Annotated in this window: 49 protein-coding genes and 1 tRNA gene (2 of these 50 running past the window's edge); 24 read left to right on the top strand and 26 right to left on the bottom strand. The window is 74.8% G+C overall.

The annotated features are described in order from the left end of the window. On the bottom strand, positions 1-228 hold the 5' end (the start) of the coding sequence (locus tag ACI791_RS06525; RefSeq protein WP_456585296.1) for an arginine deiminase. The gene continues 999 nt to the left of window position 1, outside the view; the window shows 228 of its 1,227 coding nt (coding positions 1-228); the start codon lies at positions 226-228; its stop codon lies off the left edge, out of view. 107 nt (positions 229-335) lie between these two features. Between ACI791_RS06525 and ACI791_RS06520 the strand changes: the two genes are divergently transcribed. Further along, complete coding sequence (locus tag ACI791_RS06520; RefSeq protein ID WP_456585295.1) at positions 336-1,103, top strand: SDR family oxidoreductase; 768 nt, start codon at positions 336-338, stop codon at positions 1,101-1,103. Here the strand turns inward: ACI791_RS06520 and ACI791_RS06515 are convergent. Continuing rightward, the gene (locus ACI791_RS06515) at positions 1,049-4,558 is read right to left on the bottom strand and encodes a BTAD domain-containing putative transcriptional regulator (protein WP_456585294.1); all 3,510 of its coding nucleotides are present in this window, start codon (positions 4,556-4,558) and stop codon (positions 1,049-1,051) included. The two genes, ACI791_RS06520 and ACI791_RS06515, sit on opposite strands and share 55 nt — an antisense overlap. A gap of 200 nt (positions 4,559-4,758) precedes the next feature. Between ACI791_RS06515 and ACI791_RS06510 the strand changes: the two genes are divergently transcribed. Next, the gene (locus ACI791_RS06510) at positions 4,759-6,198 is read left to right on the top strand and encodes an FAD-binding oxidoreductase (protein WP_456585293.1); all 1,440 of its coding nucleotides are present in this window, start codon (positions 4,759-4,761) and stop codon (positions 6,196-6,198) included. A 94-nt stretch (positions 6,199-6,292) separates the two neighbouring features. Here the strand turns inward: ACI791_RS06510 and ACI791_RS06505 are convergent, their stop codons facing one another. Beyond that, positions 6,293-7,945 carry an FAD-binding oxidoreductase gene (locus ACI791_RS06505; RefSeq protein ID WP_456585292.1) on the bottom strand — a complete coding sequence of 551 codons (1,653 nt, stop codon included), beginning with the start codon at positions 7,943-7,945 and terminating at the stop codon, positions 6,293-6,295. 38 nt (positions 7,946-7,983) lie between these two features. Between ACI791_RS06505 and ACI791_RS06500 the strand changes: the two genes are divergently transcribed. Further along, the gene (locus tag ACI791_RS06500) at positions 7,984-9,483 is read left to right on the top strand and encodes a glycerol-3-phosphate dehydrogenase/oxidase (RefSeq protein WP_456585291.1); all 1,500 of its coding nucleotides are present in this window, start codon (positions 7,984-7,986) and stop codon (positions 9,481-9,483) included. A gap of 443 nt (positions 9,484-9,926) precedes the next feature. Here the strand turns inward: ACI791_RS06500 and ACI791_RS06495 are convergent, their stop codons facing one another. Continuing rightward, positions 9,927-10,304, bottom strand: a complete 378-nt coding sequence (locus ACI791_RS06495) for a hypothetical protein (protein ID WP_456585290.1) — start codon at positions 10,302-10,304, stop codon at positions 9,927-9,929. A gap of 74 nt (positions 10,305-10,378) precedes the next feature. On the opposite strand from ACI791_RS06495, the gene ACI791_RS06490 reads away from it, so the two are divergent. Both ACI791_RS06490 and ACI791_RS06485 read left to right on the top strand, forming a co-directional pair. Next, the gene (locus ACI791_RS06490; RefSeq protein ID WP_456585289.1) at positions 10,379-10,942 is read left to right on the top strand and encodes a TetR/AcrR family transcriptional regulator; all 564 of its coding nucleotides are present in this window, start codon (positions 10,379-10,381) and stop codon (positions 10,940-10,942) included. 43 nt (positions 10,943-10,985) lie between these two features. Beyond that, a complete protein-coding gene (locus ACI791_RS06485) occupies positions 10,986-11,873 on the top strand; it encodes a haloalkane dehalogenase (RefSeq protein WP_456585288.1) in 888 nt (295 codons plus the stop codon). Here the strand turns inward: ACI791_RS06485 and ACI791_RS06480 are convergent. The 3 genes from ACI791_RS06480 to ACI791_RS06470 form a co-directional block, all read right to left on the bottom strand. Next, complete coding sequence (locus ACI791_RS06480; protein ID WP_456585287.1) at positions 11,870-12,466, bottom strand: TMEM165/GDT1 family protein; 597 nt, start codon at positions 12,464-12,466, stop codon at positions 11,870-11,872. The genes ACI791_RS06485 and ACI791_RS06480 overlap by 4 nt on opposite strands. A 153-nt stretch (positions 12,467-12,619) precedes the next feature. Further along, a complete protein-coding gene (locus ACI791_RS06475; protein ID WP_456585286.1) occupies positions 12,620-15,331 on the bottom strand; it encodes a diguanylate cyclase domain-containing protein in 2,712 nt (903 codons plus the stop codon). Positions 15,332-15,503: 172 nt separating this feature from the next. Further along, complete coding sequence (locus ACI791_RS06470; protein WP_456585285.1) at positions 15,504-17,180, bottom strand: diguanylate cyclase; 1,677 nt, start codon at positions 17,178-17,180, stop codon at positions 15,504-15,506. Positions 17,181-17,288: 108 nt separating this feature from the next. On the opposite strand from ACI791_RS06470, the gene pheA reads away from it, so the two are divergent. Next, a complete protein-coding gene (gene pheA / locus ACI791_RS06465; RefSeq protein ID WP_456585284.1) occupies positions 17,289-18,236 on the top strand; it encodes a prephenate dehydratase in 948 nt (315 codons plus the stop codon). Positions 18,237-18,285: 49 nt separating this feature from the next. Here pheA and ACI791_RS06460 read toward each other — a convergent pair whose 3' ends face one another. Together ACI791_RS06460 and ACI791_RS06455 are read right to left on the bottom strand one after the other, a co-directional pair. Then, a complete protein-coding gene (locus tag ACI791_RS06460) occupies positions 18,286-19,155 on the bottom strand; it encodes a ketopantoate reductase family protein (protein WP_456585333.1) in 870 nt (289 codons plus the stop codon). Between the two features lie 81 nt (positions 19,156-19,236). After that, the gene (locus ACI791_RS06455; protein ID WP_456585283.1) at positions 19,237-21,360 is read right to left on the bottom strand and encodes an MMPL family transporter; all 2,124 of its coding nucleotides are present in this window, start codon (positions 21,358-21,360) and stop codon (positions 19,237-19,239) included. 77 nt (positions 21,361-21,437) lie between these two features. On the opposite strand from ACI791_RS06455, the gene ACI791_RS06450 reads away from it, so the two are divergent. Beyond that, entirely contained in the window at positions 21,438-21,917 is a 480-nt protein-coding gene (locus tag ACI791_RS06450; RefSeq protein WP_456585282.1) for a MarR family winged helix-turn-helix transcriptional regulator, read from the top strand. A 103-nt stretch (positions 21,918-22,020) separates the two neighbouring features. On the opposite strand, the gene ACI791_RS06445 is transcribed toward ACI791_RS06450, so the two are convergent. From ACI791_RS06445 to ACI791_RS06435, 3 genes are read right to left on the bottom strand one after another with little or no spacing between them, the layout of a single operon-like run. After that, positions 22,021-22,353 (bottom strand): GroES family chaperonin, encoded by a 333-nt coding sequence (locus ACI791_RS06445; protein ID WP_347058918.1) that lies wholly within the window; start codon positions 22,351-22,353, stop codon positions 22,021-22,023. A 26-nt stretch (positions 22,354-22,379) separates the two neighbouring features. Then, positions 22,380-22,727: a metallopeptidase family protein gene (locus ACI791_RS06440; RefSeq protein ID WP_456585281.1), complete on the bottom strand. Its 348-nt coding sequence runs from the start codon at positions 22,725-22,727 to the stop codon at positions 22,380-22,382. Further along, positions 22,724-24,148 (bottom strand): GuaB1 family IMP dehydrogenase-related protein, encoded by a 1,425-nt coding sequence (locus tag ACI791_RS06435; protein ID WP_456585280.1) that lies wholly within the window; start codon positions 24,146-24,148, stop codon positions 22,724-22,726. Before ACI791_RS06435 ends, ACI791_RS06440 begins: the two co-directional genes overlap by 4 nt. A 249-nt stretch (positions 24,149-24,397) precedes the next feature. Between ACI791_RS06435 and serS the strand changes: the two genes are divergently transcribed. Genes serS through ACI791_RS06420 form a run of 3 tightly spaced genes read left to right on the top strand, consistent with a single transcriptional unit; the run spans position 24,398 to position 27,406 of the window. After that, positions 24,398-25,699, top strand: a complete 1,302-nt coding sequence (gene serS / locus ACI791_RS06430; protein ID WP_456585279.1) for a serine--tRNA ligase — start codon at positions 24,398-24,400, stop codon at positions 25,697-25,699. Positions 25,700-25,701: 2 nt separating this feature from the next. Continuing rightward, on the top strand, positions 25,702-26,610 hold the full coding sequence (locus ACI791_RS06425) for an HAD family hydrolase (RefSeq protein ID WP_456585278.1): 909 nt from the start codon (positions 25,702-25,704) through the stop codon (positions 26,608-26,610). Continuing rightward, complete coding sequence (locus ACI791_RS06420) at positions 26,603-27,406, top strand: HAD family hydrolase (protein WP_456585277.1); 804 nt, start codon at positions 26,603-26,605, stop codon at positions 27,404-27,406. Before ACI791_RS06425 ends, ACI791_RS06420 begins: the two co-directional genes overlap by 8 nt. A gap of 61 nt (positions 27,407-27,467) precedes the next feature. Here the strand turns inward: ACI791_RS06420 and ACI791_RS06415 are convergent, their stop codons facing one another. Continuing rightward, a complete protein-coding gene (locus ACI791_RS06415) occupies positions 27,468-28,028 on the bottom strand; it encodes a bacterial proteasome activator family protein (RefSeq protein ID WP_456585276.1) in 561 nt (186 codons plus the stop codon). A gap of 97 nt (positions 28,029-28,125) precedes the next feature. Here ACI791_RS06415 and ACI791_RS06410 point away from each other — a divergent pair, with 97 nt between their 5' ends. Further along, a complete protein-coding gene (locus ACI791_RS06410; protein ID WP_456585275.1) occupies positions 28,126-29,346 on the top strand; it encodes a cysteine desulfurase-like protein in 1,221 nt (406 codons plus the stop codon). Between the two features lie 15 nt (positions 29,347-29,361). Here ACI791_RS06410 and ACI791_RS06405 read toward each other — a convergent pair whose 3' ends face one another. The 4 genes from ACI791_RS06405 to folP form a co-directional block, all read right to left on the bottom strand. Further along, the gene (locus tag ACI791_RS06405) at positions 29,362-30,354 is read right to left on the bottom strand and encodes an NAD(P)H-quinone oxidoreductase (RefSeq protein WP_456585274.1); all 993 of its coding nucleotides are present in this window, start codon (positions 30,352-30,354) and stop codon (positions 29,362-29,364) included. A 115-nt stretch (positions 30,355-30,469) separates the two neighbouring features. Next, a complete protein-coding gene (locus ACI791_RS06400) occupies positions 30,470-32,068 on the bottom strand; it encodes a 4-coumarate--CoA ligase family protein (RefSeq protein WP_456585273.1) in 1,599 nt (532 codons plus the stop codon). Positions 32,069-32,156: 88 nt separating this feature from the next. Further along, the gene (locus ACI791_RS06395) at positions 32,157-32,582 is read right to left on the bottom strand and encodes a PaaI family thioesterase (protein WP_456585272.1); all 426 of its coding nucleotides are present in this window, start codon (positions 32,580-32,582) and stop codon (positions 32,157-32,159) included. A gap of 160 nt (positions 32,583-32,742) precedes the next feature. Further along, positions 32,743-33,603 (bottom strand): dihydropteroate synthase, encoded by an 861-nt coding sequence (gene folP, locus ACI791_RS06390; protein WP_456585271.1) that lies wholly within the window; start codon positions 33,601-33,603, stop codon positions 32,743-32,745. A gap of 28 nt (positions 33,604-33,631) precedes the next feature. Between folP and ACI791_RS06385 the strand changes: the two genes are divergently transcribed. After that, the gene (locus tag ACI791_RS06385) at positions 33,632-34,135 is read left to right on the top strand and encodes a MaoC family dehydratase (protein ID WP_456585270.1); all 504 of its coding nucleotides are present in this window, start codon (positions 33,632-33,634) and stop codon (positions 34,133-34,135) included. 92 nt (positions 34,136-34,227) lie between these two features. Here ACI791_RS06385 and ACI791_RS06380 read toward each other — a convergent pair whose 3' ends face one another. From ACI791_RS06380 to ACI791_RS06370, 3 genes are all read right to left on the bottom strand, one after another. After that, the gene (locus ACI791_RS06380; protein ID WP_456585269.1) at positions 34,228-35,484 is read right to left on the bottom strand and encodes a serine hydrolase domain-containing protein; all 1,257 of its coding nucleotides are present in this window, start codon (positions 35,482-35,484) and stop codon (positions 34,228-34,230) included. A gap of 126 nt (positions 35,485-35,610) precedes the next feature. Further along, positions 35,611-35,955: an HU family DNA-binding protein gene (locus ACI791_RS06375; RefSeq protein ID WP_456585268.1), complete on the bottom strand. Its 345-nt coding sequence runs from the start codon at positions 35,953-35,955 to the stop codon at positions 35,611-35,613. A gap of 286 nt (positions 35,956-36,241) precedes the next feature. Beyond that, on the bottom strand, positions 36,242-37,342 hold the full coding sequence (locus ACI791_RS06370; protein ID WP_456585267.1) for an EAL domain-containing protein: 1,101 nt from the start codon (positions 37,340-37,342) through the stop codon (positions 36,242-36,244). A 178-nt stretch (positions 37,343-37,520) separates the two neighbouring features. Here ACI791_RS06370 and ACI791_RS06365 point away from each other — a divergent pair, with 178 nt between their 5' ends. Further along, complete coding sequence (locus ACI791_RS06365; protein ID WP_456585266.1) at positions 37,521-40,277, top strand: SpoIIE family protein phosphatase; 2,757 nt, start codon at positions 37,521-37,523, stop codon at positions 40,275-40,277. An 8-nt stretch (positions 40,278-40,285) separates the two neighbouring features. Here ACI791_RS06365 and ACI791_RS06360 read toward each other — a convergent pair whose 3' ends face one another. The 3 genes from ACI791_RS06360 to ACI791_RS06350 form a co-directional block, all read right to left on the bottom strand. Continuing rightward, positions 40,286-41,023: a trimeric intracellular cation channel family protein gene (locus ACI791_RS06360; protein ID WP_456585265.1), complete on the bottom strand. Its 738-nt coding sequence runs from the start codon at positions 41,021-41,023 to the stop codon at positions 40,286-40,288. A 202-nt stretch (positions 41,024-41,225) separates the two neighbouring features. After that, positions 41,226-43,277: an acyl-CoA dehydrogenase family protein gene (locus ACI791_RS06355; RefSeq protein ID WP_456585264.1), complete on the bottom strand. Its 2,052-nt coding sequence runs from the start codon at positions 43,275-43,277 to the stop codon at positions 41,226-41,228. Next, the gene (locus tag ACI791_RS06350; protein ID WP_456585263.1) at positions 43,274-43,954 is read right to left on the bottom strand and encodes a TetR family transcriptional regulator; all 681 of its coding nucleotides are present in this window, start codon (positions 43,952-43,954) and stop codon (positions 43,274-43,276) included. Before ACI791_RS06350 ends, ACI791_RS06355 begins: the two co-directional genes overlap by 4 nt. Before the next feature lie 59 nt (positions 43,955-44,013). Here ACI791_RS06350 and ACI791_RS06345 point away from each other — a divergent pair, with 59 nt between their 5' ends. The 4 genes from ACI791_RS06345 to ACI791_RS06330 all read left to right on the top strand — a co-directional run bounded on the left by ACI791_RS06345 (position 44,014) and on the right by ACI791_RS06330 (position 48,208). Next, positions 44,014-45,312 carry an acetyl-CoA C-acetyltransferase gene (locus ACI791_RS06345; protein WP_456585262.1) on the top strand — a complete coding sequence of 433 codons (1,299 nt, stop codon included), beginning with the start codon at positions 44,014-44,016 and terminating at the stop codon, positions 45,310-45,312. A gap of 66 nt (positions 45,313-45,378) precedes the next feature. Continuing rightward, positions 45,379-46,731, top strand: a complete 1,353-nt coding sequence (locus ACI791_RS06340; RefSeq protein WP_456585261.1) for a 3-oxoacyl-ACP reductase — start codon at positions 45,379-45,381, stop codon at positions 46,729-46,731. Between the two features lies 1 nt (position 46,732). Continuing rightward, on the top strand, positions 46,733-47,590 hold the full coding sequence (locus ACI791_RS06335; RefSeq protein WP_456585260.1) for a MaoC family dehydratase: 858 nt from the start codon (positions 46,733-46,735) through the stop codon (positions 47,588-47,590). 459 nt (positions 47,591-48,049) lie between these two features. Next, positions 48,050-48,208, top strand: a complete 159-nt coding sequence (locus tag ACI791_RS06330) for a hypothetical protein (RefSeq protein WP_456585259.1) — start codon at positions 48,050-48,052, stop codon at positions 48,206-48,208. Between the two features lie 6 nt (positions 48,209-48,214). On the opposite strand, the gene ACI791_RS06325 is transcribed toward ACI791_RS06330, so the two are convergent. Beyond that, complete coding sequence (locus ACI791_RS06325; protein ID WP_456585258.1) at positions 48,215-49,258, bottom strand: DUF1611 domain-containing protein; 1,044 nt, start codon at positions 49,256-49,258, stop codon at positions 48,215-48,217. Then, entirely contained in the window at positions 49,255-50,277 is a 1,023-nt protein-coding gene (locus ACI791_RS06320; RefSeq protein ID WP_456585257.1) for a dipeptide epimerase, read from the bottom strand. Before ACI791_RS06320 ends, ACI791_RS06325 begins: the two co-directional genes overlap by 4 nt. Before the next feature lie 133 nt (positions 50,278-50,410). On the opposite strand from ACI791_RS06320, the gene ACI791_RS06315 reads away from it, so the two are divergent. From ACI791_RS06315 to ACI791_RS06295, 5 genes are read left to right on the top strand one after another with little or no spacing between them, the layout of a single operon-like run. Beyond that, a complete protein-coding gene (locus ACI791_RS06315) occupies positions 50,411-51,937 on the top strand; it encodes an ABC transporter substrate-binding protein (protein ID WP_456585256.1) in 1,527 nt (508 codons plus the stop codon). Then, on the top strand, positions 51,934-52,875 hold the full coding sequence (locus ACI791_RS06310) for an ABC transporter permease (protein WP_456585332.1): 942 nt from the start codon (positions 51,934-51,936) through the stop codon (positions 52,873-52,875). Before ACI791_RS06315 ends, ACI791_RS06310 begins: the two co-directional genes overlap by 4 nt. Continuing rightward, the gene (locus tag ACI791_RS06305) at positions 52,872-53,870 is read left to right on the top strand and encodes an ABC transporter permease (RefSeq protein WP_456585255.1); all 999 of its coding nucleotides are present in this window, start codon (positions 52,872-52,874) and stop codon (positions 53,868-53,870) included. Before ACI791_RS06310 ends, ACI791_RS06305 begins: the two co-directional genes overlap by 4 nt. Then, complete coding sequence (locus ACI791_RS06300; protein WP_456585254.1) at positions 53,867-54,973, top strand: ABC transporter ATP-binding protein; 1,107 nt, start codon at positions 53,867-53,869, stop codon at positions 54,971-54,973. The genes ACI791_RS06305 and ACI791_RS06300 overlap by 4 nt, the downstream gene beginning before the upstream one ends. Beyond that, complete coding sequence (locus tag ACI791_RS06295; protein WP_347058950.1) at positions 54,970-56,007, top strand: ABC transporter ATP-binding protein; 1,038 nt, start codon at positions 54,970-54,972, stop codon at positions 56,005-56,007. The genes ACI791_RS06300 and ACI791_RS06295 overlap by 4 nt, the downstream gene beginning before the upstream one ends. 24 nt (positions 56,008-56,031) lie before the next feature. On the opposite strand, the gene ACI791_RS06290 is transcribed toward ACI791_RS06295, so the two are convergent. Beyond that, positions 56,032-57,249 carry an MFS transporter gene (locus tag ACI791_RS06290; protein ID WP_456585253.1) on the bottom strand — a complete coding sequence of 406 codons (1,218 nt, stop codon included), beginning with the start codon at positions 57,247-57,249 and terminating at the stop codon, positions 56,032-56,034. A gap of 110 nt (positions 57,250-57,359) precedes the next feature. Here ACI791_RS06290 and ACI791_RS06285 point away from each other — a divergent pair. Together ACI791_RS06285 and ACI791_RS06280 are read left to right on the top strand one after the other, a co-directional pair. Continuing rightward, positions 57,360-57,447: transfer RNA gene (locus tag ACI791_RS06285), tRNA-Ser, on the top strand. Positions 57,448-57,540: 93 nt separating this feature from the next. Next, positions 57,541-57,671 carry the start of a LysE family translocator gene (locus tag ACI791_RS06280; protein WP_456585252.1) on the top strand. It continues 499 nt past the right edge of the window, so the window shows 131 of its 630 coding nt (coding positions 1-131); it begins with the start codon at positions 57,541-57,543; the stop codon falls past the right edge of the window.

Genomic DNA, 57,671 nt, shown 5'->3' with positions numbered 1-57,671 from the left:
GAGCAGGGTGGCCAGGTGCAGCACCTCGACGCCGCGGCCGGTGAGCGCCTGCGCGAACGCGTCGTGCTCCTCCTGCGCGCGGGCCACCCACGGGACGCCGTCGAAGAGGAGCTGGTCGTTGTTGCGCGGGGTCAGCCGGCGCAGCTCCGGGCCCGGGCGGTGCAGCAGCACGGTGCGCAGCGGACCGACCTCGCTGGTCGCACCCGACGGCGCGGCGGACCCGGTCACGGTCGCCAGGCTGGCACAGCCGGCTCCGGCGTCGCCCGTCGTGACCCTCGTTAGGGTGCCGGGGGCGGTGCCGACGACGGCTCCGCGACGCCGAACCGGAGGTACCTGTGGACCTGTTCGACCTGACCGGCAAGGTGGCTGTGGTCACCGGTGGCACCCGGGGCATCGGCCTGATGATGGCCCGGGGGCTGCTGCAGGCGGGGGCGAAGGTCTACCTCAGCTCCCGCAAGGCCGAGGCCGGGGACGCCGCCGTCGCGGAGCTCGCCGAGTTCGGCACCGCCGTCTCGATCCCGGCCGACCTCTCCACCGAGGCCGAGTGCATCCGGCTCGCCGCGGAGGTGGGCCGCTCGGAGGAGCGGGTGCACATCCTGGTCAACAACGCCGGCGCCACCTGGGGCGAGCCGCTGGAGACCTTCCCCGAGTCGGCCTGGGACAAGCTGCTCGACCTGAACCTGAAATCGCCGTTCTTCCTCACCCGCGCCTTCCTGCCGAAGCTGGAGGCCGCCGCGGCCGGCGGCGACCCGGCCCGCATCGTGAACGTCGGGAGCATCGACGGGCTGCACGTCAACCCGATGCCGACCTACTCCTACGCCGCGAGCAAGGCGGGGCTGCACCACCTCACCCGGGTGCTCGCCAAGGAGCTCGGGCCCAAGGGGATCACCGTGAACGCCGTCGCCCCGGGGCCGTTCGAGTCGAAGATGATGGCCGCGACGCTCGACGCCTTCGGAGCCGAGATCGCCGCGAAGGCGCCGCTGGGTCGGATCGGCCGCCCCGACGACATGGCCGGCGTCGTCGTCTACCTGTCCTCGCGGGCCGGCGCCTACGTCACCGGCGCGGTCATCCCCGTCGACGGCGGGATCGCCACCACCGCCTGAACGTCCGGCGCGGCCGGGGACCCGGCCGCGTCGGACGGCCCCGGCCGCGCCGCGCCGTCGACCGTGAGCCACGACCACGTGCGGCCCGCCGATCCCCAGACGGGAGAACTCGAGCCGGTGGACGGTGAGCTCACCCGGGCGCAGTGCCACTCCGCCAGCCGCACCTGGTGTGGGGAGCCCACCCGGCGACCCTGGTCCTGGGCGGCCGCCCACCAGCGGCGGGCGCTGTCGAGGTCGCCGAGCCGCTCGGCCAGCCGGCCGAGCAGCTCGTCATAGGCGCCGAGGGTGAGCGACGGCGTTCCGAGCACCGCCTGCCGGCCCTGGTAGGGGAGGAGCGACTCCACGGCTGCGGCCCAGTCCGGCTCGTCGCCCAGCCACAGCGCCGACTCCGCCTGCAGGTACAGCGCGACGTCGCTGGCCCAGTCCCGGACGAGGGTGCGGCCCCACCGGGCCCGCAGCCGGCGGGCCTCGTCCACGTCACCGGACTCCGCTGCCGCGAGGACCGCCATCTCCTGGAGCAGCGGATGCCCTTCGTCACCGGTCTCGACGAGCAGGTCGATGACCTCGGCCTGCCGCCCGTCGGCCCGGCGCAGGGTGAACTGGTGAGCCGCGTAGGCGTGCCGGGCGTGCGGGGTGACCCGCCGGAACAGTTCGTAGGCCTCGCTGGTCAGCTCCTCGGCGCGGCCCGCGTGGCCTCGGAGCCAGGCCAGCCCGGCGGCCTGCCAGAGCACGTGGGGGCGCACCTCCGGGCCGCTGAGGGAGGCCGAGAGCCGGCGGGCCTCGGCGTGGTCCGCCTCGAAGCCGGCGAGGTCGGACAGGTGCAGGCGGATCGCCGCCCGGTGCACCCGTGCGATGAACTCGGTCCGTCTCGGCAGCCCGCGTCCGGCCAGCCCGAGCGCCTCGTCGGCCGCAGCCAGCCGCAGCTCGGCGGCGCCCGGTCGGCCCCACACGGCGATGCTCAGGTTGTTCAGCGTCCGGCCGAGCAGCTCCGGGTCACCGATGCACCGGGCGATCTCGGTCGCCTGTCGGGCCGCCTGCACCCCGCGGTCGTCGGGCCCGAAGGCGAGCTCGACGCCGAGCGTCCCGAGCAGCCGAGCGGTCATCGGGAGGTCGTCGTCCCGGCGCTCGGTGAGCAGGTCCTCCAGGAGCCGGACCATGTCGTCGTCGACGACGCCGTGCGGGCGCCAGTTCCACAGCGTGACGCTGCCCCACACGGCCGCTGTCTCGGCCAGGCACCGGGGGTCGCCGATGCGCCGGGCGACGGTGATCGCCTCCGCGACCACCTCGCGCGCCTCCAGCAGCTGCCCGCTGCGCAGCAGGTCGTTGCCCAGGGCGGTCAGCAGGTCGTGGCGGGTCCGGGCGGCGTCGGGTTCCCCGGGGTCGAGCAGCGTGAGTGCCCGCCGGGTGTGGACGGCGGCCTCGCCATGGGCCAGCCGGGCCCGGACCGCGCGGGCGGCCTCGACGGAGTACCTCCGGGCCGGACCCGGGCCGGTCACCGGGAGCGCCTCCACGAAGTGCCGCGCCAGCCGCTCGACCTCCGCATCCTGGCCGGCCGGACCGGCCCACTGCTCCAAGGCGGTCCCCAACCGTGCGTGCAGCCTGGCCCGGCGCAGCGCCGAGAGGTCGCTCACCAGCACCTCCTGCACCAGCGCGTGCGTGAACCGCCAGCTCCACGGCCGAACGCCCTCGACGACCAGACCGACGGCCACCGCCGAGTCGAGCGCGGTCAGTGCCTCCTCGGCCGGTGTGCCGGCGGCCTCCAGCAGTTCGAGGGTCACCTCGCGCCCGGCGACGGCGGCCAGTTCCAGGATCGCGCGGGTCCCGGACGGCAGCCGCTCCAGGCGGGTGCGCAGCACCTCACCGACCGACGGCGGCACCGGGAGGTGGTCCAGGTGGAGGTCGTGCGTGCCCACCATCCACCGCGACAGCTCGACGACGAAGAAGGGGTTGCCGCCGGTGCGTTCGTGCACGGCCGAGGCCAGCGCCCGGTCGCCGGGGGACCCCAGCTCGGCGGTCAGGAGGGCGGCCACGTCCTCGAGGTCCAGGCCGGCCACGCGCAGACAGGTCGCCGACGGCTCGCGGGCCAGCCGGGCGAGGCAGTCGGTGACCGCCTGGGGCAGCTGCTCCCCCACGGTGCGGGCGGTGACCACCAGCAGCAGCGGGACACGTGGCAGGTGGCGGGCGAGCAGGCCGAGCAGCTGCACGGACGTGGTGTCGGCTCCCTGCAGGTCGTCGAGGACGACCAGGACCGGGCGGGCGGCCGCTGCCGCCGCCAGCCGGCCACGGAGCTCCTGGAACAGGCGGAACCGTGCGGCGTCGGCGTCGGCGTCGGCGTCCTCGCCCGCCGCGCCGGACCCGGGTGCCAGGTCGTCCTGCCCGAGCTGCTCGAGGACCTGGGTCCAGGGCCACAGCGGCGGCGCGCCGACGTCGTCGGCGCAGCGGCTCCAGGCCACCGACCAGCCGGACCGGCGCGCGCCGTCCGCCGTCGCCTCGGCCAGCCGGGTCTTGCCGATGCCCGCCTCGCCGTCGAGGACGACGACCGCCGGGCGGCCGGCGGTGACCTGCTCGGCGACCTCCTGCAGCCGCGCCAGCTCGGCCCGCCGCCCGACCAGCAGCTCGGTGCCCGGGGTGAGCGCCGGCGTGGCGGAACCCGCCTGCACCGTGGGCAGGACCGGACGCGGGAGGCGTTCCAGCAGCCGGGGGTCGTGCCGGAGGACCGCAGCCTCCAGATCCCGTAGTTCCGGACCGGGATCGATGCCCAGTTCGTCTCGCAGCAGCCGGGCGCACCTGCGGAGGGCGTCCAGCGCCTCGGCCTGCCGGTCGGCGGCGTACAGGGCGGTGACCAGCCGGGCCCAGAGCCGCTCCCGCAAGGGGTGCTCGGTGACCAGCCGGTGCAGGTCGGTGACGGCGGCCTCCGCGCGCCCCACCGCCAGGAGGGCGTCGCAGCGCCGCTCGCGGGCCCGGATGTGCAGTTCGGTCAGGCCCAACCGGTCCGTCGTGGCCGTCGGCAGGTCACCGAGCTCGGCGAACGGCTCCCCCCGCCAGAGCGCCAGCGCCTCGTCGAGCAGCTCGATGCCACGGGCCGGATGGCCGCCGCCCACGGCGTCGTCTCCCGACTCGACCAGCTCCGCGAACCGCAGGATGTCCAGGTCGATCGCGTCGGCCCGCAGCAGATAGCCGGGGGGGCGGGTGAGGAGCACGGTCGGGGCCTCGCGGGGACCGCGCCCGGGTTCGAGCACGCGGCGCAGGTGCGAGACGTAGGCCTGCAGGGTTCCGGTCACCGTGGGTGGCGGTGCGTCGCCCCACAGGGCGGCCACGATGCGGTCGATGCCGACCACCCGACCGGGCTCGGCGAGCAGGAGGGTCAGCAGCGCCCGAGGCTTGGCCCCGCCGACGTCGACCGGGTGGCCGTCGGGACCCGTGACCTCCAGTGGACCGAGGACTCGGAATCGCACGGAGCGGGATGTTTCCAGGCGGGGCGCGCGGAGGGCAGCCCTTCGGGCGCGGCTGGTTCCCAGTCGGTTCACCAGTGCGCCGCAAGTGCGCGGCAAGGGCCTCGCGCGACCGTCGTCGGCGTCCGAACCAGCTCGCCGGTCGCACCGCGAGCCATCCCATCCGCGGCCATCTGCCGCGGCCGCCAGGAGGAAGACCGTTCATGAGTCTCACCGAGAAGCCCGCGCTGCCCGCCGCCGTCCTCGGGAGCGCGGTTCTCGACACCCTCGCGCCGTCCTTCCCGGAAGGTGCCCTCGACGAGCTGCGCAGTCAGGTGCACGGCCCCGTCTACGCCGCGGGCGACGACGGCCTGGCCACCGAGGTCGCCGCCTGGAACCTGGCGATCCAGCACACCCCCGCCGTCGCGGTCGGCGCCACCTGCGCGGCCGACGTCGCCGCGGCCGTCTCCTGGGCCGTCGCGCACGGCTTCGGTGTCGCCGTGCAGGCCACCGGCCACGGTCCGCTGCGCAACGCGGCGGGCAGCCTGATGATCACCACCCGCCGGATGCAGGGCCTGAGCATCGATGCCGAGCGCCGGATCGCGCGGGTCGAGGCCGGCGTCAAGTGGATGCGCGTGATGGAGGCCGCCGCCGACCACGGCCTGGCCGGGCTGTGCGGATCGTCGTCCGACGTGGGGGTGGTGGGCTACACCCTCGGTGGCGGCATGGGATCCCTCGGCCGCAAGCACGGGTTCGCCGCCGACCACGTCCGCGCCGTCGAGATCGTCACCGCCGACGGGCGGGTGCGGCGGCTGAGCGCCGACACCGAGCCGGAGCTGTTCTGGGCCGTGCGGGGCGGGAAGGGCAACCTCGGGATCGTCACAGCGCTGGAGATCGAGCTGGTCCCGGTGGCGGCGTTGTACGCCGGCGGCATCTTCTTCTCCGGTGCGGACGCGCCGGCGGTGCTCCACCGGTTCCGCCAGTGGGCTCCCACCATGCCCGAGGAGGTGAGCACCTCGGTCGCGATCCTGCGCGTACCGCCGATCGAGGAGATGCCCCCGCCGCTGCGCGGGCAGACCGTCGTCCACCTGCGGTTGGCCTACTCGGGTGAGGACTTCGTCGAGGCCGAGCGCCTGATCGAGCCGATGAAGGCGGCCGGGGCGATCCTGCTGGGCTTCGTCGGCCCGATGCGGATCGACGAGACGGACGCCATCCACATGGACCCGGTCGATCCCGTGCCGTCCTGGGAGAAGGGCATGCTGCTCGCCGACCTGACCGAGGAGGCCGTCGACGCGCTCCTGGCCACGGCCGGCCCGCAGGTCGACGTCCCGCTGGTCATGGCGGAGGTCCGGCTCATGGGCGGGGCGCTGGGCCGACCTGCGGCGGTGCCCAACGCCGTTCCCGGCCGCAGCGGCGCCTACGCGGTCTACCTGATCGGCCCGGGCGTCCCGGAGCTCGCCCAGGTCGTCCCGACGGTGGTGCGGGGGGTGCTCGCCGCGCTCGAGCCGTGGCGGTCTCCCGAGACGATGATCAACTTCCTGGGTGACGTGTCGGGCCCCGAGGAGGTCGCCGCGGCCTACCCGCCGGCGGCGCTGGAGCGGCTGCGGGAGGTCAAGCGCACCGTGGATCCGGCCGGCGTCTTCTCCTTCGGGTACGCCATCTGAGCGCCCGCGTCACCACCACGCCGACCCCCGGGCCCAGGAGGCTGCAACCGCCCCCTGAGCCGGGTCACCCGAGCAACACGAGGGCGTGCGCGGGTCAGTCGGGCAGCAGGACGCCGGGGTTGCAGATGCCCTGCGGGTCCAGCCTCTGCTTGACCGCGCGCAGCACCTCGACGCCGAGCGGACCGATCTCGCGCTCCAGCCAGGGGCGGTGGTCGGCGCCGACGGCGTGGTGGTGGGTGAGCGTGCCCCCGGCCGCCAGCAGCGCGTCGGTCGCCGCCCGCTTGGCGGAGAGCCACTGCTGGATGGGCAGCGCGTCGTCGCGGTCGGCGATCACCGTCAGGTACAGCGAGGCGCCGGTCGGGTAGCCGTGCGACAGGTGGCTGAGCACCAGCGGCCGGTGACCGCCACGGGTGAGCGCTTCGCGCAGTGCCCGGCGGGTCGCGTCGTAGACGGTGGGCAGCGCGGTCCAGGTGGCCGCGGTCTCGAGCGTCTCCACCAGCAGGCCGCGGTCCAGGAGCCGGTCGCGCAGGTACGGCGCCTCGAAGCGGTGCCTGCGCCAGGAGTCGCCCACCCGGCGGCCGAGCCGCACGGCGCCGCCGTCGCGCAGGAGCGAGGCTGCCGCCCGCATCCGGGCACGCACCAGGTCGGGGACGCCCTCCCAGCCGACCACGAGCATGCAGCCGTCGCCGTGCCTGCGGGCGCGGAGCTTCCCGCGCAGCGCCTTCGCCCCGGCCCCGGAGGCCATGAGGAGGTTGGCGCGGGTCTCGTCGGCGTCGGAGAGCCGGACGACGTCGGGCAGCAGGTCGTGCCGGGCGAGCGCCTGGAGCGCGGCCAGCCCCGCCGGCCAGGTGCGGAAGGACCACCCCTCGTAGGAGCTGGCCGGCGGCTTCGGCCGGACGCGCAACGTCAGCTCGGTGATCACGCCGAGCGTGCCCTCGGAGCCCAGCGCGAGGCCGAGCAGGTCGGGGCCGGCGGCCGAGGCGGGCGGGGAGCCGAGGTCGAGCACCCCCGCCGGCGTGGCGAGGGTGAGGCCGGCGACCAGGTCGTCGAACCGGCCGACCCCGGTGGAGGACTGGCCGGCCGAGCGGGTGGCCGCGTAGCCGCCGAGAGTGGCGAACTCCCAGCTCTGCGGCAGGTGGCCGAAGGTCAGGCCCTCCCGGTCGAGCGCCTGCTCGAGCGCCGGGCCGCGCATGCCCGGCCCGACGGTGACCAGCGACGACGGCACGTCGAGGGACTGCACCGAGGACATGCGGGCCAGGTCGACCGCGATGGTCGGCCGGTCGTCGGGGTCCACCCCGGCCAGCCCGCCGACGACGCTCGTCCCACCGCCGAAGGGCACGACGACGACCCCGCGCTGACCGCACAGCGCGAGCAGCGCGGCGGTCTCCTCGGTCGTGCCGGGCAGCACCACCGCGTCGGGGGCGTCGGAGGCGTCGCCCTCCCGCCGGCGGAGCAGGTCCAGGTAGCTCTTGCCGCCCGCGTGCCGCAGCCGCGACTCGCGGTCGGTGCGCACGTTGTCCTCGCCGAGCAGGTCGGCCAGCGCCGTGCGGTCCGCCTCGGGCAGCCGGCAGGGCGCCAGCCGGATCGCGTCCACCGGCGCGGGCGGCGTGGCCCGGGGTTCCCAGCCCAGCTCCCGGCCGAGGTACCGGCGCGCGGCCTTGGGCAGGGCGCCGTCGAGCCCTTCGTCCCCCGCGGAGGCGGGGCGCGGGCCCCAGCCCTGGATCGTCAGTTCCGGCTGCTCGGGCACCGCTACAGTCTGCCGGTGCCGCAGCGCCGGAGGACGAGGTGATCGGTTCCCTCTCGTCCGCGCGCCGCGCCCGCGACCTCGCGGAGGCCACCGGGGACGTCGACGTCGTGGTGGTCGGCGGTGGCGTCACCGGCGCCGGGGTGGCCCTGGACGCGGCGGCACGCGGGCTGTCGGTGCTGCTGTGCGAGCGCACGGACCTGGCGGCCGGCACCAGCCGGTGGTCGTCGAAGCTGGTGCACGGTGGCCTGCGCTACCTGGCGCACGGCGAGATCGGGCTGGCGCGGGAGAGCGCCCGCGAGCGCGCCGTCCTCATGGGCGCGACGGCGCCGCACCTGGTGCGCCCGCTGCCCTTCCTGGTGCCCGACGCGGCCGGACGCGACGTCACCGCGCTGGCCGGGCTGGGCGGCCGGCTCGGCGACGCGGTCCGCGCCTCGGTGGCCGGTGGGCGAGGATCGCTGCCCCCGGCCCGCCGGGTGCGCGCCGACGACGTCGCCCGCCGCACGCCCGCCGTCCGGCCGGGGCGCGGTGGCGTCGTCTTCTGGGACGGGCAGCTGACCGACGACGCGCGGCTCGTCGTGGCGCTGGCCCGGACCGCGGCCGCGTACGGAGCCCGGGTGCTGACCGGGGCGGCGGTCACCGGCGTCGACGGCGCCGACGTGCACGTGACCACCGGCGAGGGGCCGCTGACCGTGCGGGCCGGCGTGGTGGTGAACGCGGCCGGCGTGTGGGCCCAGCGGCTGGCGCCGGGGATCCGGCTGGTGCCCTCGCGCGGCTCGCACCTGCTGGTGCCCGGGGTGCGGCTGGGTTCCCCGTCGGCGGCGCTGACGGTGCCGCTGCCCGGCTCGCGGTCCCGGTACGTCTTCGCGCTGCCGCAGCCCGACGGGCTGGTGCACCTCGGGCTCACCGACGAGCCGGTGGAGGGCCCGGTGCCCGACGACGATGCCGCGCCGTCGGACGCGGAGGTGCAGCAGCTGCTCGACACGGTGAACCAGGTGCTCACCGAGCCGCTGACCCGCGCCGACCTGATCGGCGCCTACGCCGGCTACCGCCCGCTGGTCCAGCCACGGGCGGGCGCGAGGCCGGACGGCGCGACGGCCGACCTGTCCCGGAAGCACCTGCTGGCCTGGGACGGAGCGGGCCTCTCCGTCGTCGGCGGAAAGCTGACCATCTACCGCGCGATGGCGGAGCAGGCCGTGGACGCCGTGGTGGCGCGGCTCGGGCGGGGCGCGGCCCGCTCGCCCACCGCGCGGCTGCCGCTGGTCGGGGCGGCGCCCCGGGCGGCGCTGGACCGCGTGGCGGCGCCCGCGCGCCTGGTCGCCCGCTACGGCACCGAGGCCCCGCTGGTGGAGGCACTGGGCCCGGCCGCGGTCGTGGCGGGCCGCCCCGAGACGGTGGGCGAGCTGCGGTTCGCCGTCCGGCACGAGGGTGCGCGGACGGTGGCCGACCTGCTCGACCGCCGCACCCGCATCGGCCTGGTGGCCGGGGACCGCGAGCGCGCGGTGCCGGTGGCGGAGCAGGTGCTCGCCGAGGAGGGCTGACCGGACCCCCGCTCTGGGGGCATGCTGCACGGCGAGCTGCTCCTCCGGATGCGAGCGGCGGCGCTCACGGCGCGGTGTGCTGGAGCTTCCGGGGCGCCGAGCGCGGACAGGCCGCGGCGGACCCGGGCCGCCTGGTCCCGCAGAGCCGCCGCCACTGTTGGACGCCGATGGCCAGCGCTGACCGCGCTCTGGCAGTGTTCCTCTCGCCCTGGCAGTCCTGCAGGACCACCCATGCACGCGAACCACCCCCAGAGCGGGCGCCGGCGCTTCAGCCCGGGCGGACGGCGCCGGCCTGGACGGCGGTGCTCACGCACGGCGCCGGCCCGGGTGCGATCCGCCCGCAGTGCGCGGTGAACCGCTCGTCGTCGGCGTACGGGTCTCGGGCCTCTCCGCCTCCTCGACCCAGCGCACCCACTTCTTCCGGTGGCTGGGGGCCGCGGAACCTAGGGCGTCGCGGCGGCCCGGTCGACGGTCGGCACCTCGCCGGCGACGCCGGGGTGCGCGGCGTAGCCGAACTCCACCAGCCGCGGCCGCCACCGCCGCATGGCCGAGCGGTGCGGTTCGGCGACGGCGAACGCCCGGACGGCGGCCTCGTCCTCCCACCAGGACACCGTGGTGAACCGGCGGGCCAGCGGCTGCGCCCGGAGCACGATCGACCGCGCGCCCGGGCTGCGCATCGTCTGCGACCGGATGGCCATGGATGCGCGGAAGAACGCGGGCACGTCGCGCAGCCGACGCAGGTGCAGGGACGTGGTGACGACGACGCCGGGGCCACTGCCGATCCGGTCGGCGGTCCAGGGCAGGTCGGGGATGAGCGGCACGGCATCCTCCTGGAGCGGGGCTTTACAGGCGTTAAGCAGCGTAGGCCCGCGATTAACGGCTGTAAAGTCGACGCGTGCCCGTACGACATCTCCGCGCCGACCTGATCACCGCCGCCGCCCGGCTCCTCGAGCAGGCGGGGTCGCTCGACGGCGTCAGCCTGCGGGCCGTCGCCCGGGAGGCGGGAGTGAGCGCGCCGGCGGTCTACGGCCACTTCGCCGATCTGGGCGAGCTGCTCGACGCGGTCCTGGACGAGGGTTTCGCGGCGCTGGGAGCGGCCGTCACCGACGCCGTCGGTCGGGAGACCGACCCCGCGGCGCGGCTGGTCGCCGGGTGCCGGGCCTACGTACGCGCCGGCCTGGCCGCCCCCGGGCGGTACCGGGCGATGTTCGGCCCCCGGCGGGTGGCGGGCGGGGCGCAGGCGTTCGCGCTGCTGGTCGACGGGGTGGGCGCCTGCGTCGCCGCCGGTCGCTCGGCCAGCCGGGACCCGCAGGCGGACGCCAACCTGCTGTGGACCGCGCTGCACGGGATGGTGACCCTGCGGGCGGCCGCCCCCGAGGTGCCGTGGCCGGAGCTCGACCCGCAGCTGCGCGATCTGGTCAGCCGCCTGGCACTGCTGACGCCAGGCGAGGACCGCTAGGACCGGGACGGCGGGGCGACGTCCCGGATGCAAGTATCGGAGCATGGCCGACGAGATCTCCCCCGACGACCCGTTCCCCCGCCGGCGCGTGCAGGTCCAGGACGCCGAGATGGCCTACGTGGAGGTCGGCGAGGGGGATCCGATCGTCTTCCTGCACGGCAACCCGACGTCGTCGTACCTCTGGCGCAACGTCATCCCGCACGTGCAGCACCTCGGCCGCTGCCTCGCGCCCGACCTGATCGGGATGGGCGAGTCGGACAAGCTCCCCACGCCCGGCGCGGGCACCTACGACTTCGCCACGCACGCCGCCTACCTGGAGGGCTTCCTCGCCGCGGTGGGGGCGACCGGGCGCGTCACGCTGGTCCTGCACGACTGGGGCTCGGGCCTCGGGTTCGACTGGGCCGCCCGCCACCCCGAGGCGGTGCGGGGCATCGCCTTCACCGAGGCGATCGTCACGCCGGTGACCTGGGAGGACTGGCCCGCCGACGCCCGCAACATCTTCCAGCTCATGCGCGGCCCGAACGGCGAGGCCGCAGTGCTGGACAAGAACGTCTTCGTCGAGAAGATCCTGCCGGCGTCCGTGGCCCGCGGGCTCTCCCCGGAGGCGCACGACCGCTACCGGGCGCCCTTCGCCGAGCGCGAGGACCGCTGGCCGACGCTGGAGTGGCCGCGCCAGCTGCCGATCGAGGGCGAGCCGGCGGCCGTCGTCGAGCGCGTGGAGCGGTACGGGAGGTGGCTGGCGGGCAGCGACGTCCCGAAGCTGTTCATCGACGCCGACCCCGGGTCGATCCTGGTCGGCCGGCAGCGCGAGCTGGTGCGCGGCTGGCCCGCCCTGACCGAGGTCACCGTCGCGGGCAGCCACTTCGTGCCGGAGGACTCGCCGCACGAGATCGGCCGCGCGGTGGCCGACTGGATCCCGACGTTGCGCTAGGTCAGCGCGCGGACGGTCTCCACGGCGGCGACGACGGCGAAGACCAGGAACAGGCCGGCGGCCACCCGCCGGATGATCGCGATCGGCAGCCGGTCGGCGAGCTTCTTGCCCAGGAAGACCGCGAGGCCGGAGACCACCAGCAGAGCAGCCCAGGCGCCGACGAACACCGACAGCGGCTCCTCGTAGCGGGCGGCGAGGCCGGCGGTGGCCAGCTGCGAGAGGTCGCCCCACTCGGCGGCGAACAGCACGCCGAACGAGATGGCGGCCGCGCGCAGGAACGACGTCTCCTCGCGCGCGTCGGCGGCCTCCCCGCCGTCCTCCGCGCCGCTGCCGGCGCTGCGCCACAGGACGACCGCACCGGCGAGGAACAGCAGCGCGACCACCCCGGTCACCAGCGCCTCGGGCAGCAGTGACAGCAGGGAGCCGGCGGTGACCGCGATCGCCACCTGGAGGCCGAACGCCGTCCCGACGCCGACGAAGACCGGCAGCGGCGGGAACCGGGTGGCGAGGACGAGGCTGGCGAACAGCGTCTTGTCGGGCAGCTCGACCGGGAGCACCAGGACGAACGCGGCCAGGACGACCGACCAGATCACGGATGCACTCCTCGCTCGGCACTGCCGGGCGGGGCTCGGGCAGTCTCAGTCGACGGTCAACGGTAGCGACCGCCGCCGAGGGCCCCGCATGCTGCTCGCCCCGTGGTCCCGCCGGCATCGAGCTGGCCTCGCTGCCGTCCTTCCCCGCGTCGGTCAGGAGCGGCCGGAGCGGCGGGCGACGCGGGCGGCGAACACCCCGGCCGAGTAGCCGTTGTCGATCGTGCTGACGGCCACGCCGGGCACCGACGAGTTGAGCATCGTCATCAGCGCGCCGAGCCCGCCGAAGGCGCTGGGCTGCGCAGCCGAGGTGGGCACGGCGATCACCGGGACGTCGGTCAGCGAACCGACGACCGTCGCCAGCGAGGCGTCCATGCCGGCGACGACGACGACGCAGTCGGCCCCGTCGAACAGCGCCCGGTCCTCGGCCAGGGCGCGGGTCCGGCCGGCGACGTCGTCGATCCGCACCACCTCGGTACCGGCCACCCGGGCGACGAAGGCCACCTCGGCGGCCACCGGGGTGTCCGCGCCGCCCGCGCACAGGACCGTCGTGCGGCCGGCCGGCTCGGGTACCGGGCCGACCGCCGCCGCCATGGCCGCGACGTCCATCGTGGTGGCCTGGTGCTCGGTCGCGAGCGCCACCAGGGTGTCGGCGGCGGCGCGCAGCACCAGTGCCGGGCGGTCGGGGTGCTCGCGGCGGGCCTCGCGGACCAGCGCCAGCACCTGCTCGGTGGTGCGGCCGGTGGCCCAGACGGCCACCGGCTCGACGGCGCCGGCCGGCGGGACCGGGGGCGTGGCCGGCTCGGGGGTGGTCGCGCCGGCCGGCTCCGCGGCCACCGGGACCGGGGCCAGCAGCGGCTCGCCGGGCCGCGCGGTGCCCAGCGGCGGGTGCGGGTTCCCGAGCAGGGCGGCGAAACCGGCGACCTCCTCGCGCACGGCCGCGAGGGCGCGGACGGCGTCGTCCACCGGAGCGGGCTGCTCGGGGCTCGCGTCGTCGTGCCCGGCGCCGGCCGGTGCGGCCACCGGCGGGGCGCCCCCGGAGAGCGCGTCGAGCGGAACGCCGGATGCCCGGGTCTGGGTCAGCGCCGAGAGCCGGACCACGCGGTCGCGGCCGCTCCGCTTGGCGTCGTAGAGCACGCCGTCGGCGGCGGCGAACAGCGTCTTGCGGTCGTCGCCCCGGGTGGCCGAGGCGATGCCGGCGCTGATCGTCACCGGCACCTCGAGGCCGAGCTCGGACCACGGGTAGCGGGAGACCGAGGCGCGGATGCGCTCCAGCGCTCGCTCCGCCTGCTCGGCGGTCGTCTCGGGCAGGAGGATGACGAACTCGTCGCCCGCCCAGCGGCACACCTCGTCGGTGTCGCGCACGCCGGCGACCAGCAGCTCGCCGATCGTCCGCAGCACGGCGTCGCCGCCGGGGTGCCCGATCGCGTCGTTGATGGCCTTGAAGTTGTCGACGTCGACGACGGCCAGCGCGGGCACGTCTCCGGCGGCGAGCAGCCCGTCCAGCCGCGCCTCGGCGTAGCGCCGGTTCGGCAGGTGGGTGAGCGGGTCCTCGTAGGCCTGCCGGCGCAGCTGCCCGGCAGCGCGCTCGGTCTCCAGCAGGCTCTTGCGCCGGCCGAACAGCTCCACCCAGCGGGTGCGCCGCTCGTCGACGCGGTCGAGCTCGTCGGTGAGGTAGGCCTGCAGGTAGGGCAGCGCGCGGCCGGCGTCGTCCAGATCGGCGTGCAGCGTGCAGAGCTCCCGGAGGGCAGCCCGGCGCAGCCGGGGCAGGCCGTGCTCGGTGGCGAGGGTGAGCGCGGCCACCAGGTGCTCGTCGCCGGCCCGGCCGTCGCCCTGGCGGCGCAGGGCCCGGCCCAGGGCGAGCTGCGCCGAGGCCAGCCGGTCCCGGTCGGCGACGGCCGCGGACAGCCGGACGGCGGCGCGCAGCGGACCGGTCGCGGCGGCCTGCTCACCAAGGCCGACCAGCGCCCACCCGTGCACGATCTGCGCGGGGACGACGCCCTCGGCGTCCGGCGGCAGCTGCACCAGCGCCTGCTCGGCCAGGTGTCGCGCCTCGGCGAAGTAGGGCGCGGCCGTGTCGGTGGCGCCGTCGTCGAGCAGGCCCTCGCCGAGCTCGGCGCACAGCTCGCCGAGCCGGGTGGCGGCGACGGCGACCAGCACGTCGGGGTCGGTGTCGTCGGGGCCCAGGAGCCCCGGGTCGGCGGCGGCCGCCTGCGCGGTCTCGTGCGCCCGCCGCTGGTAGTCCAGGGCGAGCGGCATCAGCTCGAGGTCGGCGAGGACCCCGGCCAGCGTGCTCAGGGTGTCGACCAGCAGCGTGCTGGGCGCCAGGGCCGGGTCCAGCAGGCTGGCTGCCTCGACGGCCTCGTCCATCGCGGCGTCGATGCGCCGCGACAGCAGCTCGATGCGGGCGTGCCGGGCCAGGCCCGCCGCCCGCTGCAGGTCGTCGTCGGTGGCGTCGAACGCGGCCTTGGCCGAACGGACCAGCGCGATGGCGAGCGCCGCGCGGGAGGCCGATTCAGCACGGGGGTCGGCGTCTGCGCCGTCGGCCTGCCCGGGGCCGTCGATCAGCTCGGCGACCCCGGCGTGCAGGTCGAGCGCCGGCTCGGCGGGGGAGTCGGGGGACACCGGGTCGCCGACCAGGGTGAAGCCGGCGACGCGCAGCCGGCGCACCAGCAGCTCGGCGCGCAGGGTGTCGGCCCAGGCGCGGCCGAGCGGAACGGGGACGCCGTCGGGCGCGTCGGCGGCCGGAGCGGCGGCGACGTAGGGCGAGGGATCGCGCTCACCCCCGGCCAGCAGCTGCTCGGCGTCGTCGAGCTGCCAGTTGCTGAGGGCGGCGGTCACCCGGTGGTGCAGGGCTCCCGGTGGCACGAGCGCACTCTGCATGTCGTCACGGACAGTGTCGAGTAGGTGACTGGGAACGCGCCGTCCTCCGTCCGTCCCGTCTCTCCCGCCCCACGCGTGCGGGATGCTCACCTGCTCTCCTCGCCGGCGCTCGTCGACCGAGTTCCTGCGGCGTCCCCTGCTGAGCGCGCGAGCCCGCTCACGCACTCGCCCCGCGGTCCGCGGGAGCGGAGTCGGCGGCGCCGTGCGCGCGCACCCGGTTGCGGCCCAGCCGCTTGGCGGAGAACAGGTGCAGGTCCGCGGTGTCGAACAGCGACCGCCAGCCGATGACGGTGCCCCTCTGTCCGTCGGGCACCGCCGGGGCGGTCGCGACACCGATGCTCACCGTCACCGGCCCGGACAGCTGCAGGTCGGTCCAGTCGGCCTCGGCGACGGCCGACCGGAGGCGCTCCATCACGACGACGGCCTGCGACTCGGTCGCCGTGGGCAGCACGACGAGGAACTCGTCACCGGCCCAGCGGTAGACCTCGTCACCGGTGCGGCTGTGCTCCCGCAGCAGGTCGGCGACCCGGCGGAGCACGGCGTCGCCGTGGGTGTGCGAGGTGTCGTCGTTGACCTCCTTGAAACGGTCGACGTCGACGACGGCCAGCGACAGCGGCTCCTCGCCGATCCGCAGCGCGCCGAGCCGTCGTTCGGCGCTGCGCCGGTTGCCCAGCCCGGTGAGCGGGTCCTCGAGGGCGTGCCGGCGGAGCACGGCCGTCTGGCGCTCGGCCTCGCGCAGCCGGCTGCGGCGGACGAACATCTCCGCCCACAGCTGTCGGCCCCGGGCGTGCGAGCGGCCGGTGTCGGCGCGGTAGGCCTCCAGCCAGTGCAGCGCCTCCGCAGGGCGGCCCAGGTCGGCGTTGTCCTGCCCCAGCTCCAGCAGGGTCTGCCGGTAACGGCGGCGGTCGCCGGTGGCGGCGAACGCCCCCGAGGCCCCGACCAGCAGATCGATCGCCTCCTCTCCCACGGCGGTGTCCCCGTCCCGCCGGGCGAGGGCGGTGAGCAGCCGGGCGAGCACCAGGTCGGTGTAGCCGCGCAGCCACAGGCCGCCCTCGCGCTGCAGCGAGCGGCGGACGCGCCGCAGCGGCCCCAGCGCGGCGTCGAGGTCGCCGCTGCACATGAGCGCCCAGGCCTGCACCACGTCCAGCAGGTCGGCGTCGGCCTGCTCGGCGTCCCAGTCCAGGCTCCGCGCCTCGGTGGCGTGGGTGATGGCCTGGCCGGCCAGCTCGGCGGCGCGCCCGGTCTCCCCCCGGCGGCGCAACGTCTGGGCGAGCTCGACGTGCTGGCGCGCGGTGAGCAGCAGCAGCCGCCCGCGGTCGCCGACGTCGGGCAGGGCGGCGGCCACCTGGTGCCCGCGGATGGCGTGCGCGACGGCGAGCTCCTCCAGGTCCAGACCCGCGAGCGTCATCGACAGCCAGCGGTGCGCCTGCAGCAGGGCGCGGGAGGGCTGCGCGGAGGGACCGTCGGTGAGCAGGCTGGCGTCGACCGACAGCAGCATCGCGTGGTCGAGGTGGTCGGTGGTCATCTCGATGTGGGCGAGGTAGGCAATCAGCAGGGCTGTCTCCGACGACACCGGACACCGGTCCAGCAGCTCCCGGGCGGCGGCCACCCCGGCCGCGCGGGCGTCCTCGTCCCCGTCGACCATCGCCCGCCGGGCGTCCAGCGCGTGGCCCCAGGCGGTCCAGGCCGGCTCGCCGGTCGCGGCGAAGGCGCCGGCGGTGTCGTCGGCGAGCGCGAGGAAGGCGGCGGGATCCTCCCGGTCGCTGGCGTCGAGCAGCCGCCACAGCGCAGCCTGGAGTGCGCCGGGGGCGACACGGGCCGGGCCGGGGGTCACGCGTCCTCCACTCCGGGCCAGGCGGCCACGGGGGCCGGTGATTTCGGCCCCCGCACCCGTTCCCCGGGTGGGGCGACCGCCTCGTGATGTGCGCACTACCCTCGTCGGATGCCCGGGATGCCACCCAGTCCGTCTCCGACGCGGTTCGCCTATCTGGGGCCCGAGGGTACCTTCGCCGAAGCGGCCCTGAGCAGGGCGATTGCCACTCCGGAGGGACGGCGGGACCCCCACCCGAGTGTCACCGCGGCGCTGGCCGCCGTCCGGACGGGGGACGCCGACGCCGCCCTGGTTCCCCTGGAGAACTCGGTCGAGGGCTCGGTGCCCGCGACCATGGACGGGCTGGCCGACGGCGAGCCCCTGCTGATCACCCGCGAGGTCTTCCTCGACGTGGCGTTCGTCCTGGCCGTCCGACCGGGCACGGCGCTGCCCGACGTCCGGTCGGTCGCCAGCCACCCGCACGCCCTCGCGCAGACCGCCCGGCGCCTGGCCGAGCTGCTGCCCGGAACCACCCCGCTGCCGACGAACTCCACCGCGGCGGCAGCGGCCGCGGTGGCCGCGGGCGAGGTGGACGCGGCGGTCTGCGCGGGGATCGCCGCGGAGCGCTACGGGCTGGAGGCCCTCGTCGACGACGTCGCGGACCAGGCGGGCGCCGTCACCCGGTTCGTGCTCGTGCAGCCCCCCGGCGCGCTGCCGGCGCCGACCGGCAACGACAAGACGTCGCTGACCGCGGTGGTCGGCGACCGCACCGGCGCCCTGCTGGAGCTGCTGCGGGAGTTCGCCGTCCGCGGCATCAGCCTGACGCGCATCGAGTCGCGCCCGACCCGGCAGCGGCTCGGCGTCTACTCGTTCTCCCTGGACTGCGAGGGCCACGTCGCCGACTCCCGGGTGGGCGAGGCGCTGGCCGCCCTGCACCGGGTGTGCGACGACGTCCGCTTCCTCGGCTCCTACCCCCGGACCGACGGCCGGGAGAACCGGGCGGTGCCCGACGAGTCGTCCGACGCGGCGTTCGCCGAGGCCGCGACCTGGCTGACCCGCGTGCGCGCCGGCGAGGTGTGAGCGTTCGCCGCCCTGATGACCTCGGGTCCTCGTCGCCGGCTGACGGCGGTCAACCCAGGCGGGCGCGCAGCTCGTCGACGATGCGCCGGGTGACCGGGACCTCCACGCCGTGCCGGTCGGCCGCCCGCAGCACCGCCCCACCGATCGCGTCCAGCTCGGTGGGGTTGCCCGCCTCGGCGTCGCGCTGCATCGACGAACGCATCGCGTCGGGCAGCGACCAGGTGAACTCGCGGGTGCCTGCCGGGTTCCCGGCCGCACCTTCGGCCCGCGCCACCGCGGCCACCTCGGCGATGACCGCGGTCAGCTCCTCGCCCCGCTGCTCGCGCACCGTCCCCAGCGGCGCGCCGGCAGCCGTCGTCAGCAGCGCCATCGGAGCCAGGAAGGCCAGCTTGTCCCACAGCAGGCCGGCCTCGTCCGGGCGGTCGACGACGTCGACCCCCGCCGCGGCCAGCGCGTCGGCCAGCGGCTCGGCGCCCGGCCCCAGCTCGAGGGCGCACAGCTGTCCCTCGTGCCGGATCGTTCCCGGGGCGGGGCGGGAGGCGGCCACCCGGATGGTGCCGGCGACCACCCGTGCGGCGGGGTACCGCGCGCGCAGCACCGCCACGTGCTCCACCCCGTTGAGCAGCGGCACGACCACCGCGTCGCCGAGCACGTCGGCCGGGACGCGGTCCAGCGCGTCGTCCAGCTGGGTCGCCTTCGTGGTCACCAGGAGGACGTCGACCGGCCCGGCCAGCCGCGCGGTGCCGCGCACCGGCACCGCCAGCTCGCCGAAGCGGTCGCTGGTGACCGCCAGCCCGGCGCGGTCGAGGTGAGCGGCGGTCGCCGGCCGGGCGAGGCAGGTGACCGCGTGCCCTCCCCGCGCCAGCAGGGCGGCCAGCAGCCCGCCCACACCGCCGGGCCCGAGAACCGCCACACGCATGGTCTCCACGTGGCCAGCCTGCCCCATACCGGTCGCAGGTGGGAACGGCGGTTCGTGCACATTCCGCCGCTCCCCGGCCGGTCAGACGCGCTCCCGCTCCTCCGCCGGAGCCCTCGGCCCCTTCGCCAGCGTGCTGGGCCACCACACCTTGTCGCCGATGAGGTGGACGGCGGCCGGCACGAGCAGGGTCCGGACGACGAAGGTGTCGAGCAGGACGCCGAAGCCGACCAGGAACCCGAGCTGGACGAGGATCACCAGCGGCAGCACGGTCAGCGCGCCGAACGTGGCCGCCAGCACCAGCCCGGCGCTGGTGATCACGCCGCCGGTCACCGCCAGCGACCGGAGCACGCCCTTCCTGGCCCCGTGCCGGATGGACTCCTCCCGGGCCCGGGTCATCAGGAAGATGTTGTAGTCGATCCCCAGGGCCACCAGGAACACGAACCCGATGAGCAGCACCTGCGGGTCGCTGCCCGGGAACTGGAACAGGTGGTCGAACACCAGCGCGCTGACGCCGACGGTCGCCGCCGTGCTCAGCGCGACGGTGAGGACGAGCAGCAGGGGGGCCAGGGTCGCGCGGAGCAGCAGGGCCAGCACGACCGTGATCACCAGCAGCACCAGCGGCACGACCACCGCCAGGTCGCGGGCGGCGGTCTCCTGGGTGTCCAGGTCGCTCGCGCTCGATCCGCCGACGAGGGCGTCGCGATCGACGTCGCTCACCGCCGTCCGCAGGGCCTGGACGGTGTCCTGGGCGGCCTCGCTGTCGGGAGCGTCGGCGAGCGTGGCGTCGATCCGGACCAGTCCGTCCGCCACGAGCGGCTCGGCGCTCCCGGCTCCGGGTGGGCCGGACCGCTCGCCGGTGAAAGGGGCGACCTCGGCGACGCCGCCCACCCCGGACGCGGCGTCGGCGACGTCCTGCCAGCCGTCGACGGGGGTGATGATCACCGCGGGGCTCGACGCGCCGGCCTCGTAGTGGCGGGCGAGCACCTCCTGGCCCTCCCCGGACTCCGAACCGCCGCGCACCGCCTCGGAGAGCGGGATCCCGTCCGCGTCGAAGGCGGGGACGAGCAGCGCGAGGACGACCAGCGCGCCGGCGCTGCCGAGCAGGTAGCGGCCGGGACGGCGGCCGACCGAGGTCGACACCCGCTCCCAGCCCCGCCCGGAGGCGTGCTCCTCGCCGCACTTCGGGCGGAACGGCCAGAAGGCCGCGCGGCCGAACAGCACGAGCACCGCGGGCAGGAAGGTGAGCGCGGCCAGCATGGCGAAGGCGATGCAGACCGCGGAGATCGGGCCGAGCCCGCGGTTGGAGCCGAGGTCGGAGAAGAGCAGGCAGAGGGCGCCGAGGATCACCGTGCCGCCCGAGGCCAGGATCGGCTCCCACGACTGCCGGAGCGCGACCCGCATCGCGGCGTACCCCGACTCCTCGCGGCGCAGTTCCTCGCGGTAGCGGGCGACCAGCAGCAGGCCGTAGTCGGTGGCCGCGCCGACGACGAGGATCGAGGCGATGCCCTGGCTCTGGCCGTTCACCGCGATCCAGCCCTGCCTGGCCAGGAAGTAGGCCACCGCGAGCGAGACGACCAGCGCCAGACCGGCGGTGCCGATCACCAGCAGCGGCAGCAGCGGGCTGCGGTAGACGACCAGCAGGATCAGCAGGACGACGCCGAACGCCGCGATCAGCAGCAGCCCGTCGATGCCGGAGAAGCCCTCGGCGAAGTCGGAGAAGATGGCGCCGGGGCCGGTGACGTAGGCCGTGGTGCCGTCGACGGCGGGCAGGTCGCGCAGCTCGCCGATGACCTCGCCGAGGGTGTCGCCCAAGTCCGGGTCGAACGGCAGGACCGCCTGCACCGCCTCACCGTCCTCGGATGGGATCGCCGGTGACGGCTCACCCGCGAGCGCGCCGGCGTCCTCGGCGATCACGACCGCCTCGTCCACGCGCTCCTGGGCCTCGGCCAGCGCGGCGGGGGCGAGCGCGCCGTCCTCGCCCTCCCAGAGCAGGACCACCGGCAGCGTCCGCTCGGTGCGGAACCGCTGCTGGAGCTCGGTGACCCGGGTCGACTCGGCGCTGTCGGGCAGGAAGGCGGCGGAGTCGTTCTCCGAGACCTCGCCCAGCTTGCCGCTGAACGATCCCAGCGGGCCGGCGACGGCCAGCCAGGCCACGGCGATCAGCGCCGGGATGAGCCAGCGGAGAATGTGGGTACGGCGAGGCACGATGCCCTTCGAAGGTCGAAAGTCTCGATCATCGAGAGATTAGGTCGGGATCCGGCCGAGCGCGAACGGAGGCACCGGTGCCCGAGGAGGACGTGCGCGCGCGGCAGGAGCTGGCGCTGCTCCTTCGCCGGCTGACCGTCGAACTGGATGCAGTCGGCCAGCGGTTCGCCGAGCGGTACGGGCTCAACCGCACCGACGTGCGGGCGCTGGTCGCGATCATGGACGCCGCCCGCCGCGGCGAGGAGCTCACCGCCGGCCGGCTGGGCGAGGCGGTGGAGCTGCGCTCGGCCTCGGTGACGGCACTGGTGGACCGGCTGGAGAAGGTCGGCCACCTGCGCCGGACCCGGGACGCCGAGGACCGCCGTCGGGTCGTGCTGCAGATGTCGGACACCGCGATGGCGGCCGGCGCCGAGCACTTCGGCGGGCTCGCCCGCGACCTCGCCGCCGCGATGGAGGGCTACACGCCCGAGGAGCTCGCCGTCGTCCGCCGGTTCCTGGTGGAGATGACCGACGTCGTCGTCGAGCACGCCCGCACGCCGGAGCCGCCGGAGTCCTGATCCTGGGCGAACCACCCTTCGTGCACGAACGGTGGTCTCACGGCGGGCGGGACGACCGTATGTGCACGAACGGCGCGAGGACGAGCTCCCCGACGAGCGGTCGTCAGAGGTAGAGGCCGGTCGATTCCTCGATGCGCTCGGCGGCGACGGCGTGCACGTCGCGCTCGCGCAGGATGATCAGGTCCTCGCCGTGCACCTCGACCTCGTGCTGGTCCTCGGGGGAGAAGAGCACCTGGTCGCCGACCTTCACCTGGCGCACGGACGGCCCGACGCCCTTCGCCTCGCCCCACACCAGCCGCTTGGCCACCTGGGCGGTGGCCGGGATGAGGATGCCGCCGCTGGAGCGACGGTCACCGTCCTCCGTGCGCCGTGCCACGAGGATCCGGTCGTGCAGCATCTTGATCGGCAGCTTGCCGTGGGCGGAGTTCTCGGGCACGTCGTCACACGCTACCGCTCCGCCGTTCAGCCCCAGCCGAGCTCGTGCAGGCGGTCCTCCTCGATGCCGAAGTGGTGCGCGATCTCGTGCACGACGGTGACCGTGACCTCCTCGACCACGTCGTCCTCGGTCTCGCAGATGTCGCAGATCGCCTCGCGGTAGATCATGATCCGGTCGGGCAGCGAGCCGCCGTAGTCCCAACCGCGCTCGGTCAGCGCGTAGCCCTCGTAGAGCCCCAGCAGCTCGGGCTCCTCGGGGTTCCGGTCCTCGACCAGGACGACGACGTTGTCCAGCAGGGCCATCAGCTCGGCCGGCACCTCGTCGAGGGCGTCGGCGACCAGCTCCTCGAAGACCGGGACGGGGAGCGGCTTCACCAGTTGGTCGGCAGCGGCCGGCCCTCGTCGTAGCCGGCCGGGCTCTGCACCCCCAGGACGGCGCGCTCGTGCAGCTCGTCGACGGTGCGCGCGCCCGCGTAGGTGCACGAGGACCGCACGCCGGCCACGATCTGGTCGATCAGGTCCTCGACCCCGGGACGCTGCGGGTCGAGGTACATCCGCGACGAGGAGATGCCCTCCTCGAACAGGCCGGCCCGCGCCCGCTCGAAGCCCGACTGGGTCGCCGTCCGCGCCTTGACCGCGCGCGCCGACGCCATGCCGAAGGACTCCTTGTAGAGCCGGCCGCCGTCCTCGTGGACGTCGCCGGCGCTCTCGAAGGTGCCGGCGAACCAGGAGCCGACCATCACGTTGGCCGCCCCGGCGGCCAGTGCCAGGGCGATGTCGCGGGGGTGCCGGACGCCGCCGTCGGCCCAGACGTGCTTGCCCAGCGAGCGCGCCTCGGCGGCGCACTCCTCGACGGCGGAGAACTGCGGCCGGCCGACGCCGGTCATCATCCGCGTGGTGCACATGGCGCCGGGCCCGACACCGACCTTGACGACGTCGGCGCCGGCCTGGATCAGGTCGCGGGTGCCCTGGGCGGTCACCACGTTGCCGGCGACGACCGGGGCCGAGCCGGCGACCGAGCGCACCGCGCGCAGCGCCTCGATCGCCTTCTCCTGGTGCCCGTGCGCCGTGTCGACCACGAGCACGTCCACTCCCGCAGCCAGCAGGGCGCCGGCCTTGCCGGCGACGTCGCCGTTGATCCCGACCGCGGCGGAGGTGAGGAGGTGGCCCTCGCCGTTCACGGCCGGGGTGTACAGCGACGAGCGCAGCGCGCCCTTGCGGGTGATGACGCCGACCAGCCGGTCGCCGTCGGTCACCGGAGCGGCGCTGACGCGCTCACCGGAGAGCACGTCGAAGATCTTGGTGAGGTCGGTGCCGGCCGGGATGGCGAGCGGCTCGCGGGTCATCACCTCGGAGAGCTGGGTGAACCGGTCGACGCCCTGGCACTGGCCGTCGGTGACGACGCCGACGGGCGAGCCGCCCTCGACCACGACGACGATGCCGTGCGCGCGCTTGGTGAGCAGCGACAGCGCCTCGCCCACCGTGGAGGTGGGGGACAGGGTGATCGGCGTGTCGTAGACCGGATGCCGGGTCTTGGTCCACGAGACGACCTCGGCGACGACGTCGACGGGGATGTCCTGCGGCAGCACGGCGAGCCCGCCTCGCCGCGCGACCGTCTCGGCCATGCGCCGCCCCGAGATCGCGGTCATGTTGGCGACGACGATCGGGATCGTGGTGCCGACCCGGTCCGGGGTGGTCAGGTCGACCTCGAGCCGCGACCCGACCGTCGAGTGCGCCGGCACCATGAAGACGTCGGAGTAGGTCAGGTCGTGCGAGGGCCGCTGCAGGAAGCGCATGGCGGCCATTGTCCCCGATCGGCCGGGCGGGCCAGAGGTGTCCTGCGCACAGTCGGTCTCTGCTTCCGGTGGGAAGCAGAGACCGACTGTGCCGGGGAGGACGTCGGGACGGGACGGCAGCACCCGGGGGACGGTCCGGACCGGCCGATCCCCGGTCCCCCGCATCGATCGGACCCGGAGTGGACGCCGGCTCCTGCGACGCCCGGCGCACACCGCGGACCCCGTCGATGCGGCACCTACGATCAGGTCGTGATCGACCTCCGGCTCGTGCGCGAGAACCCCGACCTCGTCCGTGCCAGCCAGCGCTCCCGGGGGGCCGACGAGTCCCTCGTCGACGCGCTCCTCGCCGCCGACGTGGCCCGGCGGGAGGCGGTCAAGCGGGGCGACGACCTGCGCGCCGAGCAGAAGAGCGCCTCGCAGGCGGTGAAGAAGGCCTCCCCGGAGGAGCGGCCCGCCGTCCTGGCGCGGGCCAAGGCGCTCGCGGCCGAGGTGAAGGAGGCGGAGGAGGCGCAGCGCGCCGCCGACGCCGCGCTCCGCGACGTGCACGTCCGGATCCCCAACGTGGTGGCCGGCGAGGTGCCGCCGGGCGGTGAGGACGACGCGGTCACCCTCCGCACGGTCGGCGAGGTGCCCTCCTACGACTTCGAGGTGCGCGACCACATCGAGATCGGCGAGGAGCTCGGCGCCATCGACATGGAGCGCGGGGCGAAGGTCTCCGGCTCCCGGTTCTACTTCCTCACCGGCCCCGGCGCGCTGCTGGAGTTCGCGCTCGCGCAGCTGGCCATCTCCCGCGCGGTCGCCGCCGGGTTCACCCCGGTCATCGCCCCGGCGCTTGTCAAGCCCAGCGCCATGGAGGGCACCGGCTTCCTCGGCGAGCACGACGAGGAGGTGTACCGGATCGAGCGCGACGACCTGTACCTCGTCGGCACCTCCGAGGTCGCGCTGGCCGGGATGCACCAGAACGAGGTGCTCGACCTGTCGCATGGTCCGAGGCGCTACGCCGGCTGGTCGTCCTGCTTCCGCCGCGAGGCCGGCTCCTACGGCAAGGACACCCGCGGCATCATCCGGGTGCACTGGTTCGACAAGGTCGAGATGTTCAGCTTCGCCCGGCCCGAGGACACCGCCGCCGAGCACCTGCGGCTGCTGGCCTGGGAGGAGGAGTTCCTCCAGGCGCTGGAGCTGCCCTACCGCGTCGTCGACATCGCCGCCGGCGACCTGGGCACCAGCGCCACCCGCAAGTACGACATCGAGGCGTGGTTCCCGACGCAGGGCACCTACCGGGAGCTGACCAGCACCTCGGACTGCACGACGTTCCAGGCCCGCCGGCTCAACATCCGGTACCGCGACGACGACGGGAGGACGCAGACGGCCGCCACGCTCAACGGCACGCTCTGCGCCATCGCCCGCACCATCGCGTGCCTGCTGGAGGTGCACCAGCGCGCCGACGGCTCGGTGCACGTCCCCGTCGCGCTGCGCCCGTGGCTCGGCGGCGTCGAGGCGCTGACACCGGACATGACCCTGGCGGCGCCGACCCCGCCGCCCATCGCATGAGCATGAGCGCACGCCCGCCGAAGGCGCTGCAGGCCTACGGCGTGCTGCCCGGCGCCGACCAGGTCGTCGAGCTGGGCGATCTGGGCTCGTGGCGGCCCAAGCTCGTGGCGACCGACCTCGACGGCACGCTGCTCGACGCCGCAGGCGAGGTGAGCCCGCGGACCCGCGCGGCACTGGCGGCCTGCTGGGACGCCGGCATCCCGGTGGTCGGCGTGACCGGCCGCGGCCCGCGGCTGCTGGACAGCGTCCGGGCCGCCCTCGACGGCCGCGGTGTCGCCGTCCTCGCGCAGGGCGGGTTCGTCGTCGACCTGGAGCGGGACGAGGTCCTGCGCACCGTCGCCCTGCCCCGGGCGCAGGCCATGGCCGTGATCGGGCGGATCGAGTCGGTGACCGGCGACCTGGTGATCGCGGTGGAGGACGCCGCCCAGCAGGGCGAGGCGCGTGGCGCGCTGCGGGTGCAGCACGGCTTCGACTGGCCCTACCCGGAGGACGCGCAGCTGCTGGACAAGGACGAGGTGCTGCCGCCGGAGGCCGTGCTGAAGGTCTTCCTGCGCTCGCCCGCCCTCGGCCAGGACGAGCTGCTCGCCCGTGCCCGGTCGGTCGTCGACCCGGCTGCTGCCGAGCTCACCCACGCCGGTCTCGGCTTCATCGAGGTCCTGCCGCCCGGCATCACGAAGGCCACCGGCCTGGCGATCGCGCTGGAGCGTCACGGGGTCGACTTCGGCGACGTCCTCGTCTTCGGCGACATGCCCAACGACCTCCCGATGCTGACCGCCGTCGCCGAGGCCGGTGGCCGGGCGGTCGCGGTCGCCAACGCCCACCCCGCGGTGCGCGCCGTCGCCGCCCACCTGACCAGCGGCCACCGCGCCGACGGGGTCGCCCGCTACCTGGAAGAGGTCCTCGGTGTCTGACTGGCGCCCCCGCCTGATCGCCAGCGACATGGACGGCACGCTGCTGCGCCGGGACGAGTCGGTGAGCGCGGCCACCGTCGCGGAGCTGGAGCGCTGGCGCGCCGACGGCGTGCCGCTGGTGCTCGCCACCGGCCGCCCCCCGCGCTGGATGCACGGCATCCGCGAGGTGCTCCGGTACGGCACCGCCGTCTGCTGCAACGGCGCGGTGCTGCTCGACCTCGAACCCATGGAGATCGTCGACGAGGCGCCGCTGGAGCCCGACGCCCTGCGGGCGATCACCGCGGAGCTGCGCGCCCGCCGGCCGAGCATCTGGTTCGCCGTCGAGTACGGGTGGGAGTTCCGCCACGAGCCGGTCTACCGCCCGCGCTGGGACGTCGACGCCCCCGGCGTGGCCGCCGCGACGCTGGACGAGATGACCGTCGCCCCCGTGGCCAAGCTGCTGGCCCGGCACGAGTCGATGACCCGCGACGCCTTCGTGCAGCTGGTGGACGAGGTCGTGGGGGACCGCGCCACGGTCACCAGCTCCTCGACCGACGCGCTGGCCGAGATCTCCGCACCGGGCGTCACCAAGGCCACCGGGCTGGCGAAGGTCGCCGCCCGGCACGGTGTGGGCCCCGAGGACGTGGTCGTGTTCGGCGACATGCCCAACGACATCGCCGCGTTCGAGTGGGTGCGTGACGGCGGCGGCCGCGCCGTCGCCATGGCCCACGCGCACCCCGATCTGCTCGCCGTCGCCACCGACGTCACCGGCGGCAACGACGACGACGGGGTCGCCGCCTTCCTCACCTCCCTGTAGCACTCGGCGGCGCCCCGCGACCAGACCGGCGGTCACCCGGCCGGGCGACCGCCGTCCCGTGTCAGAGGTACTGGCCGCCCCCGGGCCGGAAGTCACCCTGGTGGCCGGGTGCGTGGCCGCCGGGGAGTGCCTTGCGGCGCATCTCCTCCAGCTGGGCGCGGGCGGCCATCTGCTGGGCGAACAGCGCCGTCTGGATGCCGTGGAAGACGCCCTCGAGCCAGCCGACCAGCTGCGCCTGCGCGATCCGCAGCTCGGCGTCCGACGGTGTCTCGCCCTCGCTGAAGGGCAACGTGATGCGGGCCAGCTCCTCGCGCAGCTCGGGGGCGAGGCCCTGCTCGAGCTCCCGGATCGAGGAGGCGTGGATGTCGCGCAGCCGGTTGCGGCTGGCGTCGTCCAGGGGAGCGGCCCGGACCTCCTCGAGGAGCTGCTTGATCATCGTGCCGATCCGCATGACCTTCGCGGGCTGCTCCACGAGCTCGCCGACGTTCATGCCGCCGTCGCCGTCGCCGTCGCCGTCGTCGTCGGCCCCCTTGGGCATCGGGACGGTACCGACCGGACGCCCGTCGGGACCCACCACGACCACCTGCTGGGGACGCTCGCTGCCGTTCTCCGGTGCCGTCATGCCCTCCATCCTGCCCCCCGCCGGGGACAGCGGGTCGCAGGGGCGTGGCACCGGCACGCCCGGAGGCGGGGCCGGGCGGGCCACTAGGGTGCGGCGCATGGCTACGGGGGAGGGCCGGCTGGACGTCGCGCGGGTGCGCGGCCTCTTCCCGGCGCTCTCCGACGGGTACGTGCACGCCGACGGGCCGGCCGGGTCGCTGGTGCCCGAGAACGTCGCCCACGCGGTCGGCTCGGTGATGCGCATGCCGGTGGCCGACCGGGGCGGGGTGTTCCCCGCATCGGGCCGGGCGGAGGCGCTGGTCGCCGGAGCCCGTGCGGCCGTCGCCGACCTCGTGGGCGGCCGGGCCGGCGGTGTCCTGCTCGGGCCCAGCACGACCACGCTGACCTACGGGATGGCCCGCGCGCTGGCCCGCACCTGGCGCCCCGGCGACGAGATCGTGCTCAGCCGGCTGGACCACGACGCGAACATCCGACCGTGGGTGCAGCTGGCCGCCACGGCCGGCGTGCAGGTGCGCTGGGCGGAGGTGGACATCGAGACCGGTGACCTGCCGGCGTGGCAGTATGCCGCGCTGCTGAACCGCCGGACCCGGCTGGTGGCCGTGACCGCCGCGAGCAACGCACTGGGCACGCGGCCCGATGTCGCCGACATCGCCGCCCAGGCGCACGCGGTCGGTGCGCTGGTCTACGTCGACGCCGTCCACGCCGCCCCGCACGTCTTCCTCGACAAGGCCTCGCTGGGGGCGGACTTCCTGGCCGTCTCGGCCTACAAGTGGTGCGGGCCGCACGTCGCCGCCGTGGTGGCCGACCCCGACCTGCTGGAGCACCTCCGGCCGGACAAGCTGCTGCCCTCGTCGGACCGGGTGCCCGACCGGTTCGAGACCGGCGCGCCCCCCTACGAGCTCTACGCGGGGGTGAGCGCCGCCGTCGACCACCTGGCGGGGCTCTGCGCGGCCGGGGGCACGCGGCGTGACCGGCTGCGCGCCTCGATGGCCGCCGTGGCCCGGCACGAGGGCGACCTGTTCGACTGGCTGGACCAGGCGCTGCGTGCGATGCGGCACGTGCAGGTGCTCGGTGAGCCCGAGCGGTGCACCCCGACCCTGTCGTTCACGGTCGCGCACATGCGCCCGCGCCAGGTCGCCGCGGAGCTGGCCCGGGCGGGCATCTGCGCGTGGGACGGCGACTTCTACGCCCGCGAGCTCTTCGACGCCCTGGGCGTGAACGAGACCGGGGGAGCGGTGCGCCTGGGCCTCATGCACTACAACACCGCCGACGAGGTCGGCCGGATCGTCGACGCCGTCGCCGGGCTGCGCCCCCGGTAGCCGCGGGGTCCTCCGTCAGCGATCGGCGAGCAGCAGGACCTTGCCGACGTGCTCGCTGGCCTCGACGACCCGGTGGGCCTCGGCGGCCCGGGACATGGGCAGCCGCCGGTCGACGATCGGCCGCACGACTCCGCGCTCGACGTCGGGCCACACGCCGTGCCGCACGGCGGCGACGATGTCGGCCTTGCCGCCGGGGCCGGTCGCCGGCCGGGAGCGCAGCGCGGTGGCGTGCACCGAGCCGCGCTTGCGCAGCAGCGCGTTGATGTCGAGCTCGGCCCTGGCGCCCCCCTGCATCCCGATGATCACCAGCCGGCCGCCGTCGGCCAGGACGTCGACGTTGCGGACCAGGTACTTCGCGCCCATGTTGTCGAGGACGACGTCGACGCCCCGGCCGTCGGTCGCCTCCCGCACCCGCTCGACGAAGTCCTCGTCGCGGTAGTTGACGGCCACCTCGGCGCCCAGCTCGCGGCAGACGTCGAGCTTCGCGGCGGTGCCCGCGGTGGTGAACACCCGGGCGCCGGCGCGGGCGGCCAGCTGGATCGCCATGGTGCCGATGCCGCTGGAGCCGCCGTGCACCAGGAAGGAGTCGCCGCGCTGGAGACCGGCGAGCATGAAGACGTTCGACCAGACCGTGCAGGCCACCTCGGGCAGGGCGGCCGCGGTGGCCAGCTCCACGCCCGACGGCTTCGGCAGCACCTGGACGGCGGGAACGGCCACCCGCTCGGCGTAGCCGCCGCCGGCCAGCAGGGCGCACACCTCGTCGCCGACCGACCAGCTCGTGACGCCCTCGCCGACCTCGCTGACGACGCCGCTGCACTCCAGGCCCAGGACGGCGCTGGCGCCCTTCGGCGGCGGGTAGAAGCCCTGCCGCTGCAGCAGGTCGGCGCGGTTCACCGCCGTGGCGACGACGTCGATGACCACCTCGCCGGGGCCGCAGACCGGATCGGGCACCTCGCCCCAGCCGAGCGCCTCGGGGCCACCGGGTTCGCTGATCGTCACCGCACGCATGCCCCGACCTTAGGCGCCCCGACGAATCGCGAAGCGATTCGTCGGGGCGGGCCGGAGGCCGGCTCCGGAGCAGCCCAGCGAGCCCAGCCGCTCCGGTTCCTCACCGGAGGTGCGTTCAGGCGCGGGCCTTGAGGTCCTTGCGCAGGATCTTGCCGGCCGCGGACTTCGGCACCGTCTCGATGAACTCGACGAACCGGATCTTCTTGTGCGGGGCCACCTTCTCGGACATGTAGGCCATGACGGCGTCCTCGGTCAGCTCCGAGCCGGGGGCGCGGACGACGAAGGCCTTGGGCAGCTCCTCGCCGCTCTCCTTGTCCGGCACGCCGATGACCGCGGCGTCGGCGATCTCCGGGTGGTTGATCAGCACGGCCTCGAGCTCGGCCGGGGCCACCTGGTAGCCCTTGTACTTGATCAGCTCCTTGACCCGGTCGACGACGGTGTAGCAGCCGTTCTCGTCGACGACCGCGACGTCGCCGGTGTGCAGCCAGCCGTCGGCGTCGAGGGTGCCGGCGGTGGCTTCGGGGTTGTTGAGGTAGCCCTTCATGACCTGGGGGCCGCGGACCCACAGCTCACCGCGCTCCCCCGGGGCGGCGTCCTCCCCGGTGCCCGGGTCGACCAGCCGGCACTCGGTGTTGGGGATGGCGAAGCCGACCGAGCCCTTGGGCACCTCGATGGAGACGCCCGGCGGCTGCGCGTCGACGTCGGGGGTGGTGTGCGAGACCGGCGACAGCTCGGTCATGCCGTAACCCTGGGCCACGCTGACGCCGGTGTCGGCGCCCTTGCGCAGCCGTTCCTGGGCGGCCAGCGCCAGCTGCTCGTCCAGCGGGGCGGCGCCCGACAGGACCGAGGTCAGCGACGAGAGGTCGTACTGGTCGACCATCGGGTGCTTGGCCAGCGCCAGGACGATGGGCGGCGCGACGAACGCGCGGGTGATCTTGTGGTCCTGGATGGTGCGGAGGAAGTCCTCGAGGTCGAACCGGGGGAGGGTCACCACGGCGCCGCCCAGCGCCAGGCCCTGGTTCATCAGCACGGTCAGGCCGTAGATGTGGAAGAACGGCAGGACGGCGATGATCCGCTCGTCCGCACCCGTCCGGAGCAGCGGCAGGCACTGGGCCACGTTGGCCACCAGGTTGCGGTGGGTGAGCATGACGCCCTTGGGCAGCCCCGTGGTCCCGCTGGAGTAGGGCAGCGTGACCAGGTCGTTGGCCGGGTCGATGTCCACCTGGACCGACGGCGCGTCGGCGCCGAGCAGGTCGAACAGGTTGGCGTGGCCCTCGGCGCCGTCGAGCACGATGATCTCGTCCACCGGCGACTTCTCGGCCGCGGCGGTGGCGCGGTCCAGGAACAGCGAGATCGTGATGAGGATCTTGGCGCCGGAGTCCTTCAGCTGGAAGGCGATCTCGTCGGGCGTGTAGAGCGAGTTGATCGGGCTCATGACGCAGCCGGCGGCGGCGATGCCGTGGAACACCACAGGGAACCAGGGGGTGTTCGGGCAGAAGACGGCGACGACGTCGCCCTTGCGCAGGCCGCGGGCGTGCAGGTTGGCGGCCACCCGGTCGACGTAGGCGGCCAGCTGGCCGTGGGTGATGACGTCGCCCTTGAGGCCGTCGATCAGCGCCGGCGCATCGGGCTTCTCCCGGCCGGCCGCCAGGACGAACTCGGGGACGGAGACGTTCGGGATCTCGACGTCGGGATACGGGCTGGACAGCGCCACGGGTCGTTCCTCCTCGCAGGGTGTGTGGCGCCAGTCTCACACCCGCCGGGTCCCCGCTCACAAGGGGGTTACCGGCGGGTTCGCCCGATCAGCGGGGCCAGAGCACCGACTGCGTGCAGCGGAACAGCGCGATGGTCCTCCCGGTCGCGGCGTTGCTGACGACGGCGTCCCAGACCTGCGTCGTCCGCCCCGCGTGCACGTTTGTGGCCGTGCAGGCGATCCGGCCCTCGCGGGCGGTGCCGAGGTGGTTGCTCTTCAGTTCGATGGTGGTGAAGCCGGTCGACCCCTCGGGGAGCAGCGCGCGGGTGGGCAGGCCGCAGCTGGTGTCGGCCAGCGTGACGACCGTGCCGGCGTGCAGGTAGCCGTTCGGCGCGAGCAGCTCGGTGCGGATGTCCAGGTGCGAGGTCAGCGTCCCGGGCTCGTGGCTGTCGACGACGATCCCCAGCAGTCCCGGAAAGGTGCCCGGCAGCAGGGCGTTGAGCTCGTCGGCGGTCAGGAACCCGGTGGCGGACATGGTTGGGAACCTAGCGAGGCGCCCAGGAGCTCTCGCTGCGACCCCGCGGTGCGGCCGGTGAGGACGTGGTCGGGCGCCGCCTGGCCTCCTGGCTCACCGCCCGGGTCCCGCTCACCGTCGACCCCGAGCCAGGAGCCAGAGCGATCAGGGCACCTGACCATCAGGCGAGGCCGCGGACGGTGCGCACCGGCGGCCGGGTGCCCTGGATGGAGGCGACCATGTCCAGCGTCTGCCGGGTGGCTGCGACGTCGTGCGCGCGGAACACGCGGGCGCCCAGCCAGGCGCTCACCGCGGTGGCCGCCAGGGTGCCGGTGAGCCGCTGCTCGAGCGGCACGTCGAGGGTCTCGCCGACGAAGTCCTTGTTCGACAGCGCGACCAGGACCGGCCATCCCGTGCCGACCAGCTCGCCCAGCCGCCGGGTCGCCTCCAGCGAGTGCCGGGTGTTCTTCCCGAAGTCGTGGCCCGGGTCGATCATCACCCGCTCGCGGTGCACCCCCGCGGTGACGGCGGCCTCGGCCAGCGCCGTCGTCCGCGTGACGATGTCGGCGACGACGTCGGGGTAGGTCACCCGGTGCGGCCGGGTGCGCGGCGGCAGCCCGCCGGCGTGCGTGCAGACGAGCCCGGCCCCCGCCTCGGCGGCCACCGCGGCCAGCTCCGGGTCCACCCCGCCCCAGGCGTCGTTCACGATGTCCGCGCCGGCGGCCAGCGCCTCCCGCGCCACCTCCGCCCGCCAGGTGTCGATGGAGATCGGCAGCGCCGGGTGCGCCGCCCGGATCGCGGCCACCAGGTCCACGGTCCGGCGCACCTCCTCGGCGGGGGAGACCTCCTCGCCGGGCGCGGCCTTGACCCCGCCGACGTCCACCATGTCGGCGCCCTCGGCGACGACCCGGTCCACCCGCTCGACGGCGGCGGCCAGCTCGAAGGTGGCGCCGCGGTCGTAGAAGGAGTCCGGGGTGCGGTTGACGATCGCCATGACCACGAACCGTCCGTCGGGCACGTCGAGGACCCCCAGTCGCAGCAACCCGCTCTCCGTCCCATCGTGGTGTGTGGTGGAGTTCGCCAACGTAGTCGTGCACGAGGAGGCAGAGCAGATGGCGCAGACGACGGCCGAGGGCGTCGAGGGGGTCCAGGGCCTGGTGGGTCAGCACCTGGGCTACAGCGACTGGGTGACGATCACACAGGAGCAGGTGAACCAGTTCGCCGAGGCGACCGGTGACCACCAGTGGATCCACGTGGACCCGGAGCGGGCGAAGAAGGAGAGCCCGTTCGGCGGGCCGATCGCGCACGGCTACCTGACGCTGTCGCTGCTGCCCTCCCTGATGCCGCAGATCGTGGAGATCACCGGCTTCCGGATGGGGGTCAACTACGGCACCGAGAAGGTGCGCTTCCCCTCGCCGGTGCCGGTGGGTGCCAAGGTGCGGGCGGGAGCGACGCTCGAGGCGGCGACCCCCTTCGAGGGCGGCGTGCAGATGAACCTCGCCGTCACCGTCGAGATCGAAGGCGGGTCCAAGCCCGCGATGGTCGCGACCGTCGTCTACCGCCGCTACCTGTAGCCCCGGCACTCCCCGGCGAGATCGGCGATCTCGCCCTCATCACGGTGCTGATGGGGGTGAGATCGCCGATCTCGGCCGAGGAGGCGCGGCCCTCAGACGACGATGGCCTGGTTGACCAGGGAGCGCAGGTAGTTGCGGATCGGCAGCGTGCTCGAGGGCAGCAGCTGCGTGTAGAAGCTGACGGTGACGTCCTCCACCGGGTCCACGTAGAACGCCGTCGAGGCCGCCCCGCCCCAGCTGTAGTCGCCCACGCTGGAGACGACGCCGTAGCGCGCCGGGTCGATCACCATCGAGAACCCGAGGCCGAAGCCCACCCCGCGCAGCGGCGTCTCGGCGAACAGCGGCCGGCCGAAGGTCTCCAAATCCTGCCCGCCGGGGATGTGGTTGCGGATCATGTGCGCCAGCGTGCGGGGCCCGAGCATCCGGCCGCCGTCGTAGGACCCGCCCCGGCGGAGCATCTCGAGGAACCGCAGGTAGTCGCCGGCGGTGGAGACCAGCCCGCCGCCGCCGGAGAGGAACGCCGGCTTGCTCAGCGCCGCCTGCCCCATGGTGTCGAGGGGGGCGAACCCCGTGGCGGCGCCCCCGGGCTGCCCCGGGGTGGCGGCGTAGAGCCGGGCCAGGGAGTCGGGGTCGTCACCCTCGCGGAGGCCGAAGGAGGTGTTCCGCATGCCGAGCGGGGCGAAGATGCGCTGCTCGAAGAACTCGTCCAGGGACAGCCCGGACACGACCTCCACCAGCCGGCCGAGCACGTCGGTGGAGACGCCGTAGTTCCACTCGCTGCCCGGCTGGAAGACCAGCGGCACCGACGCCCACTGCCGGCACGCCTCGGCCAGGTCCGTACCCGGGGGCGTGCCCCACTCGTGGCCCATCGCGCGGTACATGGCGTCGACCGGGTGCGCGTGGTGGAAGCCGTAGGTGAGCCCCGACATGTGCGTCAGCAGGTGCCAGATCCTGATCGGCTCGACCTGGGGGCTGGTCACCGGCTTCATCGCCGACCCGGCCACGTACACGCGGGTCTCGGCGAACTCCGGCAGCCACCGCGCGATCGGGTCGGCGAGCTGGAAGGCGCCTTCCTCGTAGAGCATCATCGCCGCCACCGAGGTGACCGGTTTCGTCATCGAGAAGATGCGCCACCGGGTGTCCACCTCGACGGGGCGGCCGTTCTCCACGTCGCGGGAGCCGTAGCGCCCGACGTGCACCAGCTTGCCGTGGCGGGCGACCGTCACCAGGAAGCCGGGTAGCTGGCCGTCGTCGACGTAGCGGGCGAGCCGGTCGTCGATGCGTCCCAGGCGAGCGGGGTCCATGCCCACCTCGGCCGGGTCGGTGCCCACCTGCAGTTCCTCGCTCACGCACACCTCCGGGTCCCGGACGTCGTCCGCCGCCGGCGACGCCTCGACCGGCATCCTGACTCACGTCGCTGTGAGCCCGGGCACACGGGGTCGGGGCGCCCGCCCGGCGGCGGACACGGCGCGCGATCAGACCGGGACGGAGCTGGCGGCCTTCTTGAGGTTCGAGCCGGCGGTCACCTTGACGGCGTTGGCGGCGGGGATGTCGATCGACTCGCCGGTCTGCGGGTTGCGGCCGGTACGAGCGGACCGCTGGGTCCGCTCGACGGTGATCAGGCCCGAGACGGCGACCTTCTCCCCGCGGGTGATGGCGTCGACGAGCTCGTCCTGCAGGCCGGCGAGGACCGCGTCCACGGTCGAGGCCGGGACGTCGGCGCGCTTGGCGATGGCGGAGACCAGTTCGGCCTTGTTCATGTGTTTCCTTCCGTAGGCGGTGGCGCGTGCCGTGATCTCGGCACGCAGCCGGCTCCACACCCCTGACGCGCGGAGCGCGGGCGGGGTTCCCCGATGTCCGCACGGGTGGTGCGGTGCACCGGCCGCCCGGTCTCGCGGGAGGCCGAGCCGGAGGGCACGGTGCCATGCTGCCCGCAGGTCCCGCCAGCGGGGGGCCTTCCGGAGGGCCGCAGCAGACCCGCCGGTCACGGGCGTCACGCCTGCCCGCAGGCCGCCGGGCCCCTGCGGCCGACGCAGGACCTGGCGCTCGCCGACGACGAGCGGCAGCGCCCCACCGGTGTCCGTCCGAACGGCCGGGAGGCCGGGGTCAGCGGGCGGCGCGGCCGGCCGTCGCGAGGTCCTCGATTCGCAGCAGCCCGAGCACCTGGCCGGCCGGATCGGTGCAGATCACGGGGTCGAAGCGCCGGGCGGGGGGTCGGGTGAGGGCCCGGGAGAGGGCGTCGCCGACGTCGGTGGAAGGGGTGACCCTCAGCGACACCGGTGCGGTGTGGACCTCACCGGTGCGGGCGTCCGCCAGCAGCAGCGACACCGGCTCCCCGTGCGGGCCGACCAGCACGGCCGGGGGGACGCCGGGCAGCTCCTCGCCCAGCGCGCACTGCCGGACGGGGCGCATGAGGCCGGCCACGCTGTCGGTCGGCCGCGCGCGGGTCACCTGGGTGCGCACCAGCCGGGCGACGTCGGGGTCGAGCGGGCGGAACTCGGGCGCCGGGCGGCCGAGCAGCCAGCCCTGGGCCAGCGGTGCGCCGAGCCGCGCGACGGCGGCCAGCTCGGCGGCGGTCTCGACCCCCTCGGCCAGCAGCCAGGCGTCCAGCCGGCCGGCGAACTCGCCGCTCACCTCGGCCAGCGCCATGCGCACGGGATCACCGTCGACGTCGGCGACCAGCGCACGGTCGAGCTTGACCAGCTGCGGCCGGACGGCGGCCAGCTGCAAGAGGCCGGAGCAGCCGCTGCCGGCGTCGTCGAGGGCGATCAGCGCGCCGCGCTCGCGCAGCGCGTCGGTCTCCCGGCGCAGCCACTCCAGGTCGGCCGCCGGCGTGTGCCCGGTGAGCTCGACGACCACCCGGTGCAGGTCGTCGCCCCGGCAGGCGAGGGCCTCCCGGACGACGGCGGACCCGAGCAGGCGCGGGCTGACGTTGACGGTCAGGAACGTGTCGGGCGGCAACGCGTCGACGGCGGCGAGCGCCTTGTGGACGGCCAGCGCCTCGAGCTCGGCGGCGATGCCGGCCTCGGCGGCGGCGGCGAACCAGACGTCGGGTCCGGCGGTACCGGGGAAGCGGGCCAGCGCCTCGTAGCCGACCACGGTGGCGGCGGCGAGGTCGACGATCGGCTGGAAGACCAGGGTGAGGTCGTCGGCGTCGGCGAGCAGCGGCCGGCAATCCGGGAGACGGGCCGTGCGCGTGCCGAGCATGGTGGGGGCATCGGCCCGACGGCCGCGCAGCTTGACCGCGGTTCCGGCGTGTCACCCCTCGGGATGACAGGGGGCAGAGAAGTCACCTGGATGCCCGTCTCGATCCGTCGGACCGGCCGTGCCAGCATGTGCTCTGGTGCGCGCTCGACCGGGCGCGGGGAGCCGGGCGGAGGGGTGCGTGGCCACGTTCGCCTCCGCCGTCCCCACGGGCTCCCAGGGGGACGACCCGCTCGCCGATCCGCTGCGGATCGCCGCTGCTCGGCGGCTGCTGCTCGAGGTGCCCGGTCCGGCGGCGTTCGACAGGCTCTCTGCGCTGACCGCGCGGGTGATGGGGGTCGGCCACGCCAAGGTCACCCTGTTCACCGACCACGACGTCGTCGTCGGCGGGCACGGCCTGCCGGCCGGCGTGGTGGGGGGGCCCGCGTTGCTCACCGGGGCGCTGTCGGCGATCACCGTGCGCACCGGCCGGCCGCTGGTCATCCCGTCGGCCGCCGACGACGAGCGGGTCCGCGAGCTGCCGGCCGTCACGTCGGGGCAGGTGCTGTCCTACCTCGGGGCGCCGCTGAGGGCTGCCTCCGGGCAGGTGGTCGGGGCGCTGGCCGTCTACGACCCCGAGCCGCGCGAGTGGTCCGACGACGTGACGGAGCTCCTCGAGCAGCTGGCGGCCTCCGTCGTCGCCGAGCTGGAGCTCTCCGCGGCCCAGTCGGCCGTCGGCACGTCACGGGCCTGGCTCGAGGTGGCGCTGGAGGCGAGCTCGGTCGGCATCTGGGAGCGTGACCTGCGCACCGAGGCCATCCACTGGGACGACCGGTGCGCGGCCATCTTCGGCATGGACTCGGCGATGGAGCTGAACTCGCTGGACGACGTCCTGGCCACGCACGTGCACCCGGACGACCACGCCGCGATCGACGAGTCCATGCGGAACGCCGTCGAGACGGGCAGTGACTACCTGGTGGAGTTCCGCGCGTTGCGCGGGGACGGCAGCGTGCGTTGGGTCCTGGCTCGCGGCCGGGTCGTGGCCGACGCGACAGGGGCGGCCGCGCGGGTGCTGGGCACGGCCGTGGACATCACGGAGGCACGCGGGCAGGCCCAGGAGCGCCTCAGCGCGGTGCAGCGCGCCGCCGCGATCGCCGAGGTGGCGGCGGAGCTGGCCAACGCCGCCCGCCTGGACCAGCTCGCCGACGTGGTCATGCGTGGCGCCCAGGTGCTCGGCGCGCAGTCCAGCGCGCTGGCGATCTTCGACTCGGCCGACGGCCCGCTGCGCCTGCACATGACCGGCAACCTCCTCGAAGCGGTGCAGCAGGGGCATCCGGAGTTGAGCCTGGCCGACGGCGTCGTGCTGCCCATGGACGACGCGATGCCGGCCCAGCACGTGGCGCGCCACGGGCGCCGGCTGCTGCTGGACGACCACGCCAAGACGGTCACCCGCTTCCCTGCGCTCGCCCCGGTCGTCGAGCTGCTGGGCCTGCGCGCGGTGGCCGCGCTGCCGCTGCGGGTCGAGGGGCGGGTGCTGGGGACGTTCGTGGCGGTCTGGAACACCGACCACCGGTTCGCCGGTGACGACGTCGAGGTGCTCGAAGCGCTGGCCGCCCAGATCGCGCTGAGCGTCTCGCGGCTGCAGGCCGACGCCGAGCGCGGCGCCGCGGTGGCGGCGATGGCCCAGGCCAACCAGCGCCTGCGGCTGCTCGCCGACGCGGGCCGGGTCCTCTCGGGGACCCTCGACATCGACCAGCAGATCGGGCACCTGGCGAAGCTGGTCGTGCCCGATCTCGCCGACTGGTGCTGGATCGTGGTCACCGACGAGCAGGGCCGGCTGCACGACGTCGCCAGCAACCACCGCGACCCTGCCCGGTGCCCCGAGGTCGAGGCGTACGTCGCCACGATGGTCGCCACGATGAGCGAGCGGTCCGCCGCCCGACGGGTCACCCGCTCGGGTCAGCCCCTGGTCCTGTCGGTCATCGACTGGGAGGACGTGACCCGGGCGCTGCCCGACGCCGGCGCCCGGGAGCGGTTCGCCCGGTTGGGGGCGACCTCCGGGGTGGTGGTGCCGCTGGTCGCCCGTGGGCAGGGGCTCGGCGCCCTCGGCCTGTTCGCCCGTGAGGAGCGGGCTGCGCTGAGCGAGGCCGAGGTGGACACCGCCGTCGAGATCGGCCGGCGGGCGGGTGTCGCGCTGCACCAGGCGCGGCTCTACGGCCAGCAGCGCGACCTGGCCGACGCCCTGCAGCGCAGCATGCTCACCGAGCCGCCGCAGCCCGAGCACTGCGAGATCGTCGTCCGCTACGTGCCGGCCGCGGAGGGCGCCGAGATCGGTGGCGACTGGTACGACGCCTTCCTGCAGCGCGGCGGCGCGACGGTGCTCGCGATCGGCGACGTCGTCGGCCACGACACCCGCGCGGCCGCGGCGATGGGCCAGGTCCGCGGCCTGCTGCGCGGGATCAGCTACTCCAGCGGCGGCTCGCCGGCGGAGGTGCTCAGCGAGCTCGACCGTGCCGTCCAGGGGCTGGCGCTCGACACCATGGCGACCGCGCTGGTCGCCCACCTGGAGCCGGAGCCCGACGACGAGGCCGGCCGGATGCGGCTGCGCTGGGCCAACGCGGGGCACCCGCCGCCGGCGCTGCTGGCCTCCGACGGCAGCGTGGTGCTCCTCGACGGCAAGCAGGCCGACCTGCTCCTCGGGGTGGCGCCGGAGACGGTGCGGGAGGACCACGTGGCCGTCCTGGCGCCGGGCTCGACGGTGCTCCTCTACACCGACGGCCTGGTCGAGCGGCGCGACCGCGACATCGACAGCGGTACCGAGCAGCTGCTCGAGGTGCTCGGCGAGTGCGCCGGGCTGCCGCTGGACCAGCTCTGCGACCGGGTTCTGGAGCAGATGTTCCTCCCCGACGCCGAGGACGACGTCGCCGTCCTCGCCGTCCGGCTGGTGCCCGAGAGCTGACGCGGGCGTCAGCCCCGGCGCGTGCGGCGGAACAGCGCCGCACCCGCTCGGCGCCGGTGCGGGATGCGTTCCCGCCGGCGGAGCAGCCGGCTGCGGGTGCGGCCGGGCAGGTCGACGGCGACCGGCGCCTCCCAGCCCCGCCACACCGACAGCACCCGCAGCGCCGCCACCAGGGCGATGACCAGGGCGGCGACCGGGATCGGGTCCAGGCCGAGGGGGCCGGCGAGGACGGTCAGCGCGGTCGCGCCGATGAGCGCCGCGACGGCGTTGTAGGGGCCTGGCCCGATGATGTCGGCGCGCTGGGCGAGCAGCATGTCGCGGATGAGCGCCCCGCCGACGGCGGTCAGCGTGCCGATGAAGACCACCGAGGCGCTGGGCAGGCCGGCGAGCTGGGCCTTCTGCGCGCCGATGACGGTGAAGAAGCCCAGGGTGACGGCGTCGAGCACCACCAGCAGGCCGGTGAGCCGGGCCAGCCAGCCGGAGAAGAAGAAGGTGATGCCGGCGGTGATGGCGACCGTGGGCAGGTAGGCCTGGTTGGTGAGCGCGACCGGTGGCCCCTCGGCGAGCAGCACGTCGCGGATCAGCCCGCCGCCGAGCCCGCCACTGACCGCCAGCAGCAGGACACCGGAGACGGCGAAGCCCTCGCGGGCGGCGAGCAGGCCGCCGGTCAGGGCGCCGATGACGATGGCCGCGAGGTCGACCGCGGCCGGTACCCGCAGCGTCTCGGCCGCGGCCAGGATCTCCACGGGCGCTCATTCTCCGGTCGACGGCCGGACCGCGGCCCGAGGGGTCGGCGCGCAGTCGGTCTCTGCTTCCGTGGGGAAGCAGAGACCGACGTGCGGCCACCACGTCCCGTCCCGTCCACCGGATGAGCCCGGTCACGGGCTGGAACCGCCGCCCTCCAGGGCCCACGCCGAGCCGGGCAGGCGTGGGGGGAGGGGCGGTCCTTCACTGGCCGGGTGGGACGTCGAGGTCGGTCGCGGTGCCCTCGGGGCTTCCGCCCCCGTGCCGGGCGCGCAGCTCGGCGTCGTGGGCGGCCATCGCCTCCTGCCGGCCCGGCTCCTCCTCCAGGATGGCCGCGGCCTTCCAGCCCGCCGGGATGGCGAAGGCGTCGACCAGCGTGGTGATGTGCGGCCGCAGCTCCTTGAGCAGGCCGTTCACCGTCGCCGTCAGGGCCTTGGCCCGGCCCGGGGTCAGCTGCCCGTGCTCGAGGAACCAGGCCTTGTCCTCCTCGATCGTCGACAGCGCGTAGAGGTCGCAGACCCTGTCGAGCAGCGTGCCGACGGCGGGGTCGGTGGCGCGGTCGACGCCCTCGACGAAGGCCTCGAGGACGATCCGGTCGATGTGCGTCCGCGCGGTCGTGAGCACGTGGTCCTGGACGTCGTTGAACATGTCGAACGGGGCCATGCCGGGGGTCGTCGAGTTGTTCCGCAGCCGCCGGATCGCCCCCTCCAGAGCGTGCTTCTCGCGGAACTCGAACATCTTGAGCTGCCAGCCGCGGTCGAGCATCGGCACCTCGTCGTCCCGGCCGGGGACGGCGTCGACGAGCCGCTGGATGAGGGCGCGGGCGGCGGTCCGCTCCAGCACCGTCTCGCGGACCATGTCGGCGACGAAGCCGATCCGGCCCCAGCCGTCGAGCGAGCCGAAGGTGTCGCGGTAGCCGGTGAGCAGCCCCTTGGCCACCAGCTGGAGCAGCACGGTGTTGTCGCCCTCGAACGTGGTGAAGACGTCGGTGTCGGCCTTGAGGTGGGGCAGCCGGTTCTCCTGCAGGTAGCCGGCACCGCCGCACGCCTCGCGGCACATCTGGATGGTGCTCGTGGCGTGCCAGGTCTGGGCCACCTTGAGCCCGGCGGCGCGGGACTCCAGCTCGCGCTGGGCCTGCTCGTCGATCTGCTGCCCGTGCTCGTGCACCGCCGTCTGGACGTCGTGCATCGTGCTCACCAGCTCCGCCTGGGCGAAGTGCAGCGCGTAGGTCTTCGCCAGCGCGGGCAGCAGCTTGCGCTGGTGCACGAGGTAGTCGTTGATGACGATCTCGCGCTCCTCGCCGGGGGCGGCGAACTGGCGGCGGGCGTTGCCGTACCGGACGGCGATGTCGAGGGCCAGCTTGGTGGCCGACGCCGCCGAGCCGCCGACGCTGACCCGGCCGCGCACGAGCGTGCCGAGCATGGTGAAGAAGCGGCGGGTCTCGTTCTCGATGCTCGAGGTGTACGTGCCGTCCTCGGCGACCTGCCCGTAGCGGTCCAGCAGCATGTCGCGCGGGACGGAGACGTGGTCGAAGGTCAGCCGGCCGTTGTCCACGCCGAGCAGCCCGGCCTTCGGGCCGTCGTCGCCGATGGTGACGCCGGGCATCGGGTTGCCGTCCTCGTCGCGGATGGGCACCAGCCAGGCGTGCACGCCGTGGTTCTTCCCCTGCGTGACCAGCTGCGCGAAGACGACGGCCATCCGCCCGTCCTGGGCGGCGTTGCCGATGTAGTCCTTGCGCGCGGCCTGGTGCGGGGTGTGCAGGTCGAACGTCTGCGTCGCGGGGTCGTAGGTGCAGGTCGTGCGCAGCTGCTGGACGTCGGAGCCGTGGCCGGTCTCGGTCATGGCGAAGCAGCCGGGCAGGTCGTAGCTCATGACGTCGCGCAGGTAGGCCTCGTGGTGCCGGCGCGTGCCGAGCAGCTGGACGGCGCCGCCGAACAGCCCCCACTGCACGCCGGCCTTGACCATGAGCGAGAGGTCGACGAAGGCGAGCATCTCGATCGAGGTCACCGAGCCGCCGGCGTCGGCCTCGCCGCCGAACTCCTTGGGGAAGCCGAGGGTCACGCGGCCGGACTCGGCGAGCGCGCGGGTCATGCGGGTGACCCGCGCGCGGGCTTCGGCCATCGTCTCGCCGTAGACCGGGAGCATCTCCGGGTCGTGCAGGTTCTCGCGGGCGTCGCGGCGCACGTGCGCCCAGCGGCCGTCGAGCGACTCCTGGAGTCGGGCGGGGTCGACCGTGGGGGGCAGGGTGCTCGTCACAGGTCCTCCTTGCGGGGTTCGGTGGTCACGACGACGGAGAGTCCGGCCCAGGCGAGTTCGGTGAGGTGGGCGGCGAGTTGCCGGCGCGGCGTGGGGCGGCCCGCGCGGAGCCACCAGTCGGCGGCGGCGCGGACCAGGCCGACGACGGCGTGGCCCCAGGGAGCGGCGGTGGCCGGATCCCGGCCGGCCTGCTCGAGCGCCGGGGCCAGGACGGCGGCCGCCTGGTCGCCGACGAGGTCGGACAGGCCGGTGATCGGGTCGGCCGCGTCGATCGAGCCCGGTGGTCCGTGGACGACGAAGCGGTAGAGCTCGGGGTCGGCCTCCAGGAAGGCCAGGTAGGCCTCGACGGCGCCGCCGAGCATCTCGCGGGGCTGGTCGGACGCCTCCATCGCCGCGCGCAGGGTGGGCAGCAGCTGCTCGGCCACCCGGGTGCAGACGGCGACGTGCAGGTCGCTGCGGTCGGCGAAGTGGCGGTAGACGACGGTCTTGCTGGTCCCCGCCTCGGCGGCGATCTCCTCCATGCCGACGCCGGCGCCGTGCTTGCCGACGGCGACGACCGCCGCATCGACCAGCGCGGCCCGGCGGGCACGGCGGTGCTCGTCCCACCGGGAGTCGCGCCGGTCCCGGACGGCCGCAGCCGTCTCTCCCCCGGTGGGCCTCGCCACCTCGACTTTCACGGGACCCACGGTACCGGGTACTGTTGGTACCGGCCACTTCCCCGACCCCGGAGGTCCCCATGGCTGAGAACGCGAAGCCTGCTACCCGTAAGGCGGCGATCGTCGGCGGGAACCGGATCCCGTTCGCGCGGTCCAATTCGGCGTACGCCCAGGCGTCCAACCAGGACATGCTCACCGCCACGCTCGACGGGCTGGTCGCCCGGTTCGGGCTGCAGGGCGAGTCGGTCGGCGAGGTCGTCGCCGGTGCCGTCCTCAAGCACGCCCGCGACTTCAACCTGACCCGCGAGGCGGTGCTCGGCTCGAAGCTGTCGCCCACGACACCGGCCTACGACGTGCAGCAGGCCTGCGGAACCGGGCTGGAGGCGGCGATCCTCGTCGCCAACAAGATCGCCCTCGGGCAGATCGAGTCCGGCATCGCCGGCGGCGTCGACACCACCTCCGACGCCCCGCTCGCGGTCAGCGACGACCTGCGCCGGGTGCTCATCTCCCTGAACAACGCGAAGACGGTGCAGAACCGGCTCAAGGCGCTGGCGCGGATCCGCCCGGGCATGATCGCGCCGGAGATCCCGCGCAACGCCGAGCCGCGCACCGGCCTGGCCATGGGCGACCACGCGGCGATCACCGCCAAGGAGTGGGAGATCGGCCGCGAGGAGCAGGACGAGCTCGCCGTCCGCTCGCACCGGTCCATGGCCGCCGCCTACGACCGCGGCTTCTTCGACGACCTGGTGACGCCGTTCCTGGGGCTGGCCCGGGACAACAACCTGCGGCCCGACTCCAGCGTGGAGAAGCTGGCGGAGCTCAAGCCGGTGTTCGGCAAGGGCGACCCCGCCGCCACCATGACCGCGGGCAACTCCACGCCGCTGACCGACGGCGCGTCGGCGGTGCTGCTGGCCTCCGACGAGTGGGCCGAGGCCAAGGGGCTGCCGGTGCTGGCCCACCTGGTCGACGCGCAGACCGCGGCCGTCGACTACGTGCACGGCGGCGAGGGCCTGCTCATGGCGCCGGTGTACGCCGTGCCGGTGCTGCTGGCCCGCAACGGGCTGACCTTGCAGGACTTCGACTTCTACGAGATCCACGAGGCGTTCGCCTCCACGGTGCTCGCCACCATGAAGGCCTGGGAGGACCCGGGCTACTGCAAGGAGAAGCTCGGGCTGGACGCCCCGCTGGGCTCCATCGACCGGGCCAAGCTCAACGTCAACGGCTCGTCGCTGGCCGCGGGCCACCCGTTCGCCGCGACCGGCGGCCGCATCGTGGCGCAGCTGGCCAAGCAGCTGCACGAGGCGGGTCCGGGCAAGCGTGGCCTGATCTCCATCTGCGCCGCCGGCGGCCAGGGCGTCGTCGCCATCCTCGAGTCCTGACCCACACACCTCCGGTGGGGAACCGGACGGCTCCGCCGCCCCCCACCATCTCGGAAGGAGCCCCTCGTGGCTGACTGGTACACGAACTTCGCCAACTCCGGCCTCGGCACCACGATCACCAAGCAGCTGGGACTTCCGCGCCCGGCCGAGCTGCGCCGCTACCAGCCCGGGCAGCCGCTGCTGCCGGGCCCGGCGGTCGTCGGCTCTGCCGGTGCGGGCCGGCTCAACGACACGGTCTCGGCCGTCCTCCGGGACGCCGGGATCCCCGTGCTGTCCCCGATGGCTGCCGACGGCTCGACCGACGGCGAGAAGCTCGGCGCGGTGATCCTCGACGCCACCGGGCTGGCCGGCCCGGCCGACCTGGCCGGCGCGCACGAGTTCCTCGCCCCGGCGATCACGCGGCTGCGGCCCTCGGGCCGGGTGCTGATCCTGACCGACCCGCCGTCGGACGCCGGTTCCCCGGCCCAGGCAGCGGCCCGACAGGCGGTCGACGGGCTGGTCCGCTCCATCGCGAAGGAGCTCCGCGCCGGGTCGACGGCGAACGCGGTCTTCGTCCCCGAGGGCGCGGAGGGCTCACTGGGCAGCCCGCTGCGGTTCTTCCTCTCCGGCCGGTCGGCCTACGTCGACGGGCAGCTCCTCACCCTCTCGGCGGCCGACGTGCCCACCGGGGAGGACGGCGAGAAGCCGCTGGCCGGCAAGGTCGCCGTCGTCACCGGCGCGGCGCGGGGCATCGGTGCTGCGATCGCCCGGGTGATGGCCCGCGACGGCGCCCACGTGGTCGCCGTCGACGTCCCGGCAGCCGGCGACACGCTGGCCGAGGTGGCCAACGAGATCGGCGGAACGGCGTTCCAGCTGGACATCACCGCTCCCGACGCCCCGCAGCGGCTGGTCGAGCACCTGCGCGAGCGGCACGGTGGCGTCGACGTCGTGGTCCACAACGCCGGGATCACCCGCGACAAGCTGCTGGTCAACATGGACGCCGCGCGCTGGAACTCCGTCATGGCGGTGAACCTGCAGGCGCAGCTGGACATCACCCAGGCGCTGCTCGACGCCGACGTCTTCAACGCGGGCGCGCGGGTGGTCTGCGTCAGCTCGCAGTCGGGCATCGCCGGCAACCGCGGGCAGACCAACTACGCGGCCAGCAAGGCCGGTGTCATCGGCATGGTGCGGGCCTGGGCGCCGGAGTTCGCCGGCCGCGGCGCCACGATCAACGCCGTCGCCCCGGGCTTCATCGTCACCGAGATGACGGCGAAGATGCCCTTCGGCACCCGGGAGATCGGATCGCGGATCAACTCGCTGCAGCAGGGCGGGCTGCCGGTCGACGTCGCCGAGACGATCGCGTGGCTCGCGCAGCCGGGCAGCGCGGGGGTCAACGGGCAGACGGTGCGCGTCTGCGGCCAGTCGATGCTGGGAGCCTGAGGTGGCCCGCACCGTGCTGGAGCAGCCGCCGAACATGGCGGCGCTGTTCGCCCGGGCCGCGCTCACCGCGCGCGGCCGGGGCGGCGACCTGCCCGACACCCGGCTGGCGCGCACCGGGGTGACCGTGGAGCCGGCGAACCTGGCCGCCTACGCCCGCGTCTGCCGGTTTCCGCTCGCCGACACGCTCCCGGTCACGTACCCGCACGTGCTCACCTTCCCGCTGCAGACGGCGCTGATGAGCGACCGGTCCTTCCCGCTGGCGCTGCCCGGGCTGGTGCACGTGCGCAACCGGATCGACGTGCTGCGCCCGGTGCGCACCGGCGAGGTGCTCGGCCTGGAGGTGTGGGCCGAGCGGTTCGCCGCGCACCGCAGCGGGGCCACCGTCGACCTGTGCGCCTCGGTGTCGGCCGGAGGTGCGGAGGTCTGGCGCGGCCGGTCCACGTACCTGGCGCGGGGAGCGACGGCCCCCGCGGGCGCTCCGGATTCCGATGTGACGGTCGTCGTGGGGAACCTCGACCGGGTGGCCGCCACCTGGCAGGTCCCCGGCGACGCCGGTCGCCGCTACGCCGCGGTCTCCGGCGACGTGAACCCGATCCACCTCTCGGGCCTCACCGCCAGGGCGTTCGGCTTCAAGCGGGCGATCGCGCACGGCATGTGGGTCAAGGCGCGGGTGCTCGCCGCGGTGGCCAACCGGCTGCCGGAGGCGCTCACCGTCGACGTCGGCTTCCGCAAGCCGCTGTTCCTGCCCTCGACGGTCACGCTGTCGACGGCGCGGGCCGACGGCGGCTGGGATGCCGCCGTCCGCAACGCGGGATCCGGCACCGAGCACCTCGTCACGACGATCCGCCCCCTCCGATAGTCGAGTCCGCCTCCACGGCCGTCCCGTTCGACCTCGCCGAGTACCAGCTCGAGCTGCAGAAGTGGGTGCACGAGTCCGCCGCGGCCGTCGTGCGCCCGGCGTGGCGGTACGCGGAGATCGCCGGGCGCCGTGGTGTCGTGCTCTCCGTCCCCGGGGCGCACCCGTGCGCACGGATCCGCTGGAGCACGGACGGGAGCAGATGACGCACACGCAGCCCATCGAGCGCGTGCCTCCGCCGCCCCGGCCGCCGGCGGCGCCGTCCGCCCGCGGGAACCGCGCGCGTGGCGTCGCCCGCGGCATCGGTGAGCTGTTGGTGACCCCACCTGCCATCCGCGGTTCCCCGCGAGGCAGCGGCTGATCGTCCACGCGCAGCTCGACGGTGCCGGCATCCCGAAGGCCGAGATGCCCGACGGCCCGCCGGGGCTGCGCGACAGCTGACCCGAGCTCCCCGGAGGACCCATGTACGGCTGGATCTGGCGGCACCTGTCCGGCGGCAGGGGCCTCAAGGCCGCGCAGTCACTCGTGCTGGTGCTCGCCGTCTGCGCCCTGTTGCTCCTCGTCGTCTTCCCCTGGGTGGAGCCGCGGCTGCCGTGGAACGACGTGACGGTCGACGGCTGAGCCGGCTCACCCCCGGTCGAGCGCGGCGAGCACGGTGTCGAGCACCCGGCCGGAACCGAAGCGGACGACGTCGTCGGTGACCAACCCGGTCTCCGCAGCGGCCTCCTCGACGGCGGCCCGGGCGGCCGCGTCGTCCAGGCCGGCGGTGTTGAGCGCGACGGCGACGACCCGTGCCGGGCGGACCCAGCCGGCCGCCTGCTCGTAGCCGCGCACGATCTCGGCCAGCGGCGGCAGGGGGGCGGCCGGGTAGTCGGCGATCGCGGTGCGCCCCGCGCGGTGGCACAGCACCAGGGCGTCGGCCGAGGAGCCGTGCAGCAGGCCGAGCGTCACGCCCGAGTAGGCCGGGTGGTGGATCGAGCCCTGGCCCTCCAGCCAGAGCAGGTCGCCCCGGGCCGCCCCCTCGCGCACCAGCCGGTCGGCGGCGCCGGCGACGAAGTCGGAGATCACGTGGTCGACGGCCATGCCCCAGCCCGAGATCGCCACCCCGGTCTGGCCGGTGGCCACGAAGACCGAGGCCAGGCCGCGCTCCCGGGCGGCCCGGTCCAGCTCGAGCACGACGCTCATCTTCCCGATGGCGCAGTCGGAGCCGACTGTGTGCACCACCCGGGCCCCGACCGGCTCGGCGAGCGGAACGCCGAGACCGGCCGGTACCGCCCGCAGGTCCCGGATGCCGACACCCGCCGCCCGCGCGGCGGCCGCCAGCTCCGGATCGGCCCGCAGATCGGTGTGCAGCCCGGCCTCGACGTGCAGGCCCAGCTGCAGTGCGCCGAGCAGCGCCCGCCGCCACGCGTCGGTCAGCCGGCCGCCCAGCGGTGCCACGCCGAGGAGCACCGTCGTCGCACCGAGCTGCCGGGCGGCCGCGACGTCGGCGACCACGGGGGCGGGGGAGGCGCAGAAGGGGACGACGTCCACGGCCCGGCGGCCGGCGTGCACGTCGTCGATCACGCAGACCACCTCGCGGGTGCCGTACCGGAGCACCCCGTGGGCGGTCTTGGCGTAGGACTCCGCGAGCTGGCCCCCGGTCAGCACGGCGAGCCGCTCGGCGCTCACAGCTTCTCCTCGGCCGGCTCCAGCCCCAGGCCGGGCGCGTCGGGGAGGACCACCCGCCCGTCGGCGAGCCCAAGACCGGTGAACGGCCGGTCCTGCACCAGCAGGTGCCCGTCCAGGTCGACCAGGTCGGCCAGGGGACCGAGCTGGGCGGCCTGCGCGATGCCGAGCTCGGATTCGATCATGCAGCCGATCATGACCCGCAGGTCCAGCGCGGCGGCGGCGGCCAGCATCCGCTGCGCCTCGCGGATGCCGCCGCACTTGGCCAGCTTGACCACGATCCCGTCGGCGTAGCCTGCGATGCCGGCCACCGAGGCGAGGTCCTTGCAGCCCTCGTCGACGAAGACCGGCAGCCGGTCCGGCAGCTCGCGGTAGCGGGCGAACGAGTCCAGGTCGGCGGCGGGGAACGGCTGCTCGACCATCTCCACGCCCAGCTCGCGCAACCGGGGGGTGAGCTCGCGGGCCTGGTCGAGCGTCCAGCCCTCGTTGCCGTCGATCCGCAGCCGGGCGTCGGTGACCGACCGGATCGCCTCCAGCCGCTCGAGGTCGTCGGGGCCGCCCACCTTCACCTTGTAGACGGCGAACCCGGGCGCGCACCGCACGCGGGCGACGGTCTCCTCCACCGTGGCGATGCCGATGGTGAAGCTGGTCGGCGGGAGCACCCCGTCCAGGCCCAGCAGCCGCCAGACCGGCCGGCCGTAGCGGCGGCCGACCCAGTCGTGCGCGGCGCCGTCGAGCGCCATCTTCGCGCCCTGCGGCCCGTCCCAGGCGCGCAGCCGGCGGGCGATGCCCTCCAGGTCGCGCAGGTCGTCGCCGAGCAGGGCGGCCCCGTCCGCGGCGACGGCGTCGGCCATCCCCGCCACCGACTCGCCCCAGTAGCCCACCGGGGCGCCCTCGCCGTGCCCGCGCACGTTCCCGTCGTCGACCTTGACCAGGAGAACCTCCTCGGTGTCCACCGACGAGCGGGCGATGGCGAACGTGTTCCGCAGGCGCAGCGTCCGGGGACGGCAGGTGAGTTCCACGGGGGCAGTCTGGCGGGCCGGGGCAGGTCTCGAACAGGCAACGATCCCGGTCAGGGCGCTGTTCGGGTTGTCGGCCGGCGGGGACGGGGTCAAGGTCGGAGCTGCACCACCTGCCCAGACCCCGGAGGTTCCCGTGCGCACCACCCGTCTCCTGTCCCTCGGCGCCGTCGGCGCACTGGCCCTGACCGCGTGCAGCGGGGGTGGGGAAAGCGTCGACACCGGGGGCGGTGGCGGCGGCGGGGACAACGTGCTCGTGGCCGCGGTGAGCGCGCAGCCCGACCAGTTCGACCCGCACGTCACGAGCGCCTACCCGAGCTTCCAGGTGCTGGAGAACGTCTACGACACCCTCGTCGTCCCGAACCCCGAGGACCTGACGATGGAGCCGAGCCTGGCGACCGACTGGGAGGTCAGCGAGGACGGCCTGACCTGGACGTTCAACCTCCGCGAGGGCGTCACCTTCCACGACGGCAGCGAGTTCGACGCCGCCGACGTCGTCTACTCCTACAACCGGATCATCGACGAGGAGCTGAACAACGCCTACCGGTTCGCCACCGTCGAGAGCGTCGAGGCCGTCGACCCGCAGACCGTCGAGATCACCGTCAGCCAGCCCACGCCCAACCTCCCGGCGCTGATCGGCGCCTTCAAGGGCATGTCGATCCTGCCCGAGGGCGCGGCCGAGGAGTTCGACCTCACCACCGAGGCGGTGGGCACCGGCCCGTTCACGCTGGAGAGCTCGGACGCCAGCACCACCGAGCTCGCCGCCTACGAGGACTACTGGGGTGGCGCGCCGAGCATCGGCGGCGTCGAGTTCCGCTACATCACCGAGCCGGCCGCGGCGCTGACGGCGCTGCAGAACGGTGAGGTGCAGTGGACCGACAACATCCCGCCGCAGCAGATCGAGTCGCTCGAGGGTGACGACGCCGTGGAGCTGGCCACCACGCCGAGCGTCGACTACTGGTACATGAGCATGAACTACGCCCGGGAGCCCTTCGGCAACCCGCAGGTGCGGCAGGCGATCGCGACCGCGGTCGACCGCGGCGCGGTCACCGAGGCGGCTCGCTTCGGAGCGGCGCAGCCGAACCAGACCGCCATCCCCGAGGACAGCTTCTACCACTACGACTACGCGCCGTTCGAGCCCAGCGTCGAGGAGGCGCAGGCGCTCATGCAGGAGGCCGGCGTCCAGACGCCGATCACGATGGGCCTGATGGTCACCGACGAGTTCCCCGAGACCGTCACCGCCGCGCAGGTGATCGCCAGCCAGCTCGAGCCGATCGGGGTCGACGTCGACGTCCAGACCGTGGACTTCGCCACGTGGCTCGACCGGCAGGCGCAGGGCGACTTCGACGCCTTCATGCTCGGCTGGCTGGGCAACATCGACCCGTTCGACTTCTACCACGCCCAGCACATCACCGACGGGGGCAGCAACTACCAGGGGTACAGCAACCCGGAGGTCGACCGGTTGCTGAACGCGGCCGCGACGGAGACCGACCAGGCCACCCGCAAGGACCTCTACGACCAGGCCGCGAAGCTCATCGTCGACGACGTCTCCTACCTGTACCTCTACAACCCCGACGTCGTGCAGGCGTGGGCACCGGGGCTCAGCGGGTACCAGATCCGCGCCGACAAGGCGATCAACTTCGAGAACGTGGAGCTGCCCTGACCGGTTACCTGGTCCGGCGGATCGGCCAGTCCGCGGTCGTCCTCGCCGGGGTGAGCGTCATCGTGTTCGGCCTGGTGCACCTCGTACCGGGCGATCCGGTGCGCCTCGCGCTGGGCACGCGGTTCTCCCAGGAGAGCTACGACGCGCTGCGCGAGCGTTCGGGGCTGGACCAGCCGCTGATCGAGCAGTTCTTCACCTGGTTCGGCCGGGCGCTGACCGGCGACCTGGGCGTGAGCTTCCGCAGCGGCGAGACGGTGACCTCGCAGATCGCCGAGCGGCTGCCGGCCACGCTGACGCTGGCGTTCGCCTCGATCCTGGTCGCGCTGCTCATCGCGGTCCCGCTCGGCACGATCTCGGCGCTGCGGCCGCGGTCGATCATCGACCGCGTCGCCACGGTGGTCAGCCAGTTCGGCATCTCGGTGCCCGACTTCTGGATGGGCATCGTGCTCATCCTGATCTTCGCCGGGACGCTGGGCTGGCTGCCGTCGGGTGGCTACGTGCCGCTGACCGAGGACCCGGGCGCCTGGCTCCAGCGCCTGCTCATGCCCGCGCTGGTGACCGGGGTGGTCTCCGGCTCGGTCATCACCCGGTTCGTGCGGTCCAGCATGCTCGAGGCGCTGGGCTCGGACCACGTGCGGACGGCGCAGGCCAAGGGGCTGCCCACCCGGCAGGTGTTCACCTGGCACGTACTGCGCAACGCCTTGCTGCCGCTGGTCACGGTGACCGGCGTGCAGCTGGCCTACCTGCTCTCCGGGGTCGTGGTCGTGGAGATCGTCTTCTCCTGGCCGGGGCTGGGGCAGCTCGCGCTACAGGCGGTGCAGGCCCGCGACTACCCGGTGCTGCAGGGCGCGATCCTGCTGTTCGCGGTCGTCTTCCTGGTGATCAACCTCGTCGTCGACCTGCTCTACACCGCCATCGACCCGCGAATCCGCCGATGAGCATCCAGCCGACACCGGGCCCGCCGCCCTACCAGGAGCCGGGGGGCGAGCGCCGCCCGGAGACCCCCGAGGAGCCCCCGGGTGGATCGCCGCAGCGGGAGTCCCGGTCGGGGCCGGCGACGTTGCGGCCGGCCCGCCCGCGCTGGCGGGAGACGCTCAGCCTGCTGGCGCACAACCCGACGGCGGCCATCGCGTCGGTGGTGCTGCTGCTGATCGTGGTGGTGGCGATCTTCGACGACGCCATCGCGCCCGACGGGGCCAACGACATCGAGGTGGCCGACCGGCTGCAGTCGCCCAGCTGGGAGCACCCGTTCGGCACCGACGACCTCGGCCGGGACATCCTCAGCCGGGTCATCCTCGGCGCCTCGGTGTCGCTGAGGGTCGGCTTCCTGGCGGTCGGCTTCGCGCTGGTCGTCGGCACGATGATCGGCCTGCTCGCCGGCTACTACGGCAGGTGGGTCGACGACGTCCTCATGCGGGTCATGGACATGCTGTTCGCGTTCCCGGCGGTGCTGCTGGCGATCGCCGTCCTCGCCGTCCGGGGGCCCGGATCGGGCAACACCGCGCTGGCGATCGGCATCGTCTACACGCCGATCTTCGCCCGCGTCACCCGCGCCAGCGTCCTCGGCGTGCGCGAGGAGGTCTACGTGCGGGCGTCCCGGTCCGTGGGCGCCTCGGACTGGCGGATCCTGACCCGGCACATCCTCCCGAACGCCGCGCCGCCGATCATCGTGCAGACCTCGATCAGCCTGGCCTTCGCCGTGCTCGCCGAGGCGGCGCTGTCGTTCCTCGGCCTGGGCACCCAGCCGCCGAACCCGTCGTGGGGGCTGATGCTGGCCGAGGGGCGTGGGTACATCGAGCTGGCCTGGTGGCTGGCGTTCTTCCCGGGCATGGCGATCTTCCTGACCGTGCTCTGCTTCAACCTGCTCGGTGACGGGCTCCGCGACGCGCTCGACCCGAGGCAGCGCACGCTGATGGCCGGGGGTGGCAAGTGAGCGGCGGCCGGCCGGCCGGCGAGCCGGTGCTGGAGGTATCGGACCTGCGGGTGCGGCTGCGCACCCCGCGCGGCCCGGCCGACGTCGTCAACGGGCTGAGCTACACCGTCGGCGCGGGGGAGACCGTCGCCGTCGTCGGGGAGTCCGGCAGCGGCAAGAGCGTCTCGGTGCTGGCCCTCCTGGGCCTGCTGCCCGCGCGGGTGGCGACGGTGACCGGCCGGGCGCTGCTGCAGGGCGAGGACCTGCTGACCATGTCGCCGGACCGGCTGCGCCAGGTGCGCGGCCCCGGTGCCGGCATGGTGTTCCAGGACCCGATGACGTCGCTGAACCCGGTGCTCACCATCGGCCGTCAGCTGGTCGAGGGCATCCGGGCGCACGGCGACGTCTCCAAGTCCGACGCCCGGGCCCGGGCCGCGGAGCTGCTCCGCGAGGTGGGGCTGCCCGACCCCGAGCGGGCGCTGGACCGCTACCCGCACGAGCTGTCCGGCGGGATGCGCCAGCGGGTCGTCATCGCCATCGCGCTGAGCAACTCGCCGTCGCTGCTCATCGCCGACGAGGCGACGACGGCGCTGGACGTCACCGTGCAGGCGCAGATCATCGACCTGGTCGGGAAGCTGCAGGCCGAGCACGGCACCGGCGTCATCTGGATCACCCACGACCTCGGCGTCGTCGCGGGCATCGCCGACCGGGTGCTGGTCATGTACGGCGGGCGCTGCGTGGAGGACGGCACGGTCGACGACGTCCTCGAGCACCCGGCGCACCCGTACACCCGCGGGCTGCTGGGCTCGCTGCCCGACCTCGCCGCGCCGGTGGGCCCCGACGGCGAGGTGCCCGAGCTGACCGCCGTCCCCGGCCTGCCGCCCCCGCCCACCGACCTGCCGCCGGGCTGCGTCTTCTGGCCGCGGTGCCCGGTGCGCTCGGACCCGCGGTGCGAGACCGAGCAGCCGCCGCTGGCCGTCGTCTCCCGCGCCGCTGCGGGCGGGCCGGCGGGAGCCACGGCGTCCGGCGCGTATCCGGGCGACGGCGCCACCGACGGCGCCGGGTTGCCGCACCGCGCGGCGACCTGGTGCGCCGAGACGGCGGACGGGGGGAGCAGGGGATGAGCGAGGACGTGCTGGTCTCCGCCCGTGGGCTGGAGGTGCACTTCCCCGTCGGGGGCGGCGGCCTCCGGCGGGCGCCGGGCGGTGTGCTGCGCGCGGTGGACGGGGTCGACCTGGACATCCTGCGCGGTGAGACGCTCGGCCTGGTCGGTGAGTCCGGTTGTGGGAAGTCCACGCTGGGCAACGCGCTGCTGCGCCTGATCCCGCCCACCGGGGGCACGGTCACCTTCGACGGCACCGACGTCACCTCGCTGGACCGCCGCGGCCTCAAGGAGATGCGCCGCCGGGCCGGGATGGTGTTCCAGGACCCCTTCGCCTCGCTCGACCCGCGCCGCACCGTGGCGCAGACGGTCAGCGAGCCGCTGGAGGTGCACGGCCTGCGGTCGGGCAGGCAGGAGCGCGCCGCCCGGGTCGGGGAGCTGCTCGAGCTGGTCGGCCTGGACCCGGTGGTGGCCGGCCGCTATCCCCACGAGTTCTCCGGCGGCCAGCGGCAGCGCGTCGGCATCGCGCGGGCGCTGGCGGGGGAGCCGGACTTCCTGGTCTGCGACGAGGCGATCGCCTCCCTCGACGTCAGCGTGCAGGCCCAGGTGCTCAACCTGCTGCGCCGCCTGCAGCGGCAGCTGGGGCTCACGCTGCTGTTCATCTCCCACGACCTGTCCGCCGTCCGGCACATCTCCGACCGGATCGCGGTCATGTACCTGGGCCGGGTCGTGGAGATCGGCCCGGCGGCGGCCGTGGGCAGCGATCCGCAGATGCCCTACACGCAGGCGCTGCTGTCGGCGGTCCCGGTGCCGCACCCGGCGAAGGAGCGGGCGCGGCAGCGGATCGTCCTGACCGGCGACGTCCCCTCGCCGTCGGCCGTTCCCAGCGGCTGCCGGTTCCGCACCCGCTGCCCGTACGTCTTCGAGCCCTGCGACGACGTCGACCCCGCGCTGCAGCCGGCCGGGGCGCCCGGTCAGCTGGCCGCGTGCCACCTGCACGGCGTCGTCGGCACCCCGGTGACGCGGACCCCCGAGGGCGTCACCGCCGACCCCTGACCGATCAACAGGCCGGGGTGGGGCTCAGACCTCCGCGCCGACCAGGCGGGGGCGGGCGGCGGCGAGCCCGACGGCGAGCTGCGCGAGCACGACGACCAGGAGCAGCACCAGCCCCGGGGTCCAGGCGTCGGTCGCCTCGTGCAGCAGGCCGACACCGAGTGGGCCGGTGGCGGCGAGCAGGTACCCCACGCTCTGTGCCGCCGCGGACAGCCGGCCGGTCTGGGCGACGTCGCGGGTGCGCTGCAGGATCAGCGTCATCGCCAGCGGGAACGCCGAGCCGGTGCCGAGCCCGAAGAGGAGCACCCACAGCAACGGCGCCGCCGCCGGGGCGACCAGGAGCCCGGTGATGGCCGCCAGCACCGGCAGCGTGCCGAGCAGCACCCACCCCTGCTGGCCGGGGCGGCGGGCGGCCAGCGGCGGGACGACGAGCGAGGCGGGCAGCCCCACCGCCGCCGCGAGCGCCAGCAGACCACCGGCGGCCACGGGGGAGACGCCGGACTCCGCCTCCAGCACGTCCGCCAGCCAGGTGAGCATCGTGTAGAAGGCGAGCGACTGGAGCCCGAAGAAGAGCGTCACCGCGAGGGCCACGCGGTCGCGCAGCACGGCGGTCCGGGCACCCTGGGGAGCGGCGGCCGGCCGCGGCAGGTCCCGCCGTGCCCGGGTGAGGGCGGCCATGGCGACCAGCGCCGCCAGCACCGGCACGCCCCAGAGCAGCAGACCGGCCAGGGCGCTGCCGGCGGCGCCGGCCAGCGGCTGGGCGAGGCCCGCGCCGATGCTGGCCGAGGCGGCCATGCAGGCGGTGATCACGCCGAGCACGAGGGCGCTGCGGTTGCCGTACTCCGCGCGCGCCGCCGCGGGAAGCAGCACGTTGGCCACGGCGATGCCACCGGTGAGGAGCACGGTGCCGACGTACAGCCCGGGCGCCCCGACCAGGCGCAGCAGGATGCCGACGGTCAGGGCGACGACGCCCAGCAGCACGGCCCGGTGCACGCCGAACCGCGCGGCCAGCGCCGGGGCGAACGGGGAGACCAGCCCGAAGCACACCAGCGGCAGGGCGGTGACGACGGCGAGCGCGCCCGTGGAGAGCGACAACTCGTTGCCGAGCTCGCCCAGCAGCGGGCCGACGGCGGTGAAGGGGGCACGCAGGCAGAGCGCCACGAGGACCAGGACGACGGCGGGCAGCGCGAGCCGCCAGACCGGTCGGGTTCGCGGAACCTGGTGCGCCTCGGTGCCCGGTGCCATGACTCCATGCTGGCCCTCCGCCCGCCAGGCGCCCGCGTCGGGTGCGGCGGCGGCCGGGCAGACGCTCCGCGCGACCGGCGGCCGCGCAGGCACTAGCCTCGACGGCGCCAGGAGGGCTCGCCTAGTGGCCGATGGCGGCGGTCTTGAAAACCGCTAAGAGGTAATCCCTCTTCGTGGGTTCGAATCCCACGCCCTCCGCTCTCGTAGGGATAGCCCCGCCGGACGGTGGGGGAGGCCGTCCCGGCGTTCCCGGCCACCGGCGGGGACCCGAGGACGTGGAACGCTCCGGTCGTGACCTGGCCCGCCTACGCCTCCTTCCTCGTCGTCGCCGTGGTCCTCGTCGTCATCCCCGGGCCGGACTTCGCCGTGGTCGTCAAGAACGCCGTGGCGGGCGGCCGTCGGCGAGGAGCGTGGTGCTCGGT

The organism is Blastococcus sp. SYSU DS0973, assembly GCF_054051055.1.
This window is presented reverse-complemented; position numbering and strand designations above follow the sequence as displayed.

Excerpts from the sequence above, each read along its gene's own strand:
- ACI791_RS06510 (WP_456585293.1), top strand. The coding sequence starts at position 4,759 with ATGAGTCTCACCGAGAAGCCCGCGCTGCCCGCCGCCGTCCTCGGGAGC.
- ACI791_RS06485 (WP_456585288.1), top strand. The coding sequence starts at position 10,986 with ATGGCCGACGAGATCTCCCCCGACGACCCGTTCCCCCGCCGGCGCGTG.
- pheA (WP_456585284.1), top strand. The coding sequence starts at position 17,289 with ATGCCCGGGATGCCACCCAGTCCGTCTCCGACGCGGTTCGCCTATCTG.
- ACI791_RS06460 (WP_456585333.1), bottom strand. The coding sequence starts at position 19,155 with ATGCGTGTGGCGGTTCTCGGGCCCGGCGGTGTGGGCGGGCTGCTGGCC.
- ACI791_RS06435 (WP_456585280.1), bottom strand. The coding sequence starts at position 24,148 with ATGCGCTTCCTGCAGCGGCCCTCGCACGACCTGACCTACTCCGACGTC.
- ACI791_RS06425 (WP_456585278.1), top strand. The coding sequence starts at position 25,702 with ATGAGCGCACGCCCGCCGAAGGCGCTGCAGGCCTACGGCGTGCTGCCC.
- ACI791_RS06415 (WP_456585276.1), bottom strand. The coding sequence starts at position 28,028 with ATGACGGCACCGGAGAACGGCAGCGAGCGTCCCCAGCAGGTGGTCGTG.
- ACI791_RS06410 (WP_456585275.1), top strand. The coding sequence starts at position 28,126 with ATGGCTACGGGGGAGGGCCGGCTGGACGTCGCGCGGGTGCGCGGCCTC.
- ACI791_RS06405 (WP_456585274.1), bottom strand. The coding sequence starts at position 30,354 with ATGCGTGCGGTGACGATCAGCGAACCCGGTGGCCCCGAGGCGCTCGGC.
- ACI791_RS06395 (WP_456585272.1), bottom strand. The coding sequence starts at position 32,582 with ATGTCCGCCACCGGGTTCCTGACCGCCGACGAGCTCAACGCCCTGCTG.
- ACI791_RS06370 (WP_456585267.1), bottom strand. The coding sequence starts at position 37,342 with ATGCTCGGCACGCGCACGGCCCGTCTCCCGGATTGCCGGCCGCTGCTC.
- ACI791_RS06345 (WP_456585262.1), top strand. The coding sequence starts at position 44,014 with ATGGCTGAGAACGCGAAGCCTGCTACCCGTAAGGCGGCGATCGTCGGC.
- ACI791_RS06330 (WP_456585259.1), top strand. The coding sequence starts at position 48,050 with ATGTACGGCTGGATCTGGCGGCACCTGTCCGGCGGCAGGGGCCTCAAG.
- ACI791_RS06305 (WP_456585255.1), top strand. The coding sequence starts at position 52,872 with ATGAGCATCCAGCCGACACCGGGCCCGCCGCCCTACCAGGAGCCGGGG.
- ACI791_RS06295 (WP_347058950.1), top strand. The coding sequence starts at position 54,970 with ATGAGCGAGGACGTGCTGGTCTCCGCCCGTGGGCTGGAGGTGCACTTC.
- ACI791_RS06290 (WP_456585253.1), bottom strand. The coding sequence starts at position 57,249 with ATGGCACCGGGCACCGAGGCGCACCAGGTTCCGCGAACCCGACCGGTC.